Raw genomic sequence first — 56,381 nt, forward strand, 5'->3', positions numbered from 1 at the left:
GCGGCTTGGCGAGGGGTTAGCCCGCGCCGGGCGGATCAGCGAGGAGGCGATCACGCGCACCATCGCCGCGCTCGACGTCTGCCGCGAGAAAATGGACGCGCGCGGCGTCACCCGCGCGCGGCTCGTCGCGACCCAAGCCTGCCGCGGCGCCGAGAATGGCGACGAATTCGTCGCGCGCGTGCGCGAACGCACCGGGCTGGAGCTCGAGATCATCGACCGCGAGACCGAGGCCCGCTTCGCCGCGCGCGGTTGCGGCGCGCTCGCCGATCCGACGGCCGAAAGCGCGCTGCTCTTCGATATCGGCGGCGGCTCGACCGAACTCGTCTGGCTTGCGCGCGCCCCAGAGACCGGCGGCTATTCCTTCCGGGCCTGGACCTCGCTCGAACTCGGCGTCGTGACCCTCGCCGAGCATTTCGGCGGACGCAGCGTTTCCGCCGAGACCTTCGCGGCGATGGCGCGGCACACCCGCGAGAAGCTCGCGCCTTTCGCGCAGGCGATGGAGAACGAGCGGCGCTGCCCCCGCTTCCATTTGCTCGGCACCTCGGGCACCGTCACCACGATCGCCGGCGTGCATCTCGGCCTCGAGCGCTATGACCGCTGGCGCGTCGACGGGCTGTGGATGAGCGACGACGAGGCGACGCGCGCCATCGCGCGGCTGCGCGACATGGATTTCGATGAGCGCGTCGCCAATGGCTGCATCGGGCCGCAGCGCGCCGATCTGGTGCTCGCCGGCTGCGCCATTTTCGACGCGATCCGCGAGCTTTTTCCGGCGGAGCGCACGCGCATCGCCGATCGCGGCTTGCGCGAGGGCATGCTGCTGGAGCTGATGGAGGAAGACGGGGCGCTGGCGCGAGGCGTCTGAAAGACCTCCGAAGCGGCGTCGAAAAAGCGTTAATTCAATGCGCTACAGACTTTTCCTGCATGGTTGGGGTAAGAATATGCGCCACCCTCGACAGGGAGCGGAAAGTCGGCGGACGACGACGGCGCGGTTTTGCGGCATATCTCGAGCGAAGAATTTTATGACAGGCATGCTCTCAACGACCCCCAGGGACAGGCTTCCCGCAGAGCTTCCGCAGTCCGCGCTTACGCCGCCGCGCATGGAGAAAATCAATGACCGCCGCCCGCGCCTATAGGCCCTGCGTGGGGGTGATGCTCCTCAACGCCGAAGGCTTCGCCTTCATCGGGCGCCGCCGCGCCAAAGGCGCTTTCGACGACACGCGCCACCCCTATCTGTGGCAAATGCCGCAGGGCGGCATCGACGAGGGCGAGACGCCCTATGAGGCGGCGCTGCGCGAACTTTACGAGGAGACCAATATATCGAGCGTCACCCTGCTCGCAGAGGCGCCCGATTGGCTGAGCTACGATCTGCCGAGCGACGGCAAGAACCGCTGGAGCGGCAAATATGTGGGACAGACGCAGCGCTGGTTCGCGCTGCGCTTTACGGGGGACGAGAAAGAAATCGACATTCTCGCGCCCGGCGGCGGCGCGCATAAGCCCGAATTCGACGCCTGGCGGTGGGAGCGGCCGGCGGCGCTGCCCGATCTCATCGTGCCGTTCAAGCGGCATGTCTATGAAGAGGTGGTGAAGGAATTCAACCCCTATTTGATCGCTTAAAAGATTAACCGAGCGGGTCTTCTCCCAGACTTTTCGCGGCTCATCCGTAAGCGCGATTTCTCGATTGCCTCCTGCCATGCTAGGACATTCCCCGTGATTGGGGCTCCCGCGGCCTGACCGGACGCGGAGAAACTCCTTGAGACGATAAACTAGAGCGCCTGTCGCCGGCGTTGTCGCGGCAGGAAGAGACAGGCGCTGTCATTCAAAAAAATCCTGAAACGCTGGGCTCGTCGACACGAACGACGGGCGCGCCGGCGAGCCCCCTCCAACTTACCCAAAGGACTGCCCTTATGACGGCCATTGCAGACACGCCTTTCGCCAAGCTCGACGCCGAGGGCCGGCTTCTGAAGCCCATCCTGAACGCCGATACGCATGTCGCCGGCCGCTTCGGCTATCGCGGCGAGATTTCTTACGATGATCCCGAGACGGTTCTGAAAGAGGTCTTTTCCGTATCTGAAAGCGGCAAACCCGGGATCGGCTTTTTGGCCGGATCAATCGCCAATTACGAAAGCCTGCCGAAGCTTGTTGAGACGTTCGGGCCGGCCTTTAATGAAGACGGGAAATATTTTATCTATATCGCCGATCTGCCGCAAGGCAATCGGCTGTGCATAAGATTTGGAGACGTGAAGATATTCGCAATATTTATTGATGGAACATCAGTATATAATGAACTCATCGATACGTTTTATGTTGATAAAGTGAAATTGAAGAAATTTGATACATCGGCCAAGCTCGACGCTCTCGCCGATGTTGGCCTAAAATATTCATCTCCTTCAGATTATATGGAAGTTTCTTACGAAGACGGATTGAAGATAAAGAATGCGAATTAGGTTCGAAACCCATAAGCCGTAAGACGCCGCTCCGCCTCACGCCGCCCGCACCAGCCGGGCGGCGAAAAAGCCGTCGATGCCGGCGAGCCGCCCATCTGCATTCGGCCAGTAATGCGGCAGCGTGCGCAAATCGCCCTCTTGATTGACGAATTCCTCCGGCGCGCCCTCGCGGGGCTCGATCGGCTGACGGCGAAAATCCGGGTTGCGGCGCAGAAAGGCCGCGATCTGCTGCTCGCCTTCTTCGGGTTCAAGCGAACACGTGCAATAGACGATGCGCCCGCCCGCCCGCGTCAGGAGCGCGGCGCGATTGAGCAGGCGCGTCTGCAAAGCCGCGAGCGTCTCGATGTCGCCGGGTTTTTTCGTCCAGGGCACGTCGGGATGGCGCCGAATCGTGCCCGTCGCCGAACAGGGCGCGTCGATTAAAATCGCGTCGAAGGGCTGCGCCTGATAGCCAGCGGCGTCGCCCACCGCCACATCTGCGTGGAGATTGAGGCGCGCGAGATTGGCGGCGAGCAGCTTCAGCCGCTCCGCTGAACGGTCGAGGGCGACGACGCGGGCGCGCGCAAGCGCGATCTGCGCCGTCTTGCCGCCGGGCGCCGCGCACATATCGAGCACGCGTTCATCGGGGCGCGGCGCGAGCAGGCGCGCCGGCAGGGCGGCGGCCGCGTCCTGCACCCACCATTCTCCCGCGTCATAGCCGTCGAGCTGGGCGACGGGCGTGCGCGAACGCAGGCGCACGGAGCCCGTCGGCAGAACGACGCCATCAAGGCGCTTCGCCCATTCCGCCGCGTCGGATTTCACCGTGAGATCGAGCGGCGGCTCCAGCATGTGCATGGCGACGATCGCCCGGGCGACCTCCTCGCCATAATGCTTGCGCCAGCGCTGCGCGAGCCAGTGCGGCGCGTCATATTCGCCGCTTGCGGCGAGCGCGAGGAATTCGTCGCGGCGGCGGACGAGATTGCGCAGCACGCCATTGACGAGGCCAGCGAAAGGAGCGGTCTTCGGTTCGAGACGCGCGGCGCGGACGGCGAGATCGACGGCGGCGTGATCGGCGGCGTCGAGAAACAGGATTTGCGCCGCCGCCGCGATCAGCGCGAATTCCAGCCGCGCGGCCTGACGCGGCAGGCCCTTCTCGAGAAGCTCGGCGAGCGCATGGCGAATGACGCCAAGCCGCCGCAGAGCCACGGTGGCGATTGAGCGCGCGAGCGCCGCGTCGCGCGCGTCGAGTCCCGAAAGGCGCGAGGGCACGGCGTTTGGCGAAAAACATTCGTCCAGCCGATGGCCGCCCTGCACGACGTCGCAGACGATATTGGCGGCGGCGAGACGCGCCAAAAGTCCTGGCGTCTTCGCCGCCTCGGCCTCCCGCGCCGCCTCCGCCGGCACGAAGCCCTGCCGCGCGGCCTGACGAAGAGGCGCGCGCGCCGGTTTGGGCCGGGACGAAAATGTTCTACTGTCGCTTGTCACAATAGCCGTCCCTGCTGCCCCAACGCGAAGCGAATCATAGCACAATCAGTGTGGCGACGGGGCGAATGCGCAAAGGAAAAGCCATGGCGGAAGGCGTCGACGCCAAGGAAGCCGAGAGAGCCTGCGGGAACCTCGCGCCTGCCGCGAGACGCGCGCTCGCCGAGGCCGCGGAACGCCGTTGCGCGGCCCCAAAGCGGCCAGAGCCGCCGCAGGAATTGGGCGGGCGCGGCGGGCTTGATCCGGCGCGTTACGGCGATTGGGAAGCCAAGGGAATCGCGAGCGATTTTTGAATCTTTCTCGCGCATGCGAAAAAATAGAAAAATAGATTGACGGGGTCATTCATGTCGATGCGACGCGCGATCGGGGTTTTCTTAGTGTCCATAGCGTTCTGCGCCGCGCCGCTTGAAGCGGCATTGGCGCAGAGTCTTGATCTCGCGACAGCGAAAATTGTCGATCTCACGCATCCTCTGGACGCCAACACCATCTTCTGGCCGACTTCCGATTCAGGCTTCGAGTTGAAGCAGTTGCACAAAGGCCCGACAAAACGGGGCTTCTTCTATTACGCCAACGACTTTTGCGCGCCCGAGCACGGCGGCACGCATCTCGACGCGCCGATGCATTTTGGAGAGGGACGCTGGACGAATTCCGACATTCCGCCCGAACGCTTCGTCGGGCCGGCGGTCGTGATCGACGTTGCGGCGAAGGCCTCCGCCGATCCGGATTATGTGCTGACGGTCGCCGACATCGCCGCCTGGGAGGCCGCGCATGGACGCATTCCAGAGCGCGCGATCGTGCTGCTGCGCACCGGCTGGAGTTCACGCTGGCCGGATAAAAAGGCCTATCTCGGCGACGATACGCCGGGAGACGCCACGCACCTCCATTTTCCCTCCTTCGGCGCGGACGCGGCGGCCTGGCTCGCCAAGGAACGGCGCCCCAATCTCATCGGCGTCGACACCGCGAGCGTCGACTACGGTCCCTCGCAGGATTTCTTCGTTCACCGCATTCTCGCCGGCGCGAATATCGGCGGGCTCGAAAATCTCATGAACCTCGATCAATTGCCGGAGACCGGCGCGACCGTCGTGGCGCTGCCGATGAAAATCGCCAATGGCTCGGGCGGCCCGGCGCGCATCATCGCTTTCGTTCCGCAAAAATAGCGTCAGCCGGCGCCTCGCGCGCGCAGGAAGGCGAGGGCCCGCGCCCAGGCGTCCTTTGCCGCTTCCTCCCGATAGCTCTCGCGATAATCGGCGAAGAATGCGTGCGGCGCGCCGTCATAGACGATGAACTCCGCCGGCGCGTGCGCCTCTTTGAGCCGCGTGCGCATCGCCTCGACAAGCTCGAGCGGAATGCTCGGATCGGCGCCGCCGTAAAGCGCGAGCGTCGGAACCTTCAACGCCGTCGCGATGTCGATGGGCCAGCGCGACTGCGCCTTCGTGCGCGCGCCGTCGAGTCGGCCATACCAGGGAATGCAAGCGCGTAACCGAGGATTATGAGCGGCGTACAGCCAGGCGATGCGCCCGCCCCAGCAAAATCCCGTGACCGCCGCGCGCGAAGGATCGCCGCCTTTCGTCGCGGCGAAGGCGAGCGCCTCGTCGAAAATCGTCATGGTTTCGGCGTCGGGAACCCTGACGACGATGGCGCGAATAGCGTCAATGTCCGGCGCCGTCCGCGGATCGCCATAGCCAATGATGTAGTCTGGCGCGATCGCGAGATATCCGAGTTTGGCGAAGCGCCGCGCGATGTCGCGAATATGTTCATGCAGGCCGAATATTTCCTGCGCGATGAGGACGATCGGATAAGTGTCGCCTTCGCCAGGCCGGGCGACATAGGCCGGCGCGCCGCCCGGTAGCGTAACGAGGGCGGCGTCGAGCCCTTCGGCGTCCGTCACGATGGTTTGGGGCGCGGGCGCGCCCGCGGCCTTTGCGAATCCGCCGTCGTTTGAGGAATGCGGGGACATGGTGCCTCCAAGGATATCGAAAATATATGGTCCGGCGCATGCTCGGTTACGGATCGAATTTGATTTTTTGCAGTCTTCTTGGTCGTCCTCGAGGCGCGGCGGCGCGCGCCTTTTCGCCGCTCTCTCCCTCGAATCGCAAATCCTACGAAATCAGGCGATGTTACGAGAGGCCGGCGGCCTTCTCTTTGCCGCCAAAAGCGCGTATATGGCCGCCCCGGAAGAACGGCGACGGCGCCGTAGCAAAGAGAGGACGCCATGCGAGGCCGCTTGCGCGCATCCTCCATAAGGAACTTCCCATGACGCAGCGATCCGACGCCGGCCCCGCCTCTGGCGGCGACGGAAGCGAGCGTCGCGCGCTCCCGGCGCAGGGCGCCGAGCACGCCAAAGGCGGCCTCGTCGGACTTATTATCGGTTCGATCGGCGTCGTTTACGGAGATATCGGCACCAGCCCGCTCTATGCGCTGCGTGAGTCTCTCGCACATAGCGTCCAGGCCGACGCCCTCACCGAAGAAGCGGTGATCGGCGCGATTTCGCTATTGATCTTCGCGCTGATTTTCACGGTGACGATCAAATATGTGCTCGTTCTCATGCGCGCGGACAATCGCGGCGAGGGCGGCACGCTGTCGCTGATGGCGCTGGCGCAATCGGCGCTCGGCGGCGGGTCGACGCCCGTCTTCATTCTCGGCGTCGCCGGCGCGGCGCTGTTTTCCGGCGACGCCATCATCACGCCGGCGATTTCCGTCATGTCGGCGATCGAAGGCCTCGAACTCGTCACGGATCGCTTCAACGAATTTGTGCTGCCCATCACGATTGCGATTCTTGTGACGCTGTTCTGGGCGCAAAGCCACGGCACGGCGCGCGTCGCGGCCTTATTCGGCCCGATCATGATCGTTTTCTTCCTGATCATCGGCGCGCTGGGCCTCATGCATATCGGCGATGCGCCGGAGGTGCTGACCGCCTTCGATCCGCGCCAGGGCGTCGTCTTTCTGCTGTCGCATGGATGGCTTGGCTTCGCCATTCTCGGTTCGGTGTTTCTCGGCGTGACCGGCGCCGAGGCGCTCTACGCCGATATGGGCCATTTCGGCCGCGTTCCCATTCGCGTCGCCTGGCTCAGTTTCGTGCTTCCCGCCCTGCTCTTGAATTATTTGGGACAGGGCGCGCTCATCCTGTCCAGACCCGAAGCGGTCGGCAATCCTTTCTTCCTGCTCGCGCCCGAGTGGGGCTTGCTGCCGCTCGTCATTCTGTCGACGCTCGCCACCATCATCGCAAGCCAGGCGGTGATCACCGGCGCCTTTTCGATCGTCCGACAGGCGATTCAGCTTGGCCTGCTGCCGCGTCTCGAAATCACCCACACCTCGGCGTCGCAGGAAGGCCAGATCTACATCGGCCGCATCAACCGGCTGCTGCTTATCGGCGTGCTGCTGCTCGTCATCGCCTTCAAGAGCTCGTCGGCGCTCGCTTCCGCCTATGGCATCGCGGTCACCGGCACGATGGTCGTCACCACGGCGCTCGCATTCGTCGTCGTCTGGCGCAAATGGGGCTGGCCGCTATGGGCCGCCGCTCTCTTCATCTCTCCCCTCCTCACCGTCGATCTCGCCTTTCTCGCGGCCAATCTGATGAAGGTGAAGGATGGCGGCTGGGCGCCGCTGGCGCTTGCCGGCTGCGTCATGATCGTGATGTGGACGTGGACCCGCGGCACGCGGCTGCTGGCCGAAAAGACCCATCGAGACTCCATTCCGCTGATGGAGCTCATCGCGATGCTGCAGAAGTCTCCGCCGACGCGCGTGCCGGGCACGGCGATCTTTCTGACAAGCGACCCGGCCGTCGCGCCGCAAGCGTTGATGCATAATCTCAAGCACAATAAAGTGCTGCACGAGCGCGTGCTGGTGATGTGCGTCAAGACGGAAGACCGTCCACGCGTCGCGCCGCAAAACCGCTTCGAAATCGAGAGACTCGCCGACGACTTCCATCGCGCGACGCTTCATTATGGCTTTATGGAAAGTCCGCGGGTGCCGGCGGCGCTCGCCGCCATGCGCAAGACAGGTTTCAAATATGACATCATGACCACGAGCTTCTTCCTCGGCCGCCGCTCGATCAAGGAAAGCCCGTCCTCGGAAATGCCGGTATGGCAGGACAAGCTCTATGTGGCGCTGACGCATCAGGCGGCGAACGCCACGGACTTCTTCTCCATCCCAACCGACCGGGTGGTGGAGCTTGGCGCGCAAGTGACAATATAGAGCGCGACGATCTAGCGAAGGTCATGCGGACTATCGCCTTGAACGTGCCGCCGCTTAGATATATATCATGAGATATATCAGGAGAGACGATCATGTCGGCCAAGGCTAAACTCTTCATGAACGGACGCAGTCAAGCCGTTCGCCTGCCCGCGGAGTTTCGTTTTGAAGGGGATGAGGTCGATATTCGGCGCGACGAAAAAACCGGCGATGTTATTTTGTCCAAGCGACCGAGCGGCTGGGATGATTTTTTCGCGCTCGTCGAGAAGGCGGATGTGCCCGCCGATTTTCTTAAGGATCGCGACCTGAGCCCGCCCCCGAAGCGGGATTTCCCATGAGCCTCTCGCAGCCATGCCTCAAGCGCGATTCATGCTCGATACGAATATTGCGAGCTTTATCATTCGCGGCGCGTCGCCGCTTTTGAAGGAACAACTCTCTTCGGTTCCCCTTGCCCGGCTGACGATTTCCGTTTTGACGGAGGCCGAGCTTCGATTTGGCGTCGCCCAAGCGCCGCATGCAAGGAAGCTCGCGCCTCTCGTCGAGAATTTTCTGTCGCACGTTACGATTCTTCCCTGGGAGTCGGCTGCGGCCGCGGAATATGCTCTGCTCCGGCTCGCGCTGACGCGCAAAGGCCTGACGCTCGCGAATATGGACTTGCTGATTGCCGCCCACGCCTTGGCCGCGCACGCGACGCTTGTCACCAATGACGCCGCCTTGCTGCGGCTGCGACCGCTGGTAAAGGCGACGGATTGGACGGCGTAAGCGCTGCGGACGCCTCTGAGGGATATCGCCATGATCGAAATCGGCCTCCTCGTCTTTCCCGGCGTTCAGCAGCTCGACTTGACCGCGCCTTATGAGGTCTTCGCCTCCTGGCCCGAGGCGCGCGTTCATCTCGTTGGGAAGAATCGCGACGACATCGTCGCCTCCACCGGGTTGCGGCTGCGCCCCGACGTCTCCTTCGCGGAATGCCCGCGCCTCGACGTCATCTGCGTTCCGGGCGGCGCGGGCGTCAATGCGCTGCTCCTCGACGACGAGACGCTCGATTTCCTGCGCGTCCGCGCGGGCGAAGCGCGCTATGTCGCCTCGGTCTGCACGGGCGCGCTGGCGCTGGGCGCGGCCGGGCTGTTGCGCGGCAAGCGCGCGACCACGCATTGGGCCTTTCTCGATCTTCTTTCGCCCTTTGGTGCCATCCCCACGACCGGCCGCGTCGTGCGCGACGGCGCGCTGATTACGGGCGGCGGCGTTACGGCGGGACTCGACTTCGCGCTGGCGCTGGTCGGCGAGATCGCGGGTCGAGCCGCCGCGGAGGCGATCCAGCTCCATCTCGAATATCGGCCCGCGCCGCCCTTCGACGCTGGCGGCCCCGAAACCGCCCCGCCATCCGTGGTCGAGGCCTATCGCGCGCGAGGGGCGGCGCTGCGGGCGGAGCGCGAGCGTCTCGTCGAACGCGCGGCGCAAAGACTTGGGCCGCCTGATGTAACCGGCTGACGCGCCCGCGGCTCCGAAAGGGGTGGACGGGACACGCCCCAAGGACTAAGCAACGGCGGCCCGAGCCCCTCCGCCATATGTCCCATGGCGCGGTCGCCGCGACCAAGGGGTGAGCAAAGCTGTGAGGCCGCTTCCTTTATGTCCACCCGCATCGACGCCCGTTTCGCCGCCCTCAAGAACGAAGGGCGCGCCGCGCTCGTGACCTTCATGATGGCGGGGGATCCCGATCTCGCGACGTCGCTCGACATATTGAAGCGCCTGCCGGCGGCGGGCGCTGACGTGATCGAGGTCGGCATGCCCTTCACCGATCCCATGGCGGACGGGCCGGCGATCCAGGCGGCAGGCCTGCGCGCGCTCAAGGCGGGAACGACGCTGAAGAAGACGCTCAAGCTCGTCGAGGATTTTCGCGCGGAGGACGACGTCACGCCCATCGTGCTGATGGGCTATTACAATCCCATCTATGTTTACGGCGTCGAGGCTTTCCTGCGCGACGCCAAGGCCGTCGGCGTCGACGGGCTGATCGTCGTCGATCTGCCGCCGGAAGAAGACGCCGAACTCTGCATTCCAGCCCGCGACGCCGGCCTCAATTTCATTCGTCTCGCGACGCCGACGACAGACGACAGACGGCTTCCCAAGGTGCTCGAAAACACCAGCGGCTTCGTCTATTATGTGTCGCTCACCGGCATCACCGGCGCGGCGCTCGCTGACTATGCCGGCGTGAGCCAGGCGGTCGTCCGCATCAAGCGCCATACGGGATTGCCAATCGCCGTCGGCTTCGGCGTCAAGAACGCGCGGAACGCCGCCGAGATCGCCCGCGACGCGGACGGCGTCGTCGTCGGCACAGCGCTGGTCGAGGCGCTCAAGAACTCGCTCGACGCCGAGGGACGCGCGGGAGAGCAAAGCGCGGCGGAGGTCGCGGCGCTTGTCGCCTCGATCGCCGAAGGCGTGCGCGGCGCGCGCGCAAAGACGGGCGCGAAAAGCGGCGGCGTCTTAGGTTGGCTGGCGAGGCTCATGTCATGAACTGGTATTCCAATGTCGTCCCGCCCAAGATCAAGGCGCTCATCAAGCGGGAGGCGCCGGAAAACCTCTGGGTGAAATGCCCCGAGAGCGGCCAGCTCGTGTTCCATAAGGACATCGAAGCCAATCTCTATGTCGTGCCGGGCTCGGGCTATCACATGCGCTGTCCGGTCGAGGCGCGGCTCCTCAGCCTTTTCGACGACGGCGAATGCGACCTGCTGCCCACTCCCGACGCGCCCGTCGATCCCTTGAAATTCCGCGACATCAAGCGCTACGTAGACAAGCTCAAGGAATATCGCGTCAAGACCGGCATGGCCGACGCGGTGACGCTCGCCTATGGCAAGCTCGAAGGCTCGCCCGTCACCGTCGCCATTCAGGACTTTGAATTTCTCGGCGGCTCGCTCGGCATGGCGGCGGGCGAAGCGATCATCGCCGGCTGCGAACATGCGCTCGCCCAGCGCACGCCCTTCATCATCTTCACGGCCTCGGGCGGCGCGCGCATGCAGGAAGGCATGTTCTCGCTGATGCAAATGCCGCGCACAACCATCGCCGTGCAGCGCCTGCGCGAGGCGCGCCTGCCCTATATCGTCGTGCTCACCAATCCGACGACGGGCGGCGTCACCGCCTCTTACGCCATGCTCGGCGACGTGCAGATCGCCGAGCCCGGCGCGATCATCGGCTTCGCCGGCGCGCGCGTCATCGAGCAGACGATCCGTGAAAAGCTGCCGGAAGGGTTTCAACGCGCCGAATATTTGCGCGACCATGGCATGGTGGATATGGTCATCCCGCGGCAGGAGATGCGCGAGACGCTGGCGCGCCTGTGTGGGCTGCTGACCAAATCGCCGCCGCGCCAGGCCGCCGCCTGAGCGTTCTAAAGAGGCGCTCCGCAATGGATCAGCCTGACGCGATCCTGTCGCGACTGCTTACGCTCCACCCCAAGAAGATCGATCTGTCGCTCGGGCGCACCGAACGGCTGCTCGACGCCCTCGGACGGCCAGATCTCAAACTGCCGCCGACCATCCATGTCGCCGGCACCAACGGCAAAGGCTCGACCATCGCCTTTCTGCGCGCCATGCTGGAGGCGGGGGGCAAGCGCGTGCATGTCTATACGTCGCCCCATCTGCTGCGCTTCAATGAGCGCATACGCCTCGGCGCGGAACGCGGCGGCAAGCTCGTCGACGACGCGCGCCTGAACGCCGCGCTGGAGCGGTGCGAAGCGGCGAACGGCGGCCAGCCGATCACCTTCTTCGAGATCACCACGGCGGCGGCCTTCACGCTTTTCGCCGAGACGCCTGCCGACTGGCTGCTGCTCGAAACCGGGCTCGGCGGGCGTTACGACGCGACCAACGTTATCGCCAACCCCAGGGCCGCGATCGTCACCTCGATCTCGCTCGACCATCTCGAATTCCTGGGCGATACGGTCGAGAAAATCGCCTTCGAGAAAGCTGGCGTCTTCAAGAAAGGCGCGCCGGCGATCGTCGGCTTCCAGCATGAGCCGGTCGCCCGCGTGCTCGAACGCGAAGCGCGCCGCGCCGGCGCTTCCCTTTTCGTCGCCGGCCAGGATTTTCATCTCCGCGAAGAGAACGGCCGTCTCGTCTATGAGGACGAGCGCGGGCTGCTGGATCTGCCGCTGCCGCGTCTCGCGGGGCGCCATCAGCATGAAAACGCCGCGGGCGCCATCGCCGCGCTGCGCCTGGTCGCCGCCGAAACGCCGACCGCCGCGATCGAAGCCGGGCTGACGCGCGCCGATTGGCCGGCGCGGCTCCAGCGCCTGTTGCGCGGCCCCATCGTCGATCTCGCGCCGCCGGGCGCGGAGGTCTGGCTCGACGGCGGCCATAATGAGGATGGAGGCCGCGTGCTGGCCGAGGCCATGGCCGAGTTCCACGACAAGGCGCCGCGCCCGCTGGCGCTCATTTGCGGGGCCCAGACGACCAAGGACGTGCGGGCGCTGCTCAGGCATTTCGTGGGCCTCGCGCGCGAGGTCGTCGCCGTCCCCGTCGAGGGCGAGCACAAGAGCTGGCCCCCGGAGGAAGTGGCGACGCTGGCGCGAGCCGAGGGCATTCCCGCCGCCGCCGCCAGCAATCCCGAGGAGGCGCTGAAGATCATCGCGACGCGCCGCTTCGACGCGCCGCCCCGCATATTGATCGCCGGTTCGCTCTATCTCGCCGCCTCGGTGCTGGCGGCGAATGGTTCGCTGGTGGAATAGGCGCCGCTCGTGCGGATCGGATTCACACGGCCCGCAATAGCGTATATGAAGCGAGCAATGGCGCCGGACGCGCCCTTCTCCCGCTTGCGGGAGAGGGAGTCGTCGTCAATGTATTTTCTTGGAGCTGAAGATTCATGACCCTGATGCTGGCGAGCGTTCTATCGCGCGAGGAGGCGGAGATCGCCCTTGCGCGCGGCGCCGACATCATCGACTGCAAGGCGCCCTCGCGCGGCGCGCTCGGCGCGTTGCCCCTGACGCGCGTCGCCGAAATCGTCGCCTTCGTCGACGGGCGCCGCCCGGTCAGCGCCGTCGTCGAATTGCCGCATGACGTTGCGCACGCGCTCGGGGCCTTCGAGGAAATCGTCGCCGCCGGCGTCGACTATGTGAAATTCGCCCTGCCGGCGACGCCCGACGCCGGCGAAATCGTCGAAGCGCTCGCGCCGCTCGCCGCGAGGACCCGCCTCGTCGCCGTGCTCTTCGCCGATCTCGGTCCCGATTTCGAATGCCTGCCCGCGCTTGCCGCGGCTGGCTTTCACGGGGCGATGCTCGACACGGCGCACAAGGGCAAGGGCCGCCTCATCGACTTCATGAGCATTGACGCGCTTTGCGAATTTGTCGCGCGCTGCCGCGCCCTCGGCCTCGCTTCGGGATTGGCCGGCGCGCTGGAGCCGCCGGACGTGCCGCGACTTCTTGTCGCCGGCGCCGATGTGCTGGGCTTTCGCGGCGCGCTTTGCGCGGAGGGCGACCGGCGCGGCGCGCTCGATGCGCGCGCGACCGCGCTGATCCGCGATCTCATTCCCGCGCAGCGCGGCGCCGAGGCGCCGCTCCACGCCGACTGGTCCTTCATCGGGCGCGGCTATGTCGAGCCGCCCGGCGCGAACGACACCGACTGCGTGTTTCTCAAGGATTATGTCGCGCCCGTCGAAATCGGCGCCTATGCGTTTGAGCATGGCCATACGCAGCGCGTTCGCTTCAATGTCGAGGCCGAGGTGACGCGCGCCAATGGCGACGACGACATGCGTTCGGTGTTCTCCTACGACGTCATCATGGACGCGATCAAAATGATTCTCGCCGGCGGCCATATCGAGGTTGTCGAGACGATCGCCGAGCGGCTGGCCGAGAGCGTGCTGCTGCATGAGCGCGTGCGCTCCGTCACCGTGCAGGTCGAAAAGCTCGATGTCGCGCCGGGCGCCGTGGGCGTCAGAATCCGCCGGGAGCGCGCCCATCAGGATGCGCGGCGCCTGCAGCCCGCGCCCCTACGCCTCCATGCCGTCAAATAGCGAGAGAAGCGCGCCGGCGCCGCTCGTCGTCAAGCTCGGCGGCAGTCTCCATGCCTCGCCCGCGCGGGCGCAATGGATCGCGGCGCTGCGGCGTTATCCGCATCCGCTGACGATTGTGGCCGGCGGCGGCCCCTTCGCCGACGCCGTGCGCGCCGCGCAGCCGCCGATGGGCTTTGACGATTCGGCGGCGCACGCCATGGCCGTGCTGGCGATGGAGCAATATGCGCTGGCGCTGGCGAATCTTCACGAAGGGCTGGAGCTCGCCGCCTCGCTCGAAGCGATCGCCGACGCCCATGCGAAAGGCCGCATCGCGCTCTGGCGGGCGGGAGCGATGGTCGCCGAGGCGCGCGACATCGCGCCCGGCTGGGAGACGACTTCCGACAGTCTTGCGGCCTGGCTCGCGCGAAAAACGGACGCCCATGCCTTGCTTGTCGTTAAAAGCGTCGATGTTCGCGATGGCGCGTCGCTCGCGGACATTCTGCGAATGGGCGTTGTAGATTCGGCTTTTCCGGCCTATCTCGACGGGACGCCGCTCCATGTCGCGGGTCCCGCGGCGCTCACCGGCGCCGCGCGACTCCTGGGCGAGGGCGCCCTGCCCGGCGCGCGCATCGAACCCTCAATGCAGAAGATCGCCTCATGACCAAGAAACAAGTAGTGACGCCGCGCTGGGGTTGGGCGCTGACCGGTTCGGGACATTTCTTCACCGAATGTCTCGACATGATCCGCGCGCTCGACCATGTCGATCTCTTCGTCAGCAAGGCGGCGGCGGAGGTCGTGCGCATGTATAAGCACGATCTGAATTTGCCCGACACGGTGCGCATCTTCAAGGATACGACCGCGAGCGCCGCGCCGGTCGGAAATTTCTACTACAACGTCTATCATACGCTCGTGCTTGCCCCCGCGACCTCGAACACGGTGGCGAAATGCGTCGTCGGCATCTCCGACAATCTTGCGACCAATGTCTTCGCGCAGGCGGGCAAATGCCGCGTGCCGACCATCGTCTTCGCCTGCGACACGGCGCCCGAACTCGAAACGCGCGCGCCCAAGGGCATGGTGATGGTCTATCCGCGACGCATCGACCTGCAGAACACCGATGCGCTCAAAGGCTTCGAAGCGACGCAGGTTGTCGAGAGTCTCGCCGCGCTCCAGGAAGCGGTGGAGCGCCGGCGCCGCGAAGTCCAGCCGCAACCATAGAACCTTAAGCCCATGAGCGAGCGCCTGCTGTTCCTCACCGGCCATCTCGCCTTTCCACGACTGGAGCGGATGGTGGCGAGCTTCGGCGAGGCGGCGCGCGACTGGCGCATTCACGATATCGGCGTGAAGGTCGCCGCGCTGATGACGCTGGAGATCATTCAGCGCCGCCTGCCACGGCCGGTGGCGGCGGATCGCGTGATCCTGCCAGGCCGCTGCCGCGCCGATCTCGAAACGCTCGCCCGGGATTTCGGCGTCGCCTTCGAGCGCGGCCCGGAGGAGATCGCGGATCTCCCCGCCTATCTCGGACGCGGCGGCGCGCCACCCGATCTCACGCGCTACGACATGCGCATTTTCGCCGAGATCGTCGACGCCTCGAAAATGAGCGTCGTAGAAGTGCTGGCCAAGGCGCGCGAACTCGCGCGTTCAGGCGCCGACGTCATCGATCTGGGGTGCCTGCCGGACACGAATTTCGACCATCTCGAAGAAACGATTCATGCGCTCAAGGCGGACGGCCTGAAAGTAAGCGTCGACTCGGCCGATGTATCCGAGCTCGAACGCGCGGCGAAAGCCGGCGTCGATCATCTCCTGAGCCTCGACGAAGAGACGCTCGCGATCCTGCCCAACAAATCGCCGATCGTTCCGGTCCTGACGCCGCGTCCGCATGGCGATCTCGACTCGCTGCGGCGCGCCGCGCAGATCGCCCGCGAGCGCGGTATAGGAGCCATTCTCGATCCTATTCTCGACCCCATTCATTTCGGCTTCGCGGCCTCGATCGCGCGCTATGTGGCGCTGCGGGAGCTTGAGCCCAACGCCGAGATCATGATGGGCACGGGCAATCTCACCGAACTCACCGACGCCGATTCCGCCGGCGTGACGGCGGCGATGCTCGGCATATGTTCGGAACTCAATATCCGCCATCTCCTCACCGTGCAGGTCAGCCCGCATACGCGGCGCACGCTCCAGGAGCATGACGCGGCGCGGCGGCTGATGTTCGCCGCGCGCGCCGACCGGGCCTTGCCGAAAGGCTATTCCGACGCGCTGCTGCAAATCCACGACCGCAAGCCCTACGCCGCGACGCCCGAGGAAATCGCCGAACTCGCGCGCGAATTGCGCGATTCGAATTTCCGCATCGAGACGACGCGGGACGGCGTGCATATATACGCCAAGGGCTTCCACCAGGTCGCCCCGGACGCTATGGCGCTTTTCCCGCATCTTGCCGTCGAGCATGACGGGGCGCATGCTTTTTACCTTGGCGCTGAACTGATGAAGGCGGAGATCGCATACAGGCTCGGCAAGCGCTATCGTCAGGACGAGCCGCTCGATTTCGGCGTGGCGACGGATGTGAGCGAAGAAGACGCGACCCGTTTCAAGGAAGCGGGCCATACGATGCGCAAGGCGGGCGAAGGACCCCCGAAAGATGCCGCTGATACATGAATGCGTCGTCACGACGCTATCGCATGAGGGCCGCCCGCATATCGCGCCTCTGGGTTTGATCGAGGAAGGCGATTACTGGATTGCGGCGCCCTTCCGCCCTTCGCAGACGCTCGACAATCTCGCGCTTAATCCCCAGGCGACCGCGAGCTTCACCGACGACGCGCGCATTTTCGCAGGGTTGGTCACGGGGCGACGCAACTGGCCGCTCACCGACATCGAGGACTGGCCGGCGCCGCGCCTCTCCGCCGCGCTTGGCCATGCCGAATTGATCGTCGCGCGCGTCGAGGAGGACGAGACGCGCCCGCGCTTCTTCTGCCGCGTGAGGCGCATCAAATCGCATCGCCCCTTCCTCGGCATGAATCGCGCGCGCGCCGCCGTGCTCGAAGCCGCCATTCTCGCGACGCGGCTCGACAGGCTGCCGCTAGAAAAGATCGAGAGCGAACGCGCCTATCTCAGGATCGCCGTCGACAAGACCGCGGGCGACGCCGAGCGCGAAGCATGGGAGATGGTGATGGAGAAGATCGACGCGCATTTGAGCAAGGCGCGGGCGGGCTGACTCTCAAGCGGCAAGCAGCGCCAGCGCCGTAGCCGGCGCGCAATCGGCCGCCTTTTCCTTGACCTGCGGTTCGGCCGCAATGAAATCAGCAAAATCGATAAAGACGCGGCCTTGCGCCTGCGCGAGACGGGCGATCAGCTTGCGGCCAACCCCGGCGCCGATGAGCGCCGCGTCGGAAGCGACGGCGCCGCGCGAAAAAAGCAGCGCGATTTGATCTTCAATGACGCGCAATTGCGCCCGCGCCAAAAAATCGGCGAAGGCGCGCCATTGATCGTCGCTCAACGCGCCGGCGTCGCGACCGGCAAGACGCGCGAGACGCGCGCGTGACGCGGCGATTGTCTTTGGCCGGCCATCGGCGGTCGGCGACAGATCGGCGCCGCCTTCGCCTTCGGGAAGATCGCCAAGCGCGCGCCGCACGTCGGCCATTGTCGCGAAAGCCTCGTTGACGAGCGGAATCCATTGTCCGTTGATCGGCGCGCGCGCGGCATAGGCCTGAGGCGCGCCGCGCGCGAAACCCGCATAAACGAGTTCGCCGCAGGCGAGGCGCTCGGCGTCGCTCGCGCCATGGGCCACAATGCGGCCGTCGCGGATGGGGATGAGATCGGTCGTCGTCGAGCCCATATCCAGAAACAACGCCTCGGCGCAGTTTTGCGCAGCAAGTTCCGCCGAAACGCGCCAATTGGCGGAGGCGATCGCCAGGGCGGCGTCAGCGGCCTCGGCGCGCGCGACGAAGCCGCGCGCGCCGGCGTAAAACAAAATGTCGTCCGCGCCGATCTCGCGCGCGGCGATCGCCGCCACGGCGAGAACGCCCTTTGCACGATTTTCAAAAGCGTCGGAGAGTTCGGCGGTCATGGTGACGCGATGGCGCTCGGCGGGCCCTAGCCTCTCGCGCGCGTCGCGGATCGCCCGCTCCAGACTCGCGAGCCCTTCATGCGGCGCACAGGCGATCTGGACGATCCCCGTCAAGCGGCCGTCCTGCGCCCGCGCGGCCTTCACATGCGCCCCGCCAATGTCCCAACCGATGATCGCCGTCATGCGCCCGCCGGAAAAGAAAAAGGGGAGCCGAGCGGCTCCCCTTCACATTCGAAGCCTTTTTCGCGCGGCTTAGTTGGGCGCGAAAGGATGCTTGACCTCGTTGCGCTTGGCGACGACTTCGGCGGCCTTCGGCTCGCCGGCCACGGCGCGCGCGATCGCTTCCTTCGTCGCCTGATAGTTATAGTCCTGGATCTTCTTGTCGTCGCTCGCGTCCCAGTGAATGAACACGCCGACCGAAATAAACAGATCGTCCGCCTCGTCGACCGGGATCACGCCTTCGGCGACGCTGTCGGCGACCGCCTTGGCCACGCCATGCTGCGCCGGGCCGAACATCTGCACCGCCTGCTTCGCGCCCTTGATCGTCACCTTGTTGAACAGGATGGTGTTGGGCTTGCACAGAAGGTTCGGCGCAACGACCGCGAGCAGCGTCGTGAAGCCGTCCTTGTTGTTGACCAGCGCATTGGCGAAGGCAAGCTCCGCGGCCGAGCCGCGCGGCCCGATCAGAAGGTCGATATGCGCAACCTCATTGCCCTCGCCGACAAGCGACTCGCCGACCATCATCTTGTTAATCTTCGCCATGTGCGTTTCCTTTCCAGAACTTCAAATGACGCCCGCCACCCAAGCGAGCGCTTCACGCAGGACTCCGCGCAAGGCGCGCGGCGATGAGATAGCCCCGCGAGCTGGCGCTCGCGGCGCGGACTCAATCATTTTTGCGCAGCTTTGCCAAGGAGCCTCGCCCTTGGCGTGCATGCGCGAGCGCGCTTTCCGATCGGACGGAATCGTCTGATCGGAAAGAAATTGCCCAAAGCGTCAGACGAGATCGCGGGCCAGCGCGAAAGCGTGACGGAAATCGAGGCAAAGCGGCTTGTCGGAGGCCGCCATCTGTTTGAAGAGGCCAGACTCCGCGCCATATTTGATATTGCCGATGGCGAGCGCGCCGATGCCGAGCGCGCCATGCGAGGAGATGACGACGCCATTGTCGTGCAGCCCGCAGCCCTCGACGCCAAGCGGCGGAACGGCGTTGACGTCGGCGGCGATCAACAAATTCTTGGCGGCTTCCAAATCATCCTTCGACAGCACCTGCACGCCGGCGCGCGCGGCGCAGAGCGCGATCTCATTCTCGGTCAGAAGGGCGCGCACCTGTTCGGGCGTCGAACCGTCGGCGGGCGTCACCTTGATGTCGAAACGCTTGCACATTTCATCGGCCAGCTTGGCGACGCGCTCAAGCCCGCTGTATCCGACGATGGTCACCTGCGCGCCTTCGAGCGCCGAGATCACCGCCGCGGAATAGCCGACAACGCCTGTCGCGCCATAGATGACCACCTTCGCGCCTTTGAGTTCGCGCTGCTTCTTGTCGCGCAAAATCTTTTCGACGCAGGCGACCATCGCGCCGGCGGTGGTGAAAGAGCCGTAGGGGTCGGCGAAGAGCGATACTTCGAAGGGCTTGAGCAGCGCCTTCTTGGCCGCTTCGAGCATGTCGAGCGCGAGCACGGCGTCGCGGCCGGCGAAGAAAATGCCGGTGCGCAGCGCGGCGGAGGGGGCGCGCGAGAACATCGCGTCCTGCACAAGCGCCGTGACTTCATCCAGCGTGACATTGGTATAGGGAATCGCCGCGTCATAGCCGGCGTCGAGGGCCATGTTCACGTCGAATGGGCTCATATGCTTCAACGTGCTGAGCATATGCAAAATCGCCTTGGCCATGGAATTTTCCCAACCTTTCTGTCGTTTTGGCGTCTCGCGCGCTGGAAGCCAGGCGGCGCGCGCGGCGGGAGGACAGGCTCCAGCCCCTTGGTTTCTTGAATGATTCCCGGCAAAATGAACGGCGCGCGGCGGCGCGCCCTTCGGCCTCTCCCGGAGCGACGAGAGGCTTAGAACCCAGAACGGAGCCGATGTCCAGAGGCGCGTGCGCCGCAGCGTAGCGCATGCGTCCCGGCGGCAGGCGGCGTCCGGGGTCGACCGGATGCGCCTGCGGGCGGTTGACGGTTGCGGCGCTTTGCACGTATAAGCTCCCGCAACGAGGCTCGTCGCTCCGGCGGCGCGCCTCGCCGTCATTTTCACCCATCGCTGGCGATTGCGGGCGCAGAGCGCCCCCGCCGCCGTATGGACGCATAGATCGAAAGGAATCCGCCATGTCCCGCCGTTGCGAACTGACCGGAAAAGGCGTGCAGACGGGCAATCTCGTCAGCCACTCCAACCGCAAGACGCGCACACGTTTCCTGCCCAATCTGGTCAATGTGACGCTCGCCTCCGACGCGCTCGCCCGCGCCGTGCGGCTGCGCATTTCGGCCGCGGCGCTGCGCTCCGTCGAGCATCGCGGCGGACTCGACGCCTTCCTCGTGAAGGCGAGAAACGAGGATCTCTCGCAGAACGCCCGCGACCTGAAGCGCGAGATCGAGAAGAAGCAGGCCGCCGCGAGCGCCTGATCCGTTTCTTTCCGCTTTCGAAAAGCCCCGCGCTTTATGGCGACGAGGCTTTCGTTTTTTTATGCGCCTCAAGTTCGTCGCAGAAAAAGGCGGGCCTCCCTTCTCCCATGGGGAGAAGGTGGCGCACGAAGCGCGACGGATGAGGGGAAAGCGCCTGGCGTGTATGAGGGGTAAGCGCCTGGCGTGTATGGGGGGAAACCCCTCACCCGACCCCGCTACGCGGGGTCGCCCTCTCCCAAAGGGAGAGGGATTGCGCGCCCCACATTTCGTCCTTCAAGACGAAACTAAACCCGCAGATCCGGCGGCGTCGCTTCGTCCGTAAGCTGCTTTAACGCCTCGTCGAGCGGCAATTGCGTCTGCTGCTGCGAGCCTAGGCGGCGGATCGAGACGCTGCGCTCGGCCGCTTCTTTCTTTCCAGCGACAAGCAGCACGGGGACCTTCGCCAGCGAATGTTCGCGCACCTTATAAGTGATCTTCTCATTGCGCGCGTCGACCTCGACCGAAAGCCCGAGCTTGCGCGCGGCGGCGGCGACCTCATAGGCGTAATCGTCGGCGTCCTGCGTGATCGTGCAGACGACGATCTGCAATGGCGAGAGCCATAGCGGCAGATGGCCGGCGTAATGTTCGATCAATATGCCGGTGAAGCGTTCGAGCGAGCCGAAAATTGCGCGGTGAATCATCACCGGCGTCTTCTTTTCGCTGTCGGGGCCGATGTAATAGGCGCCAAAGCGCGACGGCAGATTGAAGTCGACCTGCGTCGTGCCGCATTGCCATTCGCGGCCGATAGCGTCGCGCAGCGTATATTCGAACTTCGGGCCGTAGAAAGCGCCTTCGCCCGGATTAATCCCCGTCTTGATGCGTCCGCCCGAGCGCTGTTCGATCTCGCTCAGCACCTGCGTCATGATCGCTTCCGCCTGATCCCACGCCTCGTCCGAGCCGACGCGCTTCTCGGGCCGCGTCGAGAGCTTCACCACCACCTCGTCGAAACCGAAGTCGGCGTAAGTCGAGAGAATGAGATCATTGATCTTGTGGCATTCCTCGGCCATCTGCTCATCGGTGCAGAAGACATGCGCGTCGTCCTGCGTGAAGGCGCGCACGCGCAAGAGCCCATGCAGCGCGCCAGACGGCTCGTAACGATGCACAACGCCGAACTCCGCCAGGCGCAGCGGCAGGTCGCGATAGGATTTCAGGCCATGTTTGAAAATCTGAATATGACCGGGGCAGTTCATCGGCTTGATGGCGTAGAGCCGGTCTTCGTCCGTCTGCTCGCGCGCCGGCGCCGAGACGAACATATTCTCGCGAAACCACTCCCAATGGCCCGATGTCTCCCACAATGATTTATCGAGGAGCAGGGGCGCGTTGACCTCCTGATAATCGGCCGCAAGGCGCCGGCGCATATAAGCGATGACCTTCTGGAACAACGCCCAGCCCTTTGGATGCCAGAAGATCGCGCCCGGCCCTTCCTCCTGGAAATGGAAGAGGTCCATCTCGCGGCCCAGGCGGCGGTGGTCGCGCCGCTCGGCTTCCTCCAGCCGATGGAGATAAGCGTCGAGCTCCTCCTGCGTCGCCCAGGCGGTGCCATAGATGCGTGAGAGCATGGGATTATTGTGATCGCCGCGCCAATAGGCGCCCGCGACCTTCATCAGCTTGAAAGCTGTCCCGACCTTGCCGACCGACGGCATATGCGGGCCGCGACAGAGATCCAGCCACTGGCCCTGCTTATAGATCGAGAGCGGCTCGTCGGATTTGATCGCGTCGATGAGTTCGCTCTTGAAGATCTCGCCCTTGGCGAGGAACCATTGCTTCGCTTCGTCGCGCTCCCAGACTTCGCGCGTGATCTTGGCGTCGCGCGCGACGATCTCGCGCATCTTCTTTTCGATCGCGGGCAGGTCTTCGAGCGTGAAGGGCTCGGCCCGATAGAAATCGTAATAGAAGCCATTCTCGATGACCGGGCCGATCGTCACCTGCGCGCCCGGATAAAGCTCCTGCACGGCCTCGGCGAGGACATGCGCCGCGTCATGGCGGATGAGCTCCAGGGCGCGCGGATCGTCGCGCGTGACGAATTCGATCCGCGCGTCGCGCTCGATCGGGCTTGCAAGATCGACGAGACGCCCGTCGAGCGTCATGGCGACGCTGCGCTTGGCGAGAGAGGGGGAGATGCTCTTGGCGATGTCGGCGCCCGAGACGCCGGGCTCGAACTGACGGGAGGCCCCGTCGGGGAATGTGACCGCTATCATTTTTCGCTCCTGACGCGCTCAGTCGCCGACACCAATCGGCGTAAGTCGCAAGGAGCAGGATGCTTCGAGACGAAACGCGAATTCCGCTTCCCGCTCAAACGCGAAGCCTGCTCTATCCGCCTCAATTGAGCGAGTTTCTCGCTCTATGGGTGGACGACGCCTGCATAACGCCGGGCGGGGGCGGATGCAATGGAGATGCCGACGCTCGGCCGAGCGCGCTTGCCGCTGCGCCGCAGCGTACGCCAAGCTGAAAAATAATGCTATTGACAGGAGGCCAAAAAATTAAGCAGTTCCTACATTTACGGGAGAACCGCCTATGAGCGCTTTTGTTGACGTGACTGTAAACATCGATAGCAAGCCATTCCTCATTCGATCGGACCGCGGCTACGCCGAAGCTGTGCTTCAAAGGGAAGAATTCGAGCCCGGCCTTGTCAAGGCGATCAGGGCGCTTGCGGAAGGATCGAAAGTCGCGCTCGACGTCGGGGCCAATATCGGGTGCACGGCGATTCTGATGTCTTCGCTCGCCGAAAAAGTGTTGGCGTTCGAGCCAGCGCCGTCGACTTTCGGGCTGCTGATGCACAATACGCGCGGCTTCGAAAATATCGCGCTCCATAATTTCGCGCTCGGAGAGCAGAAGTCGCAAGCGCAGATTCAGTTCGCCCCAGACAACCGCTCCGGCGGCTTCATCTCGGAAACGAAGGCGACCACGGGCCATGCGATTGAAGGCGTCGTCATTAAAACCCTCGATCAATTCTGCGCCGAAGACGAACTCGCCGCAATCGATTTCATAAAGATAGACACCGAGGGCTATGAAGGGCACGTGCTCAGAGGCGGAGCCGACTCCTTAATGAAATTCAAGCCCGTGGTTATCGGAGAAATCAATCATTGGTGCCTTAACGCCTTCCAGCGCACTTCAATTCCCGATTTCTTCGATCAGCTCCGATCGATCTTTCCGATCTTGCTCGCGGTTGACCATGTGGGCGAACGCTTGGCGAATTTGCATGACAGCGATAGTTCCTATGTCGTGACCTATGAGCATATCGTCGGCGGTAAATGGAGCGAATTCATTGGCGCGTTCGACGAAGACAGATTGGTGCGCCTGCGAGAGCTCTATAAAATGATGTGACATCCGCCGTTCGGCGTTCTCCAATCGGGCGAAACGGCGGCGGCGAAACGGCGCGCAGGGACGAAGAGCTGGGACGGCCTGTAAAGCGCGGCCCTGCGAACGCTTACACTGCTTCAGTCATGAGATCTCGCCCGATGCGCTGTCGCTTGGCGCGAAGGTCAAATGTTCCAAAATTCCGCAGTTTGACGGACCTCATAGCCACACCACAGAGACGAGCTTGCGGGAGATGAACGTGCTGATCGCGGTTCTGCACACGCAAATCGCCGCCTCATCTGGCTAACCTGCGCCAATCTCCATACAAAGCATACGACCCAATGCGGCATCCAGCATTGAGGTCGGATCGACAGAAGACGTTCGCGATCTCCAACCGATAAAACCATCCGGACGAATCATAATCGCGCCATCGCTTTCGAGGCCCGTGCGGCCGCAAAACAAATTGGCGTCATCCTCCAAGTCGGCTCCGATTTGATATGTCGTCACGGGGAGGCTCAACCGTCGGGCAATCGCGTCCGCGGCGTCGATCCATTGGCGGCCTTCCGGCGCCGCCAGCAGAACGAATCCACGACCAACGAGATCGTGCGTCGACATGATACGCCCCTCCCGTCGAAGCGGGACGTGCGCCAATCGGGTTCCGGGTAGACCGGATGGTTTTAGTGGGTCTTCGACGCGCCCGCCATCGTCCTGTTCCTCCAGTGCGATCGCGGGCGAGCGATAGCGATAGCCCATGGCGACGCTTAGATAATTTTCTTCCGCTGAATGAATACGGAGGTCTTCTCGGTCGGGCCGGAGGCGCTCCACATAATTCTTAATCTGGCAGGCCACCGTGGTATGCGCCACAGGAAGCCGCTCCGCTTCATATGTTTCCAAGAGGCCAGTCCCGGCGCGGCGACGCAGGACGAAAGCGAGCTTCCACGCGATGTCCGCGGCGTCCTGAATGGCGGTCTGACCGGCGAGGCCGCCGACCGGCGGCATGACATGCACGGCGTCTCCCGCCAGAAAAATGCGTCCTTCGGACATTTTTTCGGCGACGAGCGCGGTCATCGTCCAGGTCATCCGATCGAGAATCTTCACGTCGAGATCGGGCATTCCGAGCGCGTCGCGCACCATTTTCTTGCAGCGCGCCTCGTCGAAGTCCGCGCTCGAATGCCGCCGCGGATCATACTCGATATTGATCTGACCCACGCCCGCCTCGTCGCAGCTGACGAAAGCGCCGGTAAACGCAGGATTTCTAAGATAGTAAAGAACCGTGCCGCGGCCGCGCATCGGCGTCGAAAGATCCGCTTCGAACAATATCGATACGGCATGGGAGACCGCCGCATCGCCGACCATGTCGATGCCGAGCGCCGAACGAATGGAGCTGCTTGCGCCGTCAGCGGCGACGACATAATCGGCCGTGAGCGCGTATTCCTCTCGGCTCACGCCGTCGCGCAGCCCTGCCCTAACATGGTCGGACTCAAGCGTCAGTCGTTGAACATTCGTGGAAAATCTAACATCGACCCCAAGGTCGCGGACATATCGAAGTAAAGTTCGTTCCACCCGGTTTTGTCCGATGTGGCAGATGTCGACGGGCGACAAGAGCGGCGGCCGCTTGGCGCCGGGTTCGAGCAGACGCTGTATTTCGCGGCCGGTCACGGTTTCCGCTATAATGATCGCGGCGTTGTCGGGCGTGGCGCGGCTCGCTTTGAACAGATCGGCCTCAAGCCCCTCCACAACGCGCAACACTTCCATGCTTCGACGATTGATTCCGTGAGCTTTCGGTCGCGGCGAAACCGATTCGTGGCGCTCGACCAGCGTGCAGGGAACGCCGCGCCAAGCGAGCAGCAACGCCGCCGTTAAGCCCGCATAGCCTGCGCCGACGATCAAGACGGGCGTGTGTCCGGCCTTCATGTGCGAAGCCTCCTGATGAAGGGTGAGTCTTCCTACGCTTTCCAGATCATTCATCGCGCTTGGCGCATGTTGGCGGCATGCGCCCGCCCAGGCTCGGACGTTCGACAGACAGGAGCGACGCCCGAGCGCTCAAAAGGAATCGCTTTGGCGCTGGAGACGGCCAAATGCGTCCTCGACCGCCTGACGGGTGGAAAAGGGCATTCGCCGCGCCAAGCACAGTGCGCCGAAGGCTTCGGGCGCCAAAAGCGACAGATAGGCGACCCAAGGCTCGTCGAGGAAGAGGCCGAGCGCAAGCAGCGGCACAGCGATCGACCAGGAAGCGAAACTGTCTGAGACTGCCGCGGCGGCGAATGAAGCGCGCGCATGCAACACCGCGCGCATGACATTCGTGACATATCTGATGGGCAGAGAAAGCGCGAGCGCTTCAACGAGGGTAAGCCACCACGGACCCTCTTGCCGGTAAATTGCGCTCCCTAAAGGTCCGCTCAAAGCGAACAAAAGGGCGGCGACCGCCGAGACAATAGGCGTTCCCTTGATCCAAAGCGTCTGCGCGAAGGCCGCCATCTGCGTTTCCGACAGGCCCGCCAGACGCAAGGCGAAGAATCGTGTAAGCGCCGTCATCGGCGTCAATATAAAAAGGATCAAAATCTGTCCCGCAGAAAAGGCGTCCAGACGGCGATAATCGACTTGCCCGAGCCAAGGCATGGAAAAGAGAATGACCGACACGCTCATAGCCATCTGAGGCCAGAATAGGCGTTGCGCTTCGAAAAAGATCGAATGAAGAAATACGCGCGCATAGGTCCATTTTGGCACGGCGAAAAGCGCGACGCCGTGAGACGCGACCCTGCGAAAAATCCAGATCGAGGAAACAACCGAGATCGCGAAACCGGCGATGAAGCAGCCGATGAAGCCAAAACCCAAAATATCCATGCAGAGCCAGTTGGCGGCGATTTTGGCGGCGACGCCCCCCAACTTCCATCTCACCACCGAAGCGCCGTCTCCAAGGGCATGCAATGAGAAGCTGCCGACATTGACGAAAAATCTGAAGGGGCTCGCAAGCGCGAACCAGATCGTCGCCGAAATCGCAACCGCCGCAATGTCCGCGCGTCCTGTCATGCCTATGATAAGGCCAGGATAAAGAAGCGCCCCCAAAACGCCCGCGCCAAAGCCGATCAACGAGGCGAGCCAACAAATCTGGGGAATAGCCTCCTGCGCCTCCCCCGCAAGGCGCGCCTTGGCGACGAGCAGGGACGCGACAGCGCCCGAGGCGCCCATCAATACGAGATCGAGCGCGGCGACGCGCGTCAACGTCAAATAAGCTGTTGGCGCCCCCGAGCCGAGCGGCGCGATCATATAAAGATCGATCTGAAAGCTTAGCGCCGTCGCGCCATAGAAGGCGAGCAATGGCGCGAAACCGCGCCAAAAGCCTTTTTCCATCATCGTGGAATATTCCGCCAACCTGGGAACGGCGCCAATTCGAAGCTCGGAAGCGTGAAAAAGCCGAACGACTCCTCGGGCGGAGGCAGCGGCTCCTCGAGATCGATGATCTCGATCTCGCGACGGCCCGACGCCGTGCGACATTTCCAGGCGACGACGATCTCGCTCGCTTCCGCGCTGGCGAGCACAAGTCCGCAAGCGGGCGTGCGGTCGTAATTTCCCCACCGCGCGGCCGAGGCGCCCATCATCGTTATCAGTAGATCGTTGTCGATGCGATCCTGAAACTCCGATTGTTTGAGCCATTCATAGACCCACAGGTAAAAGCTCCAGTCGAAGGTCAAATTTTGCGTTTCCGCCCACGTCATGAACGGCCGAAGGATGGCAAGGCCGTCCGGCGCGGCGATTTTCAACAATTGCGGGCAGATGTCGAATAACGCATGCCAATAGGCGCGATGGCAGACGTCGATTCGAACGAAGGCGCGAGACTGACGGGGAATCTGCGTCTGCGGCCGCAAATCCGTTAGCCAGTCGAATAGCTCCTTGTCGACGATCCTAGCAGGCTCCGACGGCGACGTGAGGTGCATGAATTTCCTCCTTAGAACAAGAAAATACCGCGCGCAGACGTGCGAGGTCGGCGACGATCGCGTCATAGTCAATGTTGTGGTCGCGCTCGTAGGTTATCGTGGCGCCCGGCTTGTCAAACAGCGACCGGCGCCGCTTGAGAAAAGCCAGCGTGTCTTGAGCGAGATCGCCGTCATGCGAGTCGACCGTGAAATGTGGCTCGATGATGGTGCGATTGTATCCGGCGATGTGGAAATGCGGCGTCGAGGCGATGACGTTGTCCCACAATTCCAAAGGCGCGCCGCAATTGCGGAAGGCGCAGACGGCGTTCGAGGCGTCGAAAAGAACGCCGGCGCCCGTGTCGCGCGTCAATCGCTCGAAGAAGGCCGGCGCTTCCCACCCGCCGTCCATGATCGAAGGATAATTCTCGATGAATAACTTCTGACCCAGGAGATCTTGCCAGATGTCCACTTTGCGGCGGACCCAGTCATAGTCGGCGTCGTAATCAATTTCGCCAAGATGGTAGAGGCGGCGCCCGCGATGGGTGAAATAGGCCATGTGATCCGAAACATAGAGCGGGCGCAACGCGTCGATCAGCACGCGCAGGCGTTTCGCAAGATCTTGAAGAAAATCCAGATCGCTTTCGAGATATTTGGAAAACATCACATGGAAGCCGATGGGGCATTTGAAATGGCGCGCCAGATCGTCCGGCGGCACCTGCAAGAAATTGTCGATGAGTAACTCGCAATAATCGAGATGGCCCTCATCGACCAAGCGTTGAACCATTTCATGGGTTCCGCCCAAAGTGAAATTGAGGCCGACCAACATGTGAAGCGCCTTTGCTATCGATGAAAAATCAATTCGACCGCCCCCGGCTTATCGCCGGGAGCGGTCCTGGCAAAACCTAGGCGGCGAGGGCCGAGCACTGGCCGCCGTCGCAAAAGGCGCCTTCGCGGCCGAGGACGTCGAGAACGCGGCGATTCGCAATCTTGATAGCCATATGACTCTCCTAACGATGCGTGTTTATGGAAATTACGGACAGAGCTCGCGCATCTCGAACGACTGTCCAAAGGTAAAACGTTTCAGCGAAGGAGAAGCCGACAGGCGGCGCAATTTTTTTGGCGGGGGAGATTGGCTCATAAGAGTCGCAGGCGGCCCATCGGCGGATTACGCCGTCAAGACATGCCGAGCGCCTTGCCGCGCGCTTCCTCGAACGCGCATGGGCGATAAAGGGAATGTCGGGAGCTTATCACTCCCGACATCCGCTTTCCTTGGCTAGAGCAAGTTCCGAAAAAGTTGAATTCACGAGTCGCGTGTCGAGGGCGAGGCGACTAAAACTTGAGCTTCACGCCGCCTATGACCGCGCGCGGTTGTCCCGCATAGACGCCGCCGCCCGTATTGAACAATATCGCGGCTGGCGTCTCGATTCCGGCCGTCAGGGTATTCGGCAGGATAAACGTCGACGCCATATACCGCCGATCGAATATATTGTTGACGCTCAGATAAAGCTCGATGTTACGAAAATAGAAATTTTCGACATCGCGATTATAGTGGACATTCGCGTTGACGAGCCCATAGCCCGGGACGCTGGATAGATTCGAGGCGTCGAGCGTGTACTGGCTCTTGAACACATATTCCACAAAGGCGCCCACTCCTTTGAAATCCCCGTGGGGCACGTCGTAACCGGCGCGCGCGGTCGCCGTATGCGGCGGCACGTTGGGAAGCTTCTTTCCGCTCCGGTTGAGATACACCAATGGCGAACCGCCTGAGGGCAAGCCCTCCATCATATTGGTGATGAACTGATTGTTGAAGCTGTAGACGGCGATCAGGCTTACGCCCTCGACCGGCCGCCAATCGGCGTTGAATTCGACGCCGCGATGGATCGCCGCCGGGATGTTGAGCGAATAATTGACCAGAAGCGGCGCGCCCGTGGTGAGAGACAGAATTTCATTACGGTACCACTCGTGGAAACCCGTCAGACTCATTGTGAGGTCCGGGCTGGGAGTCCAGTCGACGCCGACGTCGACCCCCATATTGGTCTGCGGCTTGAGCGACGTATTCGCGGTCGCGCTGGTTCCCTGCGAATTGGTGGTGAGGGTCGTGAAATTCGGCGTTCCATAGCCGGCCGCGTAGCGGGCGCGGAACTGCCATTCCGGATTATAGCGGTAAGTCAGCGAAGCTTCCGGCGCCGTATTCCAAAACGCCCTGTTGAGCGCCACCTGATAGGGAAGCGTCAAAGCGCTCGCCGCATTATAGGTATAGACTGAATTGACGCCCCAAGTTCTGTTCCAATTGGAACTGAAGCCGATGACGCCGGTCAACCCTTCGGCGAAGGCGATTTCCTCCCGCGCCCGCAGCCCGATGTTCGAATGATAGGAATCGATCTTCCCGGCCGCGCCGCCCGGCATGCCCCAATCCCAGACATTGGGAACCTGCACGAAAGCGGGATTGGTCGTTTTCGTATTATCGTAGAAGAATCCCAGGAAATGCGTGGCCGGCAAGCCAAACAGCGTTCCATGATTGGTGATGTCGCTCGTGACATTGAGGCCCACCGAAGGGCCGCGCACCTGCACAGGGCCGCCAAAGGAAAAGCGCGGCGGAATCACCGTGCCATTGATATAATCGAGATAATTATAGGTGACTTGGTTCCGTAGGATCGTGTCGTTGTCGAAATCATGCTCCCATCGCAGACCCGCGATGTGGCGGTTCAAGTGTTGATGCGCCCCAAGCTGCGAGAAGCTCTGCGAAGTGAGCGTGCCGGAAATGCCGTTCCTCGGCTGCTGAATGCTGGCGCAATAGGGGTTGTTCGCGATCGCGAATTCGCAGCCGAACTGGAACGGATTGAGATAATATCTCAAAATCGGAAGCGCCTGCGAAATCTGCGCAAACGTATTGTTGTAGATATATTTCAGCGTGACTCGATCGGTCTCGGTGGGCGCCCAGGTGCCGCGAAAGTTCACGGTCTGATAGTTATAAGCATTATGGATGATATGGCCGTCTCCGCGCAGATCCGAGGCGAAGGCGGAGAAGTCGAAGGCGCCGCTCCTTTTCCCGAAGGTGACGTAGTTGTTGATGTAACCGAAACTGCCGAATTCCGAGCCCGTTTGCACGCCGTCGATTTCGGCGCCGTCGCGGGTGCGGAAATTAATGGCGCCGAAAAGGGCGTGATTGCCGAACAGGGCTGACGACGGGCCACGATAAACGTCCACGGCGCTGTAGGCGTGCGGATCGATCATATCGGTGCGGGTGTTGCCGTCGGAGGTGACAAGCGGGAAACCGTCGTCGAACATCTGGATGTTGCGAACGCCATTCGAGAGCCGGTTGCCCGAGCCGCGAATAGAGACGATGAGGTCGCGCGGGGTGAGGCCCTGGCTGAAGGATACGCCAGGGCTGTATCTCAACATCTCCTGCACTGTCGCCATCGGAGTCGAGCGCAGGAAATTGGTCTTGACGGTTGTGACCGTCTGGCCCGGCGGATCGCGGTAGATCGGCAATTTCGCGCGGGCGGCGTTGAAGCCTGGCGCATATCCGGTTTCGCCCGCGCTGGCCTCGCCCACGGCGGGCGTGGCGGCGCCCGATTGGCTCGGCGCGGTTCGCACGGCGGGGCCCGTGCGGAGCCGGGCTCCGATGTCGATCGTGGGAAGCGTCTGTTGAGCGATTGCGAATGATGGAATGAGGGCGAGCAGCAGCGATGCGGCGGAGGCGCCGCGCAAAAGGGCTGAGCGGGACATGTGATTCTCCTGATGCGGCTTTCATCCAGCCGCTTGAGCCAAAGTGACGTTGGGCCTGTCGGCCGAGGCTATGAGGTCAGGAGAAGGAAGGGGGCGCGCGCGAAGACCAGGAACTGCGCCATCCCAGCCCGCGCCGACTGATTTCGCCGACGGGGACGGAAACGGCGGAGTCCTCCGGTCCGGATTCCGCAAAAACGAGACTTGAAAATAGAGCGACGACGCAAGCCAGCGCGCCGACGCGGGCCGCCTCGTTGCACAAGATGCAGCAATCGGAATGATGATGCGCCCTATCGTGGGGAACGCCTTGGTCGCCGTTCGAAGGCGAGCAATATTCGTCGGCGATAGGGGCGACCGACTCCATATGGAGGTCGTGCGCGGCGCGAGCGAGCAGAGGCGCGGATGCGATGATCGCTCCTTGAAGAACGAACATGCAAAGCGCCGCGCAGGCGATGAGCCTGTGCATCGAGAACCGCCGCTGTTCCCTGAATTTCACCATGATTCAAAGTAGAGTAGCGGTCTTCAAAGTGTCAACGGACAGTCCGCTTCAAGCTTGCAATATCGCTTTACCGTTGCGTAGTTACAACACACCTATCTTCCGTCTACGCGCAGAAAATGCGTCAAATCAAAAAAGGAGAGCGCCTTCGCGAATCGACGATTCGCGAAGGCGCTCCAATATCGACATGCGCGTCTTACCTGTCGGAGACGTTATGGATGACGCGTTGCTCGACCGGCGTCTTTTGCCAGGGATCGGAAAATCGGGAAGAGGTCAAAAGCTCTTCGTCGGTGAGAGTCTTAAGGAACGCCACGAGATCGCGCTTCTCTTGCTCGCTCAGGTCTATTGGAACGATCAGCTCGCTCTTTCGCGAATTGAGTCTTCCGTCCCCTTGCTCCGGTCCGCTCGTCACATTGCGTCCGCCGGCGGCGTAGATGTCGATCACTTCTTCGAGCGTCGCGACGCTCCCGTCATGCATATAAGGGCCCGTCACGGCGATGTTTCGCAAGCTCGGCGCGCGGAACTTTCCCATATCCTCGATCGCGCCGGTGATTTCGAACAGGCCGCGATTGGGCGTCGGATAATCGCCCTTCCCATCGATATTGTAGAGGCCGGTATTGTGAAAGGGCGTTTCGATTTCGCGGGTTCGCGCATGATAGAACTGATCGTCGAAATTGACGCTGCCATGGCAATGATGGCACTCGGCCTTTTCGCCGAAAAAGAGGTCTTTGCCGCGCGTCTCTTCGGGCGTCAGCGTCGCCTTTCCTTCAAGATAGAGGTCATATTTCGACGAAGCGGACACGACGCCGCGTTCGAACACGGAGATCGCCTTGATGATATTGCCGAAGGCGATCGGATCCGGCTCGCCGGGAAAAGCCTCCGCGAAGTCGCGTCGATAATCGGCGTCGCTCTTGAACCGGCTTAGAATTTCTTTCTTGTTTTGATCGTTGACGCCCATTTCGATTGGCGCTTCGCCAAACATCGGCGCTTCCATCTGGCGCTCCAATGTCACCATCGCCGGATTGGCCCAGGTGAGCGTCGCGCGCCAGGCGGAATTGACGATGCTCGGCGCATTGCGGGGAGTCGTCTCGCCGGTCGCTCCGACAGAAACCTTCCGGCCGTCGGTAAAGGCGAGTTTCTGCAAATGGCAGGACGCGCAGCTTTCCTTGCCATTGCCGGACAGTCTCGTCTCGTAAAACAGCTTGCGGCCGAGTTGAAAGCGCGCTTCGGACATCGGATTGTCGGCGGGCGCGCGCGGCGGCGGCAAAAAGCTCGGAAGCGACCAGGACCACGCCGCAGGATCGGCGGCGGCGGGCCCGGCGAGCGCGACGAAAGGCGCCGCCGCGAGAATGAAGGAGCGCAGCTTCATCATTTCAAAGCCGCGCGCGGTTTCGATTCAACCCGGAAAATCTTGACGCCGGTCTTGGACGGTCTGCCAGCGTCATTGGCGTCGGGCGCGGTTTCCTTCAGATTGAGGCCGAGCTTTTCAAAGATCGGCGGGCATTCGCCATCGAACGGACCGCTCATGCAGCCGGTTGCGCCGCCTGTGTCGCGATTGAGATCGACGCCGGCGAACAGGGCTTCGAGATCCAGCACGACGCGCTGCTTGTCGGGATTGAACGCCGCGAAGCGAACCGGAACGCGATTTGCGGCCGAGCAGGATATGATCTCGCCCGTGAGAGGATCGCCTTTACAGCCTGTCGAGCCAAGATGCAGCATCCAGGTTGCTACGGTCACCGTGCCGTCGGCGTTCACTTTGACCGCTTCGGGCGGATCGGACTTCGTCGGATCGGCTTTTGCCGGATCGGAGCCGTTCGCGGCATCGGACGTCGCGCCCGGCGCCGGCGCGGCGGAGGCTGTTTGTTTCGGCCTTTGAGGCAATGGCGGGCGCGTGACGCCGCCTTCGGGATCGACCTCGATCTTTATGAATTTGCGCCCCGCCAGCCAGTTCCAAGCCATGGCCTGTATGTCCAGGGGCGCGGGCGCCGTGGCGAAATTGGAGTGGTTGAGCACGACATCCTTTCCGTCCTCTCCCTTGACGAGGCTCGGGACGCCGACGGTGAAGACGAGACCCTCATAATGGCCGGGCGGAACGGTTCCCTTGATGCTGTCGTTGAGAGTCGTCATGCCCTTGCAGGCGCCGCTTTTGTCAGCGAAATTCAGGAGCGCCGTATCAGCGTATTGCCAATCGTTCTGCTCCAATTCGACCGGAATTTCCCGACCGCTTCGTTCGACGAGCGCCAGCCCAGAAATATAAAAGCGCGCGTCATGAAGTTTCGCGTCGACATGATTTTTCCCAAGGCCTTTGATGTCAGGGCCGCAGCCGACGCCTTGCCCTCCCGCCGAAAGGCCGAATGAAATGACGACCGCGCGCTTTATGGAGGGCTGCTCCGCCCGCGAGGCCGTGGCGAAACCCACAAGGATGCTCAAGCCGAATAGGAAACTGCCGAATAGGAAACTTTTGCCGCCCATCTGAACTCCCCTCGTCCGCGTCAGACGCGACCGCCGACAGGGCGCTCTGATCGTCGGCGCGCTCCTGCCCAAAGGGTAAGACGTTTTTCGTCGGCAAAAGCCGACAAAAAAATTTTTGCCGGCGCCGTATTTTTTGGGCGGCGGAGCGTTCCGAACTGTCTCAGAATTCGTCGCAGCCTAAGGAAGAGGGCGAGTTGCGAAACGGAAGGCCGGATCGCTGGCGAAAAACGCGCTTTGCTGCGCGCGCTTATCGCCGCGCCAGGCCGGAAATCGGCGTTCCCAATTGGTTGCGAAATGGCGCCCCAGCGTAGATGAAACTGATAACTACGTTTCCGCTGGAGCGCTATGATATTCTAACCTTCGGGCCGCGAACACCGCAGTGTGCATCCGAGCCGCGCCAAAACTACTACGACTGATCGCTCCGAAGCGCGCTATCGCGGGTGCAGGAGTGAGTGCAAAGTCGGCAAGGGCCTCGATTCTAGTGTCGTTGAGGATGGAGCGATTCAGGTCGATCCGGATCGTGATTTCTTCCACTTCATAGTATCGCCCTGGGTCAGGCTGAAATCCTCGCGGTTGCACTCATGCACGTCGGGGAGCCGCCGTCGCTTTCTGGCAGGCTGTCGCTTGCGCCCGGAACCGCCAAGCGGCGTGAGCGAAACCAACAGAGCGATGCTCAGCGCGACAGATCCAATAGTGAACAGCACGAGATAGTCACCTTCGGTGGCCGCGAAGACATAGGAGAATAGGTAGCCAGCCGATGCTTGGCCGAGTGCAAAGACAATCGTGGCGACGCTCCATGCCGTCTTGCGATCATCCGGGTCGGCGATGATTTCTTGCGTGCGGCCAAGCGCAAGGGTCACGGTGCCGGAAACGGAGCCGCCGATGACCAGACTGGAAACGATCAACGCGACTGGCGACCTGGCGAAGACGGGTAGCGCGACGCAAATGACTTGGCAGGCAATCGCCCATCGCAGCGCACTCGCAAAGCCGATGGTGTCCGCCGAACGCCCGGCAATGATGGGCCCTAGGAGCGCGCCGATTCCGAAGACGACCCAATACCGGCCACCGACCTCAAGCCCGCTTGATAGCCCTCGCGCAACGAAGTCGACAAGGAAGACCATGTGCGGCACGAGTCCGACAGCTACCAATCCATAGATGACGTAGACCGCGACCAGTTGAGGATCACGGAGCCTTCCTCGACCGGACTCTCCGATCCGAACGCTTCTGGCAGCCGGCACCAAAGGTGCTTCGGTGGGCCACCAGTTCCACGCGCATGCCGTCGCGATCAGCGAAAGCGAGCCAAGCACGCACCAAGTTACTGTCGGCCCCACGGAGACCAAGGCCGGTACGAGGGTGCCCGAAAGGATTGTGCCAGACCCGACACCCGAAAAGATGAGTCCGGCAGAAAGTCCGCGCCTCTTTTCCGGCACGAATGGGAGAATGGTCGGGGCCGCCAGCACCATCAGCGAGCCCCCGGTCAAGCCCGAGACGAATCGCCATGCAAAGAACCAGACGAAAGGAAGAGGTGTGGCGCTTGCGAAAAACGCGACCGTCGCTCCCAACATCATTAGCCGCAAGGCTCGCTTCGCCTGCCATCGCATTGCGATTTGCTGGCCAATCAGTGCCCCGAAGAGATATCCGGCGAGGTTCGCGGCTCCAAGATAAACGGTCTGCGCCGGAGTGAACCAATCTTCAGCGATGAGAACCGGGATCAACGGCGAGTAGGCAAAACGCGACAAGCCAATTCCGACGAAGATCGCTAGCAGGGCGGCGGTCGTCAGCTTCCACCAACTAAGATCCTTAGCGTCGGTCATCAGCCCTCAACCTGCTGAATGGTCATGAACCAAAGTCTGAAAGGTCGAGACTAGGCACGGAGGAACTGAACCGGCCGACGAAAAGCCGTCAGGTCAACGAGAGCAATTCTCACGTCGGCGTCGCGTGAGGAATGATCTCTTGCACACGTGAAATATGCGGTGGTCGGTACGGGGACCGATGCGGATGATGGGAGAGTTCTCGCAGAGGCCTCCTTTCGTGACCGAAACAGCGTGTCGTTCCCTCGTTATTTCGCCGCTGCTGCCGACCTCCGACTTTGCTGAGTTCGTGTCGAAGCTGCAGAGCGAGGATGTACGCGCGCGTTTCGGGCGCCCAGTCCAGCCCGAAGGCCTTCCGGCTTTGTTAGCGCCGGTCGGGCCGGGCTATCGTGCCATCGGGGCTTGGAATGCCGAATCTTTGGTTGGAGCCGCAATGCTGGCCAAGCTCACCAACGGTCAGTATGAGTTCGCGCTCCTCGTCCGATCGGACATGCAGCGGCGTCGGATCGGAAGCGCGCTGACGTATCGCGCCTTCGGCGAGGCGGTTCATCTTGGCGCCAGTCAAGTGGTCGCTCACGTCCGCTCCGACAATACTGCGGCTCGAGCGCTCCTGCGGTCGACAGGCTTCTGTCCAATCAGCGGGCCTGGCCTTGAGGTGAGTTTCTTGGCCGAACTCGCTCCGTCACACGCATTCGGCTATGGCGCCACCGCTAATGCTCGTGCCGAGCGCGAGCATATCGGCTGTCGATAGACAGCTAAGCTGCTTTCCAGATGCCCGCGATGGCGCCGGCTTCCTTGCTCATAGGCACTAATTTCCCCGAAGCTCCATTTTCATCGGCTGATGCGGCTGTACAGATACCGAGAACCGCGTCGCACCAGGCGTGATGGTGACAAACGCCACCGCGAGAGTGGACCTAATGACGCGATCAGAAACACGACAGCTTGGTTTGCCGCGATTAAATCCATAGGCGACGTGATCTATTGTCCCATAAGTCAAATATGATATTGTCATATGACAAAAGGGGATTGCGGATGACCGCCTGGAAGCCGGACGTGCCAGCGGGGGACGCTCCACTCTATGAGCGGATCGCCGATGCGATCGAATGCGATATCCGGGACGGGACGCTGCCGCCGGGCGTTCGCCTCCCGCCGCATCGTGATCTGGCGCATGTGCTCTCAGTAAGCATCGGGACGATCACGAAGGCCTACGGAGAAGCGGAGCGTCGCGGATTACTATTCGGGCATGTCGGGCGTGGATCATTTGTTGCAGGCGACGGTCGCCCACACCCCTCGAGTGCGCCCGACGGCACCGTCGATCTCGCGCGCAATCTTCCAGCGGGCGGTCCTGGGGCAAAGCACTTTGCTGAGGCGCTTGCCCGGCTGCGGCGGAGACCCGATCTCGCCCTGGCCGCAGAGTATGCGCCGCCGGAAGGACTCGAGGTCGTACGTCGCATTGGGGCAGAGTGGCTTCGGCGTCGGCATGGCATGGAGGATGTCAGCGTAAACGATATTATACAAACCAATGGCGGCCAGCATGCCCTTGCGCTCGTGTTCGGCGCCCTGTGCCGCCCCGGGGATATGATCCTCTGTGAGGCCGCCACGTTCCATGGCGCTAAGACGTTGGCGGAAGTCGGAAGCTATCGCCTTCACGGTGTCGAGCTCGATGCGGGAGGCCTCAAGCCGGCGTCCCTGGAGAAGGCGATCGTGGAGACCGAAGCTCGCATACTCTACACCATACCGACCCTGCAGAATCCGACGACAATCACGATGAGCGCTTCGCGGCGGAAGCAGGTTGCGACGATCGCCCGGAAGCATAATGTGCTGATCGTCGAGGATGAAGCGTATCGGGCGATAGCATCGCTCGAGGATAGGCCGCCGACCTTTGCAGAGCTGGCGCCGGAGCGGACGATCCATGTCGCGACCGTCTCAAAGGCCTTTTCGCCGGGCCTCCGCCTCGGATTCCTGCGCGCGCCAAACGCTGTCGTCCGGGATCAAATTTTGCGCCATGTGCGCGCGACCGGTTACGCCCCCCCAGCGCTAGGAGCGCTTGTCTTCAGCCAATGGGTTGAGGACGGGACCGCTGATCTGATTGCCGACCAGATCGTGGAGGACGCGCGTAACAGGTTCGATGTAGCGAAGCGGATCTTGGGAAGCGCGATTGCCACTGCAGGTTCGCGACAGAGCCTGCACGTATGGCTTCCAATGTCCCCGCTTGAGGCAGAGCGCACTGCGGGACGAGCGCTCCGTGCCGGTGTGGAAGTCACGCCTCCGGACGCACCCATCGTCGCGGCTGACAAGATATCGGGGCTAAGAATCTGCTTGGGCGGCGCGGCGAGCCTTGCCGTGCTTGAAAGCGCACTCACCGTCATTGCGCAGTCACTGCAAGCCGAAGTCAGCCGTCAGGGCCGCGCCGTGGTTTGATGTTGCGAGGCTGTGCACATCTCGAGGAGATCGAGAGTCGCTCAGTGCGTTCGGCTTGCATGCGTTCTTACCGCTTATAGTTCGACGCACTCCATGCTTTCCGCGCGCCCAAGATTGGTCGGGGCCAACTCTGCTCATCCGTCGGTGAGACCTTCTCGTTTGCCGTCGACCAAAAACGCGGATGCATTCTGGCAAATGCCCGAGCAGCCCCGCCATGCCACATGTGACCCTGCGCTCCGACAATCCGCGGGAAGGATCAGCCGGCTGCTCCAGCGCATCGCAATTTGGCGCGACCGCGCCTATCGCCGACGCCAGCTGGCAGAGATGAGGCCTACCGAATGGAAGGACTTGGGGTTGACCCGGTGGGACGTAGTGCGCGAAGTCGAAAAACCGTTTTGGCGTCGGTAGCCACACGGTCGTCGAGGTGTTCCGGCGTTGAGCGATAGCAGGAGATCGCATCGAGATCCTGTGAGGTGTCATTCGTTTGTGAGCACTGGAGGAGCGACATTCCATGAGCGCTCGCTACCCGTGTTCGTAGTCGTGCGCAGCCGGGCTGCGTAGAGGCCACCCAGAGCGATAAGGCCGGAGGATTGAGCGTTGCTCACCTGTTGGAGAGCGTAACGCGTTTGTCTCGCAGCCCTCCAAGCGCTGTCCTGCCAGACATGGACTCGTTCATCCGAGCGCATCGTCCAACCGAGCCGCCGCCATCCTGCAATGGGGGCGGCCCCTGATGGAGGTACGAACACCATGAGCGTCTCAACCGCCAAGAGCCCATCATCTGGCTTCACCGTTCCTATCGTTCTGGTGATCATTGCGGCTGCGACGATCCTATCTATCAGCATGGGGATTCGTCAGAGCCTTGGTCTATTCCTGCCGCCCATCAATGCGGAGCTTGGCGTGTCCGCATCGGCCTTTGGCTTCGCGCTTGCGCTACAGAGCCTGATCTGGGGGATCAGCCAGCCATTCGTCGGCGCGCTCGGCGATCGATTCGGGGCTCGACCAGTCGTAATCGGCTGTGCGGCAATCTACGCGCTCGGTCTCTTACTGATGGCATGGGGAAAGCCGATACTTGGACTAAATGCTGGCGCGGGTCTCATGGTCGGCATCGGCATCGCCGGCACTGGCTTCGGCGTTCTGTTCGGCGCCGTAGCGCGCATCGTCCCTGCTGATAGGCGGGTGCAGACGCTGGGCATGGTCTCAGCCGCGGGATCGCTCGCTACCCTCCTCATTGCACCTCTGGGTCAGTATCTCATCGTCCACAATGGGTGGCGGGTCGGTGCGATCGCCTTTGTTCTGATCTCGTTGCTGATGGCCGTCCTTGGCGTGATGATGGGCCCCAAGCCCGCTGAGATCCGGACGGAGGCTGATCAAGAGGGCTCAAGTATCCGCGACTCGTTGCTGGCAGCTGCGCGACATCCTGGCTTCGTTGCCATGACCATCGCGTTCTTTGCCTGCGGCTTTCAACTGATGTATATCACCGTACATCTGCCCGCTTTCCTCGCCTTCTGCGGCGTACCGCCAACAATCAGCGCGACCGCGCTCGGCGTCATCGGGCTTGGCAATGCGGCCGGCTCCTTGCTCGCGGGATATCTCGGCGCGCGGTACAGTCAGAAGCGACTTCTCGCCCTAGCCTATCTCCTGCGAACAATTACCATCATTTGCTTTGTGGCGATGCCCGTGACCCCCGCGTCCACCATTGTATTTGCAGCTACTATGGGCGTGCTTTGGCTTGGTGTTGTACCGCTCGTAAGCGGACTCATTGTCAAGCTATTTGGTCTGCAACACTTCAATACGCTCTTCGGCTTCGCGTTCCTCAGCCATCAGGTCGGCGCGTTCATCGGCTCATGGCTTGGTGGTTTAAGCTTCGATGTGACCGGCTCCTATACGGTAGCGTGGGGCTCGATGATCTTAATCGGGGCCTGCGCCTTCTTGTTGCAGTGGTTCATGGATGACCAGCCGCGCCCTTCGAGCGGAGGTGCTGGTCTAGCGTTGCCCGCAACGACATGACTAGCCGCAAGCCGATGCTCGGCGGACCACACCGGGGCCGCCGGCCTCGCTAGTGTGTTCCCCTTACCCACAATGCCGCGGTCACCTCGCTGGCATTCTCTTGCGCTACCGCGTGAGATTTTGGCAAGCGAGCATGAAGAGTACCCGTTTGCGATGCGGGGGATACCGCAGGCATCACTTGTTCATGCCCAACAAGCGCACCGATCAGTCACCGCCAAACAAGGTTCCGCTAACGCTCGAGCAATATCGCCGAATGTCAATTTACGAGCGAGATCAGTTCTTCGCCGACCTCCGCCGACAACGGAGCGTAGAAATGGCGGAAATGATCTGCCGGTTTGTCCGGGCCGGCGCACATGCCCTACGCAAAGCTGGGCCGCGCATCCAAGGCGCTATCGGGAAAATCAAGAACAGGAGGACGAAGAGACCGTAACTATTGCTTCCAACATCTTGCGTCGCCATCAACTCACAGCCGCTGCGGCACAGCTGGGGTACCGTGAACGACCTTTCATCCGCAGATGATGATTTGTCGGCTGACCGCAAGACCCTCGAAAGGCAGGTTGTTCGGCGCAAGCGAGCTGGTCGCAGGCGACGGCGCCTGGGAACCATCACGGTGCAGGAGAGGACGCAATATCGATACTCGGTCTTCACCCACCAGATGCGCGAGCGCAGCGCATTGGGCTGGATGACGCCTGCCCTCGCACCGTGGCTCGCCGCGTTCGGAACTGCGAGGCGCGGCCGTGGACATCGAACTAAGGCAGTTGCGCTACGTCATAGCGGCAGCAGACCAACGGAGCTTTCGGCGAGCGGCGGAGGGCTTGCGCCTGCGTCAGTCGACTTTGAGCCGTCGCATTCGGGATGTGGAACTGCAACTCGGCGTCGGGCTGTTCGAGCGCTCCCACGCTGGTGTGCGCCCAACGCTGGCCGGAGCCGAATTCGTTCGCATAGCTCGGAACGTTGTCGAAGAGGTCGATAGAATGGCGGCAGCAGCAACCGCTGCCGGACGGGGTGAGGCGGGGCGCTTGGTGGTGGGATTCTACACTTCGCTTTCTGCCGGAAATCTGCGTCTGGCATTACAGGACTTCAAACGCTTCCGGCCTGATGTTGAGATTGCCACGGTCGAAGGAACACGCGCGCGGTTGTTCAGCGGGTTGAGCAATGGCGCGATCGATGTGGCAGTCGTAACAGGCGATCTTGGTAACAATCGGCTTGAATCTCTGCCCCTGTGGAGCGAACGCGTCATTGTTGCACTGCCTGAGTCGCATGCCCTGGCGAGCAATGAGATCGTATTCTGGACAGATCTTCGCGGAGAAACGTTCCTTCTGAGCCAAAAGGATCCAGGACCTGAGATTCAAGACATATTGGTATCAAAGCTCGCCGCGCCAGGCGATCGGCCGAAAGTCGTGCGGCACGATGCCAGCGGAGAGAACATCAAGAGCCTTGTGGGTGCTGGCTTTGGCGTGAGTCTCATTTGTGAAGCTTCCATCGGAGGCACGTTCAGCGGCGTGGTCTATCGAGAAGCACGCGACGGCAACGGACCCACCAGTATCAGCTACGCCGCTCATTGGGATCGCGACAATACCAATCCGGCCCTCTCGGGATTCGTGCGGCTGTTGAGGGAGCGCTTCGCTCCACTAAATACGCGACCTTGACTCACTAGGTCAGTTTCTTTGCCATGTGGTGACGACGAAGGCCCGCACCCACAACCTTGTGAGACATTCTGTCAGCAGTCTCTTCGGCGACCAGGCTGAAGCCAACACTGCGATACAGAGCGAGTGCGGACTTCTGAAGCTCTGAGGTGCTAAGGACGATCCGGTCATATCCCGCTGCCTTGCCGGTGCTCTCGGCATGGGCCAACATTTGGCGCGCGATGCCCTGGCGACGGAAAGCGGGAGCGACATACATGCGTCGCAGTTCTGCGGCGCCACTCCCCCCCGCCTCAAGCCCATACATTCCGACAAGGCGATTGTCGGCAACAGTCTCGGCGATCCAGAACGAACCTGCTCGTTCCGCGTAATATTCCGGAATCCGCTCTATTTCCTCCACGAGCGCACGAGCGATATAAATCTCAAACTGGCTCTTGAGATGCGCCGGCGCGAGTTGACGGTTTACCGCGATGAACAGTCTACGGACGAACTCGCGGTCTTGCGCATCGTACAGTCGGATGCGGATTGAGGGACGCGATTTGCGAGTCGCCGCGCTAGTGCTGGCCGCCATGTCCGTTCCTGCATCGTCCAACATGAAGCACGTCAGAGGGTCAAGCGTCGGGCAGCGCCGGTGCGCCAGGCCAAGCGTAGCCTTTCGAAGCGCATGAGGGTCGCCTTGTCGCAGAGAACTTGACCACATTGGTCGTTGCAGCGAGCTCAGCGATCGGCTCGGCTGACGTTCGCCACTCGGAGTCGAGCAGAGCATAGATGAAAACGTCGCGGTAGCTGGGCTCCACGAAATCACGGCCGCGCAATAGCCCCTCTTTTCGGAAAGACAGACGTTCAAGGAGCTGGAGGGCGTTAATATTGTCAGGCTCGATGGCTGCCTCCACCCGGTGAAGGACAAGCGTTTCGAAGCAGTAGCAGAGAAGCGCAGGGACGGCTTCGCTCATCAGACCTTGCCGCCAATGTCTGCGCGCCAAGATATATCTGATGGCGGCCCGCCGGTGGCATGGCTCCCGTCGATGATATTGTACCATCCCGACGGGAAAGCGCTCCCCTTTGAAGGTCAAGCACCACGTACCTTGGTAGGGTCCGGAAGCGAAATGGGAACGGAGCATTTCTGCCGTTTGCTCCACAGTCCGACGAACCGGAAAATCCCAGTAATGCATGGCAATGGGATCGCCGAAGATCGGAAACAGCATTTCCGCGTCGTCCGAACTCAGGGGTCGCAGGACGAGGCGGGTGGTGGTCAGGTCCGGCAAGGGTTTGCCACCTTGCATGTTCGTGGGCGAGCTCCAGATGGGGCAACTGTTCATGAACCTATTGATGCTCTGGCTGAGAACAGACAACCTGATCTCGACAGGGATAGGCAGCAATATTGTAAGCGCTGTTCCGGCGGCACCTTTCGCGCGTGATCGTAAGGAACGATGTTCGGAGCCTTTGAGGGCTTCGACACATGACGATTTCAGAGCTTACGCTTAAATCCAACGATCCCGAGCCCGCGCGGCGTTTCGAGGTGTTCACGGGTTCCGGCCGGCGGCGTGAATGGTTGTCGGAGGAGAAGGCGCGGATCGTGGCGGAAAGCTACGATGTCGGCGAGACCGTGAGCGCGGTGGCCCGGCGACATGCATTGTCCCCGCAGCAGTTGTTCGCGTGGCGTCGGGCCGCGCGTCTTCCGTTGGAAGAGACGCGGGAGCCGGAGCCATTGTTTGTTCCTGCGGTGATTGCGGCGCCGGAGCCCAAACTGGCGGGTAAGCGCGCGAGATCGACGCGGAAGCGGAAGGCCGCGCGAGACGCCGGCGTGATCGAGCTGGAGATCGACGGTGTTGCGATGCGGGTCGGCCGTGGCGCCGACGCCAAGACGGTGGCGGCGGTGATCCGTGCGCTGAAGGCAACGTCGTGATCGGGCCGACGGGTGCGGTCAAGGTGATGGTCGCGACGAAGCCGGTGGACTTCCGCAAGGGCGCGGAAGGCCTGGCGGCGCTGGTGCGCGAGACGATGGGCGCCGACCCGTTCAGCGGCGCGGTTTACGTGTTCCGCGCGAAGCGGACGGACCGGATCAAGCTGATCTTCTGGGACGGCACCGGCGTCTGCCTCTATGCCAAGCGGCTGGAGGATGGCGAGTTCCGCTGGCCCAAAGCGCAGGATGGGATCATGCGACTGACGGCCGCGCAGCTGTCGGCGCTGCTCGAAGGTCTCGACTGGCGACGGGTCCATGAAGCCCGCCGGACGCGTGTTCCGGTGCAGGCCAGTTGATCCGCGACCAAGTGAATCAGCCTGGATTCCACTGTCGCCCGGTGCCGGCGAATATGGTCTGATCCGCTCATGGCGATGACGGCCGACCAGCTTCCCGACGATCCGGATGCGCTGAAGGCGATGGTCCTGGCGCGCGACGTCGAGAACGCCCGGCTGATCCAGATCATCAGGGAACTGCAGCGTCACCGCTTCGGCCGTCGCGCCGAGACTCTGCCGGAAGACCAGTTGCTGCTCGGGCTCGAAGAGGCCGAGCAGATCGAGGCAGCGAGCGAAGAAGAAGCCGAACGTGCCGACCCGCGCGAACGCAATGAGCGCGCAGGAAAGCGCCGGGCGAACCGTGGCGCACTGCCTGCGCATCTTCCTCGCGTCGAAACGATCGTCGACATCGACGATCACGCCTGTCCCTGCTGTCGCCATGGCCTGCACCGGATCGGCGAGGACGTGAGCGAGCGGCTCGACATCGTTCCCGCGCAACTGCGGGTGATCGTGGTGCGCCGGCCGAAATATGCCTGCCGCGCCTGCGAGGACATGGTCGTCCAGGCTCCGGCTTCCGCCCGGCTGATCGAAGGCGGCCTGCCGACCGAGGCGACGGTTGCCCAGGTGCTGGTCTCCAAATACGCCGATCACCTGCCGCTCTATCGCCAGGCGCAAATCTACGCCCGGCAGGGCATCAATCTCGATCGCTCCACGCTCGCCGACTGGGTCGGCCGTGCCGCCTGGCACCTGCGTCCGGTGCACGAGCGATTGCTTGGCAAGCTGAAGTCCTCACCGAAACTCTTCGCCGACGAAACCACGGCACCGGTGCTCGATCCCGGCCGCGGCAAGACCAAGTCAGGCCAGCTATGGGCCTACGCCCGCGATGATCGGCCATGGCAGGGCAGCGATCCGCCGGGCGTGGCCTATGTCTATGCGCCCGACCGAAAGGCCGAGCGGCCGATTGCCCATCTGACGGGCTTCACCGGTATCCTGCAGGTCGACGGCTATGGCGGCTATCGCGTGCTGGCCGAGAAGAGCGGCGTCACGCTCGCCTTCTGCTGGGCGCACGTGCGCCGGCGCTTCTACGAACTCGCCGCGGCCGGTCCCGCGCCGATCGCCAGCGAGGCGCTGAGACGGATCGCTGAACTCTACAGAATCGAGGACGACATCCGTGGACGATCGCCTGAACAGCGCCGTGCTGTCCGTCAGGAAAAGAGCCTCCCGATCGTCACCGATCTCGAACCGTGGCTGCGCGAGAAGCTCGGGCTGATCAGCCAGAAGACAAAACTCGCCGAGGCGATCCGCTACACGCTCTCGCGCTGGGATGGCCTGTCGCGCTTCCTCGACGACGGTCGAATCGAGATCGACAGCAACACCGTCGAACGCTCGATCCGCCCGATCGCGCTCAACCGGAAGAACGCACTCTTCGCCGGATCGGACGGCGGCGCAGAGCACTGGGCCGTCGTCGCCTCCCTAATCGAAACCTGCAAACTGAATGCAGTCGAGCCGCTCGGCTACCTCGCCGACGTGCTCACCAGGATCGTCAACGGCCACCCCAACAGCCAGATCGACGATCTCCTGCCGTGGGCCTACATCCGGGCGCCCGAGCTCAAGGCAGTGGCCTGAGAACATCGCTTACGCAATATTTGAAAACGAGCTGCCGGCCGGGGCAAGAGAGTTTATCTCACCAGCTCGCGAGGGATGTTCGGCCATGTTGTCCGCTTTGAGCGTTAGCTCTGCGCGCTGACTCGCCGGCTGTTGGAGCTCCGTGCAGGTAGCTCAGCACTTGTGGAGCGCGTCCGCACGTTGAGAGGCGGCTCATGGTTATTCTTCAGCTCTTCGAGGATCCACGCACGGAACAGCTTCGTCTCCGGCCGATCGAATGCGAGTTGTGTACCGACAAGCCAATAGCTTGTGTCGGCCGGAATAGCCGGACCGGCAACCTCCACCAGACTTCCGTCCTGAAGATAGTCGTCTACCAGCGGTTTGCGGCCCATCGCTACTCCCAGCCCGCGCATCGCTCCCTCGGCGGCGAGCTGAATAGTATCGACACGAATTGCGCGGTCATTTGCAGGAGGGATTATCCCTTTGGCCTCGAACCATGCGTGCCAATCTTCCCGGACTGTTGTGACATGGATGAGCGGCACACGACCCAGGAGGTCGACTTCGCTTTCGTAGGGTGTGTTTCTCCGCAGCTCTGGTGAACAAACCGGAACGACCATCTCCGGGATAAGCTGAGTCCAGGACTCACCCGATTTTGGCTCGGTCCCTCTTCGTATGGCGAGGTCGAAGCCGTCGACCGGAAAATCGACGTAGTGTCTCGCCGTGTCGATCGTGACGCGGATATCGGGATAAAGTTCGGTGAAACGGGCGAGCCGTGGAAGGAGCCAGCGATTTGCGAACGTCGGAGCGCTGCTCACGGAAAGCGCTCCCGTGGCGCGGCGTCCCGGCAAACGTTCCGTCGCGCTTGCAAGGATTGATAGCGCCGTCTGAACTTCCGGCGCATAGGCTTGCCCAGCGGCCGTTAGCGAGAGGCCGCGAGAGCCGCGATGGAAGAGTTCGGTTCCCAGCCAATTTTCCAGCGTCTGGATGCCATGGCTCACCGCGCTAGGAGTAATGTGAATCTCATCGGCAGCGAGCTTGAAGCTGCCCAGACGTGCTGCCGCCTCGAAGAGGCGCAGCGTGTTTACTGGGGGAAGCCTAAAGCCCATCTGTCGATCATGTCCCAAAGCCGACGCCCAACATCTTAGCATTGTCACGCTCGTATTTGGTATGTCAATTCTTAGATTGTCATATGAGACAATCAGAGTGCAATACGAGCGCTGTGCCGCTAATCGGTTCTCGATAGCGTGGTAACGGCATCTCCCTTGCTAGGATCCTAGCCAAAGCATGTCCCGTGTTGTTGCGCACCAGTTTGGCGTCCCCAGTCAATTTCTTGCCTATGAGCCGTGCGATATGCCCGCGGTGGATGCGGGCTGCGCCCTGGTGAGGATGCAGGCCAGCCCGATCAATCCGTCTGACCTGATACCCGTTACTGGCGCCTACCGACACCGCACCACTCTCCCCTTCGTGCCTGGCTTCGAAGGCATCGGCATGGTCATGGACGTTGGCGAGGGTGCCGATCGGAACCTGATCGGTCGTCGCGTGCTGCCCCTAGGCACGGCGGGATGTTGGCAGACCTGGAAAGTCCTATCGGCCGATTGGTGCGTAGCGGTGCCGGACGACATAGACGACGAACGAGCCGCGACGGCGTACATCAATCCGCTCACGGCATTGCTGATGGTGCGGACGCTTGCTTTGCGAGCGGGTGACGCGATCGGGATCAACGCGGCCGGCTCGGCAATCGGCCGGATGCTGGTGCGAATGGTGGCGGCGGCCGGCGCGCGACCTTTCGCCATTGTCCGCTCGCGATCGGCGTATGATGCTCTCCAAGACGAGCCGGCAGACGTGGTGAGGGAAGGAGCAACCCTCCCGCCATTGAACGCGGGGCTGGATGCTGTGGGGGGCGTCTCAGGCGCCCGCCTTGCTGCGGCCATAGTGCCCGGCGGTCTGCTTATCCATTACGGCCTCATGTCTGGCCAGCCTCTGAGGGATGCAGGGAAGGCCAAGCTTATGCTCTTCCGGCTGAGAGACTCAGTGCATGCAATGCCGCGTGCGGAGTTTCATGCCTCGATGGATAAGAGCTTCGCAGAGATACGCGCTGGCCGCGCTAGCTGCTCCATTTGCGCGAATTACCCTCTCGAAGCATATCGCGACGCGCTGGCCCACAATGCCCGCGACGGACGGCAGGGCAAGATCCTCCTGCGACCATAGTGCGCAGAAGTGGAGGAGGCCGCTCGGCGACACCACCGCCGTTCTCTGATCACTACCCAAAGCCACCTGTCGCTTTCCGCCCGTTGCCGGCGTTGTCGCCGGATATCAAACGTCAGGCTGCCCACTAAGGGGCGGCCGTAACTCGTTCATGGTCATATTGCGGCTGCCCGGACTACCACCCGCCGCGGTCGAGCCATTCGTCCACCATCGGCAATCGGTCGTGCCCCCAGAAAGGCTCGCCATCGACGATAAAGAAGGGGGAGCCGAAGATGCCTCTGCGAAGCGCCTCGTCCGTCATCACCCGAACTTTTTCCTTCACCGACGCCAATGCGATCGCCCCCAGTACGTCGCGAGGATCTAGGCCACACGCGGCGGCTATGCCGGCGACGATTTCGGGGCTGCTTGTGTCCTGGCCAGCAGCGAAGTAGGCGTGAAACGTGCGCGCAGCGAAGGTGGACGCTGCGTCTGGTTCATTCTCCTCGATCCAGTAATAGGCACGGCTTGCTGACAACTGGGTCGCGGGATGCCCGTCCGGCAATTCGAATGGGATGCCGGCTCGACGGGCCAGGCGTAACCAGTCGTGACGAGCGTAGTCGCCCCGCAGCGGAGTCTGGCTCAAGGACGTCATGCCCGTCGCCTTAAACGCAACCCCGAGCATGAACGGGCGCCACAAAACGGGGCGATGGTGCTTCGACGCCACGCTCTCAATCGTCTGGGCAGCGAAGTACGCGTAGGGCGAACTGAAATCGAACCAGAATTCAACGGGAGCAGGCGCTTGGGTCATTTTACATAACTCTCACACTGCCGGACACGCGAATGCTCGCGCCGGGCTCAGGCGAAATCTCCGCGTACAAGCGGGACGGCACTCCCATGTCCTCGCCCTGCCTAATCACGATCGATCCGTTATGCGGCCAGCTGCGATCGCGTAGGTAGCCAGCCAGTGCCGCGGCCGCAGCACCGGTGGCCGGATCCTCGTACACGCCGCCTGCGGCGAAGGCGTTGCGGGAATGAAACAGGGAGGGCCTCGCCGCATGGATGAGGCTGATGGTTGCGAGGCCGTTCGCTAGCATCATCTCCCGACCTGCCGAAAGGTCATAGGACATTGCGGCGAGCAGCGCTCGATTAGCGAGGGCCACGATGAGGTGGCGAGCTCCGGCCTCGGCCACAGCGGGCGGCAGGGATGGATCAAGATGCTCGTGACGATAGTTGAAGAGTTGAAGCATCTCCGCGAGCATAGGCGTGCCGGCCGGCTCGCTGCGCGTGGGCGGCGAGTGGAGAGTCGCGGTAAGGCCTGCATCCGTCCGCCGTCCCTCGACCGTGATGAGGGAGTCGTTTAGGCGAAGACGGAAACTCCCGTCGCCGTGTTGCATGGCCAAGGCCGCACCGAGGGCGATTGTGGCATGTCCACAGAAGGGCACTTCGATCTCGGGAGCGAAATAGCGAACACGCCAATCCTGCCCTATCGGCGCGGCAAAGGCAGTTTCGGAATAGCCGACCTCTTTTGCGATCGCCTGCATCTCGGCCGGATCGGGCAACTCATTGCAGATCACTACGCCTGCAGGGTTGCCGCCAGCATCGCCCTCGCAGAAAGCGGCCAGCCGCTCCTCAACGATCTCACCTACCGATGTCTCATACATGTTCATGTCTATGGGCTTCCGGATCGTATGGTATCGTAGCGGATGGCAGTGATCCTTCTCCGGCGATCGTCTGCATTTCTTCGATCAGCCAATCGCGAAAGGTGATGATCTCCGGGCGGACCATTGTCTCTCGCGGACCGACGAGCCAATAGGCTGTCTCGGCTTTGATGCAGGGCCCGCAGAACCGAACGAGACGGCCTGTAGAGAGTTCTGGACCGATGAGGGGAAGCCGCCCAATTGCGACGCCGAGGCCTTGAACGGCCGCGTCGATGGCCATCTGGATTGTATCCACCATCAACCCGCGTTCGCACTCGATCGGGTCGCGCTTTGCCGTCCTCGCCCATGCGGCCCAATCTTGGGACACGGTTGTAATATGGATAAGGGGGGCATCGCAGAGACTCGCGACCGGGCCCAGCTTACTGAGCAGCTCCGGCGAGCAGACCGGTACCAATTGCTCTGCCAACAGGTGCGTAGCTGTGAGATCCGGCCAAGTCCCGGTTCCCAGCCGGATAGCGATGTCGGCGCCGTCGCGAGGGAATTCGACGCGGGTATGAGTGGTATCGATGTGGACGGTTACCCCCGGATAGAGTTCTCGGAAGGCTGGCAATCTCGGAAGAAGGAGACGAGCGCCGAATGTCGGCGCAACGCTGATCGCCAAACTGCGGCGCGGCGGTCTATCCGGCACGCGGTCCGTCGCATTGGAGAGCACCGTCAGGGCTTCTCGCACCGATGGGAGGTAATCCTGCCCAGCGTCGGTTAGTGCGAGGCCCCGGCTTGTGCGTGCGAAGAGCGAAACGCCTAGCCAATCTTCCAGCGACTGGATTCCGTGGCTGACCGCGCTTGGCGTCACTTCAAGTTCTTCCGCAGCCAGCTTAAAGCTTAAATGTCTGCCTGCGGCTTCGAAAAAGCGCAGGGTATTCAGCGGGGGCAATCTGAACGCCATCGGTCCGGTTCGTCCTCACTTCGATTGAGGCGTGCGTCACTCACTATGCGGCGGTTCTTCATCTCGCGGAGGTGAAATCTACTCACTCCCTAACAACTGGGGCTCACTCGCCGTTGACCGGGCACGTCACGGACCAGCGTGAGAGCCCGATTTACCTCATCGTGAAGCCTACTCAACTCTGAGCGACTAGTACTCGCTTGTCACCTTCAGGGCGGGCCGCTCTCATCTCATCGGGAGAGAAGGAGCATGTGCATTGAGCGAGCGCTCGACCAGGAGCTCACTTGGCCGGATCAATGTAATGAAGGCCGCAAGGTGCGATGAGTTGATCGCTTCTCCTAAGCGTTTCTTGGTTGGCCTTCGCGCGATGTACGAGAGATGGAGCAATCGACGGCAGGTCCGACGATTGCTGGAAATGGATGATCACACTCTGCAAGATATTGGATTGCGCCGCAGGGACATCTTCCTGGCGCTTAGTGGTCCGCGTTCCGAGGATCCCTCTGGGAAACTCGTCGCATGGCGTGACAAGAGACGATATGCGGCAAAAGCTCAGCGCCGGGAAGCACGTCAGGAAGTCACGCGCGAGACGCAGGCGGAGGAAGTCCGCTCCCGAATTGCGGAGTGGATATCCGAGCAGCGGGAGAGCTCGGCGCGCATTGTTATCGTACCGGGCTTGGGAGGCTCGGGCCCAGATCATTGGCAATTGCACTGGGCGTCGCTTCTCCCGCACGCACGCCTGGTACATCAAGACGACTGGAACGCGCCTGATCGTGACAGCTGGGTCGAGCGCTTGAGCGAAGCGATCGATGAAGTGCCAGGTGCGGTCGTGGTCGCCCACAGCCTCGGTTGTGCCGTGCTGGCGCATCTGCTCAGGCAGCGGCCGAACGCCCCCATCGCCGGAGCCCTCGTGGTTTGTCCCGCCGACGTGGATTCCTGCGCACACACGCCAGCCGAGGTTCGATGCTTCTCCCCGATGCCGCTTTCTGTCTTCCCGTTTCCAGCGCTCGTTGTCGCGAGCGAGGACGACCCCTACGTCACGGTCGCGAGGGCTAAGAGCTTCGCTGCGGCGTGGCAGGCGGGTTTCGCAAGTGTCGGCCCGTGCGGGCACATCAATACAGATTCAGGATATGGCCCCTGGCCGCAGGGTTTGCTCTTGCTCAAAGAACTTGTCGAGACGGTGCATCGACGCGTTCCACTCGGCCAGCCGTATGTTCCTCGTTGGGATATCAGCACCTGATAGGTTTCGACGCAGCATGTAGGAAGCATAAGCGTGACAATACGCAGAGAGGGCAAGAGCGCACAGAAATGGAACTCTACTCCGCGATAGACTGGAGCCACGCCTTTGCCCCGCGAATGGAGAGAATGCGCGCCTCCGAGATTCGCGAACTTCTGAAGCTCCTTGCGCGACCTGAGATAATATCGTTCGCCGGTGGCATTCCCGATCCAGCACTCTTTCCCATAGATGCGGTTCGGAGGGCATATGATCTCGTACTAGCGGACCGCGAATTAGGCCCTGCCTCCCTCCAATACTCGATTAGCGAAGGCTACGAGCCGCTCCGGTTGTGGATTTCCCAATACATGGCGCGACGCGGCGTCACCTGCGGCACCGAAAACATCATTATCACTGCCGGATCGCAACAGGGCTTGGACTTGCTCGGGAAGCTGTTTCTCGCCGCCGGAGATATTGCGCTCGTATCAGCCCCAACCTATCTCGGCGCGCTTCAAGCGTTTGGTGCCTACGAACCGCGCTATCTGATTCTGACGCCAGAGTCTTCGCAAGCCCGAACGATCTGCCAAGAGACAGCGGGCGGTCGTGTCGCTCTGGCCTACGTCGTTCCGGATTTCGCGAATCCGACGGGCGAGACGATGGGTGAGGCTGCACGACGCGGCCTTCTTGGCATCACGGCAGAGGCAGGCGTGCCCTTGATCGAAGACGCGGCGTACGAGGCGCTGCGGTTCGAAGGCGTGCCGCAGCGTTCCTGCCTCGCGCTCGATGTCGAGCGATGCGGCCATATTGATCGCAGTCATGTGCTCTACTGTGGGACATTTTCTAAGACTATATCGCCAGGCCTTCGAGTCGGTTGGATCTGCGCGGCACGCAATCTGATTCATAAGCTCGTCCTAGCAAAGCAAGCCGCGGACCTACACAGCGCCACACTCAACCAGATGGTCCTGCATCGCCTTGCAACGTCGATTTATGACGATCAAGTCGCCAAGATCGTCAAAGTCTACGGTGCGCGACGCGACGTAATGTTCGACGCGCTCGTCCGACAGATGCCTGACGGGGTGAGCTGGACGGAGCCGATGGGCGGTATGTTCATCTGGGTTACGCTTCCCGTCCACCTTGACGGTGCTGAGCTGCTGACCGCGTCCATTCGGGAGGAAGGCGTTGCCTTTGTCCCCGGACGCGCGTTTTTCGCCGATGGAAATGGCTGCAACACGCTGCGGCTGAATTATTCGCTGCAATCGGAGGCAGGCATCGAGGAGGGTATCGGTCGGCTTGGTCGGCTGATCACCAGGAAGCTCACCGGAGCCATGTGGCGGCCACGAGGTCATTCACGACTCGGGTAAAGCACGGATGGCCAAGCTGATGATGTTCCAAGTCGATGCGTTCGCTGAGCGCGTGTTTTCGGGAAACCCTGCTGCAGTGTTGGTGCTTGAGGACTGGCTGCCCGAAGAGGTGATGCAGGCTATCGCGGCGGAGAACAACCTCTCGGAAACAGCTTTTCTCCGCCCAGCTTCGGATCGTTGGGAGCTGCGCTGGTTCACGCCGGTACACGAAGTCGATTTCTGCGGACATGCGACTCTCGCGGCGGCCCATGTGCTCGTCACGGAGTTCAAGCGAGCGGGTGAGCTGATGTTCGCCACACGCGTTGGCGAGCTGCGGGTCACCTCCGGTGACGAAGGCTATCGGCTCGATTTGCCTAAGTTTGAGCCCACGTTCGGGATCGCGCTTCCTGAAGGAGTTTCAAAGCTGTTTGTGGGCGGGATGGCTGCTGTTTTCATGAATTTCGAGAATATTTTCGTGGAGTTACCGACCGACGAGGCCGTGCGCGATTTCGTGCCCGATTTAGCGGCGATCGCGAACCTTTATCCGCGAGGCTTGTCGATTACTGCCGCCGGAACTGAGGTGGACTTCGTGTCTCGCTATTTTGCGCCAGGCTCAGGTATCCCGGAGGATCCGGTGACGGGCTCGACGCATTCCACGCTCGTACCGTATTGGGCAAAGAAGCTAAGCAAGTCGACCCTCTTGGCATATCAATGGTCGCCGCGTGGCGGCCGCTTGGCATGCGAGCTGGTCGGCGACCGAGTGATGGTTTCTGGTCAGGCTGTTACGTTCATGAGGGCAGAAATCTTCTTGTGATCATTCGATTGCGCGTCGTGCTGCATTCGCGGAGTCCTCAGCGGGACCGAGCGCGTTTGATCTGCTTGTTCAGCTAAGAGGGGCCCGTAGGCAAGCATCTTCATCGCCTTCAAATCGACGACCATAACTGCTGGCGTTACGTGGGAAGCATGCGTTTCTTCACCTCCGATCTATGTGGCTCTTAAGCCTTCTCGTAACGTGGCTGGCCCGCACGGCATCGGCAGTGAAAGGACATCCTCTGCGAGTGAGGAGGCCTCGCTTGCTGCCTGCGACTCTCAGCGAGATGCTCTGACCTGTTGAAGGATCTAGCTCAGTTGGTGCGCACCATCTGGTGCCGCCTCCATTGCAAACTCGGCGCAACGAACGGTGATGAATCCCGAGCTCTTCCTGCCTCTGATCCTCTTTGCTTTGATCGCTACGATCACCCCCGGAGGGGCGACCGTACTCGTCGTGGCGTCGGGAGCGCAGCACGGATTCCGCTCGAGCATCCCGCTGGTAACCGGCATGGCAGTCGGCTTGGCTTCTCTCTCTGCAGCGGCTGCTGCCGGCCTCGGTGCTGTGTTGCATGCATTTCCTGAGCTTCAGATAGTGATGCGCGGATTGGGGTCGGCATATTTGCTCTGGCTGGCTTGGCTGATCGCTCGCAGTGGTGGGCCTAAGATGCAAGCAGAGGCCGGCACGTCGCCAGTCGGAATTGGAGGTGGACTCGTTCTGCTCTGTCTGAATCCGAAGGCTTGGACGATCGCCATCGCGGCAACTGCGGCCTTTGCAAACCTCACATCGTCTGCGGCGAGTCTTGCCCTAATCATGGCAACTGTGTTCGGGATCTGTGCCGCCTTCTCTCTTTCAATGTGGTGCGCGGGCGGCTTCTTGCTTTCTCGGATGCTCAGGAGCGAGCGTCAATGGCGCGTCGTCAACGTCTCGCTAGGCATCTTGCTGGTTATTTCCGTAATTCCGCTTTGGCTCTAATGAACCTCCCATCAGTCTCCGCCACGCAAAGGGCTGACGAGCAAGCAATCGGACTTGAGCGCTATTCGTTTGCAGCTGAGAGGGCCTCGTAGGAGGCTTTCGCGGATATCGCGGGATCATTCGCGTCGAGCGGCTTCCCCGGGTACTGAACGTCGAGTCGGATGTCCGTTGATTTAGATCCGGGCAAAGCCGTCCAGAAAGGCGAGGTCGATGGTTGAAGCGGCGGGAGCCGGCACCGCGTGCCGATCAAAAGTTCTCACCGAGTGCGAGGGCTCAGTGCGGATAATAACGATCAACCGCCCAGCGGTGCGAAATGCCGTCGACGCAGAAACCGCCGAAGCTCTCGCGGCGGAATTCTCAGCTTTCGAGCGCGATGCGGCCGCCTGCGCGGCGGTGCTGACGGGAGCCGCAGGCACATTTTGTGCGGGTGCGGACTTGAAAGAGATCGCGTCGAATGGCGCGCAGGACCGATGGTCGAAAAGCGAGAATCCACCGATGGGGGCCACGCGTCTTGCGTTAACGAAGCCGGTGATCGCCGCGATTGAGGGCCATGCAGTGGCAGGCGGGCTTGAACTGGCGATCTGGTGCGACTTGCGCGTCGCGAGCGAGACAGCGGTCTTCGGAGTATTCAATCGACGCTGGAACTTGCCATTGGTTGATGGAGGCACCGTGCGTTTGCCCCGCATGATCGGACAAAGCCGTGCGCTGGACATGATTGTGACCGCTCGACCCGTGGATGCCCGCGAGGCCTTGGCAATCGGCCTCGTCAATCGAGTGGTGCCAGCGGGCAGCGCTCGCGCAGAAGCCATCAAGCTTGCACATTCAGTCGCCAGCTTGCCGGCCGCGGCGCTCAAGCTAGACAGAATGG

At 62.2% G+C, this 56,381-nt stretch carries 53 protein-coding genes (2 of these 53 cut by a window edge); 32 read left to right on the top strand and 21 right to left on the bottom strand.

Annotated elements, in window-relative coordinates:
• The 3 genes from V3H18_RS01765 to V3H18_RS01775 all read left to right on the top strand — a co-directional run.
• Positions 1 to 862 carry the 3' portion of a Ppx/GppA phosphatase family protein gene (locus V3H18_RS01765; protein ID WP_332080159.1) on the top strand. 164 nt of this gene lie to the left of the window's left edge, so only the last 862 of its 1,026 coding nucleotides appear in the window; its start codon lies off the left edge, out of view; its stop codon occupies positions 860 to 862.
• Positions 863 to 1,110: 248 nt separating this feature from the next.
• Positions 1,111 to 1,614, top strand: coding sequence for an RNA pyrophosphohydrolase (locus V3H18_RS01770; RefSeq protein ID WP_332080160.1), 504 nt, complete (start codon positions 1,111 to 1,113; stop codon positions 1,612 to 1,614).
• Positions 1,615 to 1,904: 290 nt separating this feature from the next.
• The gene (locus tag V3H18_RS01775) at positions 1,905 to 2,444 is read left to right on the top strand and encodes a hypothetical protein (protein ID WP_332080161.1); all 540 of its coding nucleotides are present in this window, start codon (positions 1,905 to 1,907) and stop codon (positions 2,442 to 2,444) included.
• Positions 2,445 to 2,480: 36 nt separating this feature from the next.
• Here V3H18_RS01775 and V3H18_RS01780 read toward each other — a convergent pair whose 3' ends face one another.
• Positions 2,481 to 3,911: an RsmB/NOP family class I SAM-dependent RNA methyltransferase gene (locus tag V3H18_RS01780; protein ID WP_408631743.1), complete on the bottom strand. Its 1,431-nt coding sequence runs from the start codon at positions 3,909 to 3,911 to the stop codon at positions 2,481 to 2,483.
• An 80-nt stretch (positions 3,912 to 3,991) separates the two neighbouring features.
• Here V3H18_RS01780 and V3H18_RS01785 point away from each other — a divergent pair, with 80 nt between their 5' ends.
• Together V3H18_RS01785 and V3H18_RS01790 are read left to right on the top strand one after the other, a co-directional pair.
• Entirely contained in the window at positions 3,992 to 4,198 is a 207-nt protein-coding gene (locus V3H18_RS01785) for a DUF1674 domain-containing protein (protein WP_332080162.1), read from the top strand.
• An 84-nt stretch (positions 4,199 to 4,282) separates the two neighbouring features.
• Positions 4,283 to 5,062 carry a cyclase family protein gene (locus V3H18_RS01790; RefSeq protein WP_332080163.1) on the top strand — a complete coding sequence of 260 codons (780 nt, stop codon included), beginning with the start codon at positions 4,283 to 4,285 and terminating at the stop codon, positions 5,060 to 5,062.
• A 2-nt stretch (positions 5,063 to 5,064) separates the two neighbouring features.
• Here V3H18_RS01790 and V3H18_RS01795 read toward each other — a convergent pair whose 3' ends face one another.
• Entirely contained in the window at positions 5,065 to 5,862 is a 798-nt protein-coding gene (locus V3H18_RS01795; RefSeq protein ID WP_332080164.1) for a dienelactone hydrolase family protein, read from the bottom strand.
• A 296-nt stretch (positions 5,863 to 6,158) separates the two neighbouring features.
• Here V3H18_RS01795 and V3H18_RS01800 point away from each other — a divergent pair, with 296 nt between their 5' ends.
• The 12 genes from V3H18_RS01800 to V3H18_RS01855 all read left to right on the top strand — a co-directional run bounded on the left by V3H18_RS01800 (position 6,159) and on the right by V3H18_RS01855 (position 17,271).
• Positions 6,159 to 8,099, top strand: a complete 1,941-nt coding sequence (locus V3H18_RS01800; RefSeq protein WP_332080165.1) for a potassium transporter Kup — start codon at positions 6,159 to 6,161, stop codon at positions 8,097 to 8,099.
• Positions 8,100 to 8,191: 92 nt separating this feature from the next.
• Entirely contained in the window at positions 8,192 to 8,434 is a 243-nt protein-coding gene (locus tag V3H18_RS01805; RefSeq protein WP_332080166.1) for an antitoxin, read from the top strand.
• A gap of 31 nt (positions 8,435 to 8,465) precedes the next feature.
• Positions 8,466 to 8,858 (top strand): PIN domain-containing protein, encoded by a 393-nt coding sequence (locus tag V3H18_RS01810; RefSeq protein ID WP_332080167.1) that lies wholly within the window; start codon positions 8,466 to 8,468, stop codon positions 8,856 to 8,858.
• A gap of 30 nt (positions 8,859 to 8,888) precedes the next feature.
• Entirely contained in the window at positions 8,889 to 9,584 is a 696-nt protein-coding gene (locus V3H18_RS01815) for a DJ-1/PfpI family protein (protein WP_332080168.1), read from the top strand.
• A gap of 138 nt (positions 9,585 to 9,722) precedes the next feature.
• The gene (gene trpA / locus V3H18_RS01820) at positions 9,723 to 10,604 is read left to right on the top strand and encodes a tryptophan synthase subunit alpha (RefSeq protein ID WP_332080169.1); all 882 of its coding nucleotides are present in this window, start codon (positions 9,723 to 9,725) and stop codon (positions 10,602 to 10,604) included.
• Positions 10,601 to 11,467 carry an acetyl-CoA carboxylase, carboxyltransferase subunit beta gene (accD, locus tag V3H18_RS01825; protein ID WP_332080170.1) on the top strand — a complete coding sequence of 289 codons (867 nt, stop codon included), beginning with the start codon at positions 10,601 to 10,603 and terminating at the stop codon, positions 11,465 to 11,467. Before trpA ends, accD begins: the two co-directional genes overlap by 4 nt.
• A gap of 23 nt (positions 11,468 to 11,490) precedes the next feature.
• On the top strand, positions 11,491 to 12,807 hold the full coding sequence (locus V3H18_RS01830; RefSeq protein ID WP_332080171.1) for a bifunctional folylpolyglutamate synthase/dihydrofolate synthase: 1,317 nt from the start codon (positions 11,491 to 11,493) through the stop codon (positions 12,805 to 12,807).
• Positions 12,808 to 12,941: 134 nt separating this feature from the next.
• Positions 12,942 to 14,087 carry a (5-formylfuran-3-yl)methyl phosphate synthase gene (locus tag V3H18_RS01835; RefSeq protein WP_332080172.1) on the top strand — a complete coding sequence of 382 codons (1,146 nt, stop codon included), beginning with the start codon at positions 12,942 to 12,944 and terminating at the stop codon, positions 14,085 to 14,087.
• Positions 14,074 to 14,727 carry an amino acid kinase family protein gene (locus V3H18_RS01840; RefSeq protein ID WP_332080173.1) on the top strand — a complete coding sequence of 218 codons (654 nt, stop codon included), beginning with the start codon at positions 14,074 to 14,076 and terminating at the stop codon, positions 14,725 to 14,727. Before V3H18_RS01835 ends, V3H18_RS01840 begins: the two co-directional genes overlap by 14 nt.
• Positions 14,724 to 15,281: a flavoprotein gene (locus V3H18_RS01845; RefSeq protein ID WP_332080174.1), complete on the top strand. Its 558-nt coding sequence runs from the start codon at positions 14,724 to 14,726 to the stop codon at positions 15,279 to 15,281. The genes V3H18_RS01840 and V3H18_RS01845 overlap by 4 nt, the downstream gene beginning before the upstream one ends.
• A gap of 12 nt (positions 15,282 to 15,293) precedes the next feature.
• Positions 15,294 to 16,715 (top strand): DUF6513 domain-containing protein, encoded by a 1,422-nt coding sequence (locus V3H18_RS01850; protein WP_332080175.1) that lies wholly within the window; start codon positions 15,294 to 15,296, stop codon positions 16,713 to 16,715.
• Positions 16,699 to 17,271: a DUF447 domain-containing protein gene (locus V3H18_RS01855; RefSeq protein ID WP_332080176.1), complete on the top strand. Its 573-nt coding sequence runs from the start codon at positions 16,699 to 16,701 to the stop codon at positions 17,269 to 17,271. Before V3H18_RS01850 ends, V3H18_RS01855 begins: the two co-directional genes overlap by 17 nt.
• 3 nt (positions 17,272 to 17,274) lie before the next feature.
• Here V3H18_RS01855 and V3H18_RS01860 read toward each other — a convergent pair whose 3' ends face one another.
• The 3 genes from V3H18_RS01860 to V3H18_RS01870 form a co-directional block, all read right to left on the bottom strand.
• The gene (locus tag V3H18_RS01860) at positions 17,275 to 18,306 is read right to left on the bottom strand and encodes a hydantoinase/oxoprolinase family protein (protein ID WP_332080177.1); all 1,032 of its coding nucleotides are present in this window, start codon (positions 18,304 to 18,306) and stop codon (positions 17,275 to 17,277) included.
• A 69-nt stretch (positions 18,307 to 18,375) separates the two neighbouring features.
• Complete coding sequence (gene fae, locus V3H18_RS01865) at positions 18,376 to 18,885, bottom strand: formaldehyde-activating enzyme (protein WP_332080178.1); 510 nt, start codon at positions 18,883 to 18,885, stop codon at positions 18,376 to 18,378.
• A 231-nt stretch (positions 18,886 to 19,116) separates the two neighbouring features.
• Positions 19,117 to 20,007, bottom strand: a complete 891-nt coding sequence (locus tag V3H18_RS01870) for an NAD(P)-dependent methylenetetrahydromethanopterin dehydrogenase (RefSeq protein ID WP_332080179.1) — start codon at positions 20,005 to 20,007, stop codon at positions 19,117 to 19,119.
• A gap of 428 nt (positions 20,008 to 20,435) precedes the next feature.
• Here V3H18_RS01870 and rpmB point away from each other — a divergent pair, with 428 nt between their 5' ends.
• Positions 20,436 to 20,729, top strand: coding sequence for a 50S ribosomal protein L28 (gene rpmB / locus V3H18_RS01875; protein WP_332080180.1), 294 nt, complete (start codon positions 20,436 to 20,438; stop codon positions 20,727 to 20,729).
• A gap of 284 nt (positions 20,730 to 21,013) precedes the next feature.
• Here rpmB and thrS read toward each other — a convergent pair whose 3' ends face one another.
• Positions 21,014 to 22,966, bottom strand: a complete 1,953-nt coding sequence (gene thrS / locus V3H18_RS01880) for a threonine--tRNA ligase (RefSeq protein WP_332080181.1) — start codon at positions 22,964 to 22,966, stop codon at positions 21,014 to 21,016.
• A gap of 316 nt (positions 22,967 to 23,282) precedes the next feature.
• Between thrS and V3H18_RS01885 the strand changes: the two genes are divergently transcribed.
• The gene (locus V3H18_RS01885) at positions 23,283 to 24,092 is read left to right on the top strand and encodes an FkbM family methyltransferase (protein ID WP_332080182.1); all 810 of its coding nucleotides are present in this window, start codon (positions 23,283 to 23,285) and stop codon (positions 24,090 to 24,092) included.
• 276 nt (positions 24,093 to 24,368) lie between these two features.
• On the opposite strand, the gene mbnF is transcribed toward V3H18_RS01885, so the two are convergent.
• The 9 genes from mbnF to V3H18_RS01930 form a co-directional block, all read right to left on the bottom strand.
• Positions 24,369 to 25,979, bottom strand: coding sequence for a methanobactin biosynthesis FAD monooxygenase MbnF (mbnF, locus tag V3H18_RS01890; RefSeq protein WP_332080183.1), 1,611 nt, complete (start codon positions 25,977 to 25,979; stop codon positions 24,369 to 24,371).
• A 129-nt stretch (positions 25,980 to 26,108) separates the two neighbouring features.
• Positions 26,109 to 27,419 carry a methanobactin export MATE transporter MbnM gene (mbnM, locus tag V3H18_RS01895; RefSeq protein WP_332080184.1) on the bottom strand — a complete coding sequence of 437 codons (1,311 nt, stop codon included), beginning with the start codon at positions 27,417 to 27,419 and terminating at the stop codon, positions 26,109 to 26,111.
• Positions 27,416 to 28,000, bottom strand: a complete 585-nt coding sequence (gene mbnC, locus V3H18_RS01900) for a methanobactin biosynthesis protein MbnC (protein ID WP_332080185.1) — start codon at positions 27,998 to 28,000, stop codon at positions 27,416 to 27,418. Before mbnC ends, mbnM begins: the two co-directional genes overlap by 4 nt.
• Complete coding sequence (gene mbnB, locus V3H18_RS01905; protein WP_332080186.1) at positions 27,969 to 28,805, bottom strand: methanobactin biosynthesis protein MbnB; 837 nt, start codon at positions 28,803 to 28,805, stop codon at positions 27,969 to 27,971. The genes mbnC and mbnB overlap by 32 nt, the downstream gene beginning before the upstream one ends.
• Positions 28,806 to 28,881: 76 nt before the next feature.
• Positions 28,882 to 28,977, bottom strand: coding sequence for a methanobactin (gene mbnA, locus V3H18_RS01910; protein ID WP_332080187.1), 96 nt, complete (start codon positions 28,975 to 28,977; stop codon positions 28,882 to 28,884).
• Positions 28,978 to 29,308: 331 nt separating this feature from the next.
• A complete protein-coding gene (locus tag V3H18_RS01915) occupies positions 29,309 to 31,708 on the bottom strand; it encodes a TonB-dependent receptor (protein ID WP_332080188.1) in 2,400 nt (799 codons plus the stop codon).
• A 689-nt stretch (positions 31,709 to 32,397) separates the two neighbouring features.
• On the bottom strand, positions 32,398 to 33,573 hold the full coding sequence (locus tag V3H18_RS01920; RefSeq protein ID WP_332080189.1) for an MbnH family di-heme enzyme: 1,176 nt from the start codon (positions 33,571 to 33,573) through the stop codon (positions 32,398 to 32,400).
• Positions 33,570 to 34,673 carry an MbnP family copper-binding protein gene (locus tag V3H18_RS01925; protein ID WP_332080190.1) on the bottom strand — a complete coding sequence of 368 codons (1,104 nt, stop codon included), beginning with the start codon at positions 34,671 to 34,673 and terminating at the stop codon, positions 33,570 to 33,572. The genes V3H18_RS01920 and V3H18_RS01925 overlap by 4 nt, the downstream gene beginning before the upstream one ends.
• A 503-nt stretch (positions 34,674 to 35,176) precedes the next feature.
• Positions 35,177 to 36,487 (bottom strand): YbfB/YjiJ family MFS transporter, encoded by a 1,311-nt coding sequence (locus tag V3H18_RS01930; protein WP_332080191.1) that lies wholly within the window; start codon positions 36,485 to 36,487, stop codon positions 35,177 to 35,179.
• A 430-nt stretch (positions 36,488 to 36,917) separates the two neighbouring features.
• Here V3H18_RS01930 and V3H18_RS16625 point away from each other — a divergent pair, with 430 nt between their 5' ends.
• From V3H18_RS16625 to V3H18_RS01950, 4 genes are all read left to right on the top strand, one after another.
• Positions 36,918 to 37,235 (top strand): GNAT family N-acetyltransferase, encoded by a 318-nt coding sequence (locus tag V3H18_RS16625; protein ID WP_408631744.1) that lies wholly within the window; start codon positions 36,918 to 36,920, stop codon positions 37,233 to 37,235.
• 281 nt (positions 37,236 to 37,516) lie between these two features.
• Positions 37,517 to 38,905, top strand: coding sequence for an aminotransferase-like domain-containing protein (locus tag V3H18_RS01940; RefSeq protein WP_332080193.1), 1,389 nt, complete (start codon positions 37,517 to 37,519; stop codon positions 38,903 to 38,905).
• 747 nt (positions 38,906 to 39,652) lie between these two features.
• Positions 39,653 to 40,912 carry an MFS transporter gene (locus tag V3H18_RS01945; protein WP_332080194.1) on the top strand — a complete coding sequence of 420 codons (1,260 nt, stop codon included), beginning with the start codon at positions 39,653 to 39,655 and terminating at the stop codon, positions 40,910 to 40,912.
• Positions 40,913 to 41,649: 737 nt separating this feature from the next.
• On the top strand, positions 41,650 to 42,561 hold the full coding sequence (locus V3H18_RS01950) for a LysR family transcriptional regulator (RefSeq protein ID WP_332080195.1): 912 nt from the start codon (positions 41,650 to 41,652) through the stop codon (positions 42,559 to 42,561).
• Positions 42,562 to 42,565: 4 nt separating this feature from the next.
• Here V3H18_RS01950 and V3H18_RS01955 read toward each other — a convergent pair whose 3' ends face one another.
• Both V3H18_RS01955 and V3H18_RS01960 read right to left on the bottom strand, forming a co-directional pair.
• On the bottom strand, positions 42,566 to 43,126 hold the full coding sequence (locus V3H18_RS01955; protein WP_332080196.1) for a GNAT family N-acetyltransferase: 561 nt from the start codon (positions 43,124 to 43,126) through the stop codon (positions 42,566 to 42,568).
• A gap of 40 nt (positions 43,127 to 43,166) precedes the next feature.
• Positions 43,167 to 43,820 (bottom strand): GNAT family N-acetyltransferase, encoded by a 654-nt coding sequence (locus tag V3H18_RS01960; protein ID WP_332080197.1) that lies wholly within the window; start codon positions 43,818 to 43,820, stop codon positions 43,167 to 43,169.
• A gap of 194 nt (positions 43,821 to 44,014) precedes the next feature.
• Between V3H18_RS01960 and tnpA the strand changes: the two genes are divergently transcribed.
• The 3 genes from tnpA (at position 44,015) to tnpC (ending at position 46,416) form a co-directional block, all read left to right on the top strand.
• The gene (tnpA, locus tag V3H18_RS01965; protein WP_332080198.1) at positions 44,015 to 44,461 is read left to right on the top strand and encodes an IS66-like element accessory protein TnpA; all 447 of its coding nucleotides are present in this window, start codon (positions 44,015 to 44,017) and stop codon (positions 44,459 to 44,461) included.
• Positions 44,458 to 44,814, top strand: coding sequence for an IS66 family insertion sequence element accessory protein TnpB (gene tnpB / locus V3H18_RS01970; protein ID WP_332080199.1), 357 nt, complete (start codon positions 44,458 to 44,460; stop codon positions 44,812 to 44,814). The genes tnpA and tnpB overlap by 4 nt, the downstream gene beginning before the upstream one ends.
• A gap of 69 nt (positions 44,815 to 44,883) precedes the next feature.
• A complete protein-coding gene (gene tnpC / locus V3H18_RS01975; protein ID WP_332080200.1) occupies positions 44,884 to 46,416 on the top strand; it encodes an IS66 family transposase in 1,533 nt (510 codons plus the stop codon).
• A gap of 104 nt (positions 46,417 to 46,520) precedes the next feature.
• Here tnpC and V3H18_RS01980 read toward each other — a convergent pair whose 3' ends face one another.
• Positions 46,521 to 47,501, bottom strand: a complete 981-nt coding sequence (locus V3H18_RS01980) for a LysR substrate-binding domain-containing protein (RefSeq protein ID WP_332080201.1) — start codon at positions 47,499 to 47,501, stop codon at positions 46,521 to 46,523.
• A 178-nt stretch (positions 47,502 to 47,679) separates the two neighbouring features.
• Here V3H18_RS01980 and V3H18_RS01985 point away from each other — a divergent pair, with 178 nt between their 5' ends.
• A complete protein-coding gene (locus V3H18_RS01985; RefSeq protein WP_332080202.1) occupies positions 47,680 to 48,603 on the top strand; it encodes a zinc-dependent alcohol dehydrogenase family protein in 924 nt (307 codons plus the stop codon).
• A 172-nt stretch (positions 48,604 to 48,775) separates the two neighbouring features.
• Here V3H18_RS01985 and V3H18_RS01990 read toward each other — a convergent pair whose 3' ends face one another.
• Genes V3H18_RS01990 through gcvA form a run of 3 tightly spaced genes read right to left on the bottom strand, consistent with a single transcriptional unit; the run spans position 48,776 to position 51,183 of the window.
• On the bottom strand, positions 48,776 to 49,387 hold the full coding sequence (locus tag V3H18_RS01990) for a 2-hydroxychromene-2-carboxylate isomerase (RefSeq protein WP_332080203.1): 612 nt from the start codon (positions 49,385 to 49,387) through the stop codon (positions 48,776 to 48,778).
• 1 nt (position 49,388) lies between these two features.
• Positions 49,389 to 50,240, bottom strand: a complete 852-nt coding sequence (locus tag V3H18_RS01995; RefSeq protein ID WP_408631745.1) for a PhzF family phenazine biosynthesis protein — start codon at positions 50,238 to 50,240, stop codon at positions 49,389 to 49,391.
• Positions 50,233 to 51,183 carry a transcriptional regulator GcvA gene (gene gcvA / locus V3H18_RS02000; RefSeq protein ID WP_332080204.1) on the bottom strand — a complete coding sequence of 317 codons (951 nt, stop codon included), beginning with the start codon at positions 51,181 to 51,183 and terminating at the stop codon, positions 50,233 to 50,235. The genes V3H18_RS01995 and gcvA overlap by 8 nt, the downstream gene beginning before the upstream one ends.
• Positions 51,184 to 51,436: 253 nt before the next feature.
• On the opposite strand from gcvA, the gene V3H18_RS02005 reads away from it, so the two are divergent.
• The 5 genes from V3H18_RS02005 to V3H18_RS02025 all read left to right on the top strand — a co-directional run.
• Positions 51,437 to 52,417, top strand: coding sequence for an alpha/beta fold hydrolase (locus tag V3H18_RS02005; RefSeq protein ID WP_332080205.1), 981 nt, complete (start codon positions 51,437 to 51,439; stop codon positions 52,415 to 52,417).
• Between the two features lie 68 nt (positions 52,418 to 52,485).
• Positions 52,486 to 53,751, top strand: a complete 1,266-nt coding sequence (locus tag V3H18_RS02010) for an aminotransferase-like domain-containing protein (protein WP_332080206.1) — start codon at positions 52,486 to 52,488, stop codon at positions 53,749 to 53,751.
• A 7-nt stretch (positions 53,752 to 53,758) separates the two neighbouring features.
• Positions 53,759 to 54,544 carry a PhzF family phenazine biosynthesis protein gene (locus V3H18_RS02015; RefSeq protein WP_332080207.1) on the top strand — a complete coding sequence of 262 codons (786 nt, stop codon included), beginning with the start codon at positions 53,759 to 53,761 and terminating at the stop codon, positions 54,542 to 54,544.
• 369 nt (positions 54,545 to 54,913) lie between these two features.
• Positions 54,914 to 55,513, top strand: a complete 600-nt coding sequence (locus V3H18_RS02020; RefSeq protein ID WP_332080208.1) for a LysE family translocator — start codon at positions 54,914 to 54,916, stop codon at positions 55,511 to 55,513.
• 210 nt (positions 55,514 to 55,723) lie between these two features.
• Positions 55,724 to 56,381: the 5' portion of a crotonase/enoyl-CoA hydratase family protein gene (locus V3H18_RS02025; RefSeq protein ID WP_332080209.1), read on the top strand. The gene runs 92 nt beyond the window's last position; 658 of the gene's 750 nt are visible here — the first part of the coding sequence; it begins with the start codon at positions 55,724 to 55,726; its stop codon lies beyond the right edge, outside the window.

The organism is Methylocystis borbori (assembly GCF_036576025.1).
GTDB classification, from domain to species: domain Bacteria; phylum Pseudomonadota; class Alphaproteobacteria; order Rhizobiales; family Beijerinckiaceae; genus Methylocystis; species Methylocystis borbori.

Coding starts and splice junctions, on each gene's coding strand:
- V3H18_RS01770 (WP_332080160.1), top strand. CDS start 1,111: ATGACCGCCGCCCGCGCCTATAGGCCCTGCGTGGGGGTGATGCTCCTC.
- V3H18_RS01775 (WP_332080161.1), top strand. CDS start 1,905: ATGACGGCCATTGCAGACACGCCTTTCGCCAAGCTCGACGCCGAGGGC.
- V3H18_RS01785 (WP_332080162.1), top strand. CDS start 3,992: ATGGCGGAAGGCGTCGACGCCAAGGAAGCCGAGAGAGCCTGCGGGAAC.
- V3H18_RS01795 (WP_332080164.1), bottom strand. CDS start 5,862: ATGTCCCCGCATTCCTCAAACGACGGCGGATTCGCAAAGGCCGCGGGC.
- V3H18_RS01800 (WP_332080165.1), top strand. CDS start 6,159: ATGACGCAGCGATCCGACGCCGGCCCCGCCTCTGGCGGCGACGGAAGC.
- V3H18_RS01805 (WP_332080166.1), top strand. CDS start 8,192: ATGTCGGCCAAGGCTAAACTCTTCATGAACGGACGCAGTCAAGCCGTT.
- V3H18_RS01810 (WP_332080167.1), top strand. CDS start 8,466: ATGCTCGATACGAATATTGCGAGCTTTATCATTCGCGGCGCGTCGCCG.
- V3H18_RS01815 (WP_332080168.1), top strand. CDS start 8,889: ATGATCGAAATCGGCCTCCTCGTCTTTCCCGGCGTTCAGCAGCTCGAC.
- trpA (WP_332080169.1), top strand. CDS start 9,723: ATGTCCACCCGCATCGACGCCCGTTTCGCCGCCCTCAAGAACGAAGGG.
- accD (WP_332080170.1), top strand. CDS start 10,601: ATGAACTGGTATTCCAATGTCGTCCCGCCCAAGATCAAGGCGCTCATC.
- V3H18_RS01830 (WP_332080171.1), top strand. CDS start 11,491: ATGGATCAGCCTGACGCGATCCTGTCGCGACTGCTTACGCTCCACCCC.
- V3H18_RS01835 (WP_332080172.1), top strand. CDS start 12,942: ATGACCCTGATGCTGGCGAGCGTTCTATCGCGCGAGGAGGCGGAGATC.
- V3H18_RS01840 (WP_332080173.1), top strand. CDS start 14,074: ATGCCGTCAAATAGCGAGAGAAGCGCGCCGGCGCCGCTCGTCGTCAAG.
- V3H18_RS01845 (WP_332080174.1), top strand. CDS start 14,724: ATGACCAAGAAACAAGTAGTGACGCCGCGCTGGGGTTGGGCGCTGACC.
- V3H18_RS01850 (WP_332080175.1), top strand. CDS start 15,294: ATGAGCGAGCGCCTGCTGTTCCTCACCGGCCATCTCGCCTTTCCACGA.
- V3H18_RS01855 (WP_332080176.1), top strand. CDS start 16,699: ATGCCGCTGATACATGAATGCGTCGTCACGACGCTATCGCATGAGGGC.
- V3H18_RS01860 (WP_332080177.1), bottom strand. CDS start 18,306: ATGACGGCGATCATCGGTTGGGACATTGGCGGGGCGCATGTGAAGGCC.
- fae (WP_332080178.1), bottom strand. CDS start 18,885: ATGGCGAAGATTAACAAGATGATGGTCGGCGAGTCGCTTGTCGGCGAG.
- V3H18_RS01870 (WP_332080179.1), bottom strand. CDS start 20,007: ATGGCCAAGGCGATTTTGCATATGCTCAGCACGTTGAAGCATATGAGC.
- rpmB (WP_332080180.1), top strand. CDS start 20,436: ATGTCCCGCCGTTGCGAACTGACCGGAAAAGGCGTGCAGACGGGCAAT.
- thrS (WP_332080181.1), bottom strand. CDS start 22,966: ATGATAGCGGTCACATTCCCCGACGGGGCCTCCCGTCAGTTCGAGCCC.
- V3H18_RS01885 (WP_332080182.1), top strand. CDS start 23,283: ATGAGCGCTTTTGTTGACGTGACTGTAAACATCGATAGCAAGCCATTC.
- mbnF (WP_332080183.1), bottom strand. CDS start 25,979: ATGAAGGCCGGACACACGCCCGTCTTGATCGTCGGCGCAGGCTATGCG.
- mbnM (WP_332080184.1), bottom strand. CDS start 27,419: ATGATGGAAAAAGGCTTTTGGCGCGGTTTCGCGCCATTGCTCGCCTTC.
- mbnC (WP_332080185.1), bottom strand. CDS start 28,000: ATGCACCTCACGTCGCCGTCGGAGCCTGCTAGGATCGTCGACAAGGAG.
- mbnB (WP_332080186.1), bottom strand. CDS start 28,805: ATGTTGGTCGGCCTCAATTTCACTTTGGGCGGAACCCATGAAATGGTT.
- mbnA (WP_332080187.1), bottom strand. CDS start 28,977: ATGGCTATCAAGATTGCGAATCGCCGCGTTCTCGACGTCCTCGGCCGC.
- V3H18_RS01915 (WP_332080188.1), bottom strand. CDS start 31,708: ATGTCCCGCTCAGCCCTTTTGCGCGGCGCCTCCGCCGCATCGCTGCTG.
- V3H18_RS01920 (WP_332080189.1), bottom strand. CDS start 33,573: ATGATGAAGCTGCGCTCCTTCATTCTCGCGGCGGCGCCTTTCGTCGCG.
- V3H18_RS01925 (WP_332080190.1), bottom strand. CDS start 34,673: ATGGGCGGCAAAAGTTTCCTATTCGGCAGTTTCCTATTCGGCTTGAGC.
- V3H18_RS01930 (WP_332080191.1), bottom strand. CDS start 36,487: ATGACCGACGCTAAGGATCTTAGTTGGTGGAAGCTGACGACCGCCGCC.
- V3H18_RS16625 (WP_408631744.1), top strand. CDS start 36,918: ATGCTGGCCAAGCTCACCAACGGTCAGTATGAGTTCGCGCTCCTCGTC.
- V3H18_RS01940 (WP_332080193.1), top strand. CDS start 37,517: ATGACCGCCTGGAAGCCGGACGTGCCAGCGGGGGACGCTCCACTCTAT.
- V3H18_RS01945 (WP_332080194.1), top strand. CDS start 39,653: ATGAGCGTCTCAACCGCCAAGAGCCCATCATCTGGCTTCACCGTTCCT.
- V3H18_RS01955 (WP_332080196.1), bottom strand. CDS start 43,126: ATGGCGGCCAGCACTAGCGCGGCGACTCGCAAATCGCGTCCCTCAATC.
- tnpA (WP_332080198.1), top strand. CDS start 44,015: ATGACGATTTCAGAGCTTACGCTTAAATCCAACGATCCCGAGCCCGCG.
- tnpC (WP_332080200.1), top strand. CDS start 44,884: ATGGCGATGACGGCCGACCAGCTTCCCGACGATCCGGATGCGCTGAAG.
- V3H18_RS01980 (WP_332080201.1), bottom strand. CDS start 47,501: ATGGGCTTTAGGCTTCCCCCAGTAAACACGCTGCGCCTCTTCGAGGCG.
- V3H18_RS01985 (WP_332080202.1), top strand. CDS start 47,680: ATGTCCCGTGTTGTTGCGCACCAGTTTGGCGTCCCCAGTCAATTTCTT.
- V3H18_RS01990 (WP_332080203.1), bottom strand. CDS start 49,387: ATGACCCAAGCGCCTGCTCCCGTTGAATTCTGGTTCGATTTCAGTTCG.
- V3H18_RS01995 (WP_408631745.1), bottom strand. CDS start 50,240: ATGTATGAGACATCGGTAGGTGAGATCGTTGAGGAGCGGCTGGCCGCT.
- gcvA (WP_332080204.1), bottom strand. CDS start 51,183: ATGGCGTTCAGATTGCCCCCGCTGAATACCCTGCGCTTTTTCGAAGCC.
- V3H18_RS02010 (WP_332080206.1), top strand. CDS start 52,486: ATGGAACTCTACTCCGCGATAGACTGGAGCCACGCCTTTGCCCCGCGA.
- V3H18_RS02015 (WP_332080207.1), top strand. CDS start 53,759: ATGGCCAAGCTGATGATGTTCCAAGTCGATGCGTTCGCTGAGCGCGTG.
- V3H18_RS02020 (WP_332080208.1), top strand. CDS start 54,914: ATGAATCCCGAGCTCTTCCTGCCTCTGATCCTCTTTGCTTTGATCGCT.